The 57671-nt window shown below is 31.0% G+C and carries 55 protein-coding genes (2 of these 55 running past the window's edge); 28 read left to right on the forward strand and 27 right to left on the reverse strand.

Features of this window, described 5'->3' with window-relative positions; translation table 11 throughout:
* From Q0842_RS04600 to acs, 9 genes are all read left to right on the forward strand, one after another.
* A protein-coding gene (locus Q0842_RS04600; RefSeq protein ID WP_298494814.1) for a sodium:alanine symporter family protein crosses the window boundary here: on the forward strand, positions 1–511 show its final stretch. The gene continues 854 nt to the left of window position 1, outside the view; only the last 511 of its 1365 coding nucleotides appear in the window; the start codon falls outside the window, past its left edge; its stop codon occupies positions 509–511.
* A gap of 52 nt (positions 512–563) precedes the next feature.
* Complete coding sequence (locus Q0842_RS04605; RefSeq protein ID WP_298494816.1) at positions 564–983, forward strand: helix-turn-helix domain-containing protein; 420 nt, start codon at positions 564–566, stop codon at positions 981–983.
* Between the two features lie 107 nt (positions 984–1090).
* Complete coding sequence (locus Q0842_RS04610; RefSeq protein WP_298494819.1) at positions 1091–2332, forward strand: hypothetical protein; 1242 nt, start codon at positions 1091–1093, stop codon at positions 2330–2332.
* Between the two features lie 25 nt (positions 2333–2357).
* Positions 2358–2618 (forward strand): DUF4212 domain-containing protein, encoded by a 261-nt coding sequence (locus tag Q0842_RS04615; RefSeq protein WP_298494821.1) that lies wholly within the window; start codon positions 2358–2360, stop codon positions 2616–2618.
* 29 nt (positions 2619–2647) lie between these two features.
* Complete coding sequence (locus tag Q0842_RS04620) at positions 2648–4417, forward strand: sodium:solute symporter family protein (RefSeq protein ID WP_298494822.1); 1770 nt, start codon at positions 2648–2650, stop codon at positions 4415–4417.
* 333 nt (positions 4418–4750) lie between these two features.
* Entirely contained in the window at positions 4751–7441 is a 2691-nt protein-coding gene (locus Q0842_RS04630; protein WP_298494826.1) for an ATP-binding protein, read from the forward strand.
* Positions 7442–7459: 18 nt separating this feature from the next.
* Positions 7460–7825 carry a response regulator gene (locus tag Q0842_RS04635; protein ID WP_298494828.1) on the forward strand — a complete coding sequence of 122 codons (366 nt, stop codon included), beginning with the start codon at positions 7460–7462 and terminating at the stop codon, positions 7823–7825.
* Between the two features lie 295 nt (positions 7826–8120).
* Positions 8121–10013, forward strand: coding sequence for an acetate--CoA ligase (locus Q0842_RS04640; RefSeq protein ID WP_298494830.1), 1893 nt, complete (start codon positions 8121–8123; stop codon positions 10011–10013).
* Positions 10014–10029: 16 nt separating this feature from the next.
* Positions 10030–11937, forward strand: a complete 1908-nt coding sequence (acs, locus tag Q0842_RS04645; RefSeq protein ID WP_298494832.1) for an acetate--CoA ligase — start codon at positions 10030–10032, stop codon at positions 11935–11937.
* 225 nt (positions 11938–12162) lie between these two features.
* On the opposite strand, the gene Q0842_RS04650 is transcribed toward acs, so the two are convergent.
* From Q0842_RS04650 to Q0842_RS04660, 3 genes are all read right to left on the reverse strand, one after another.
* Positions 12163–12828, reverse strand: a complete 666-nt coding sequence (locus Q0842_RS04650; RefSeq protein WP_298494834.1) for a 3'-5' exonuclease — start codon at positions 12826–12828, stop codon at positions 12163–12165.
* 2 nt (positions 12829–12830) lie between these two features.
* Entirely contained in the window at positions 12831–14723 is a 1893-nt protein-coding gene (locus Q0842_RS04655; protein WP_298494836.1) for a DUF294 nucleotidyltransferase-like domain-containing protein, read from the reverse strand.
* A gap of 83 nt (positions 14724–14806) precedes the next feature.
* Entirely contained in the window at positions 14807–15421 is a 615-nt protein-coding gene (locus Q0842_RS04660; RefSeq protein WP_298494839.1) for a fumarylacetoacetate hydrolase family protein, read from the reverse strand.
* A 264-nt stretch (positions 15422–15685) separates the two neighbouring features.
* On the opposite strand from Q0842_RS04660, the gene Q0842_RS04665 reads away from it, so the two are divergent.
* Entirely contained in the window at positions 15686–17458 is a 1773-nt protein-coding gene (locus Q0842_RS04665; RefSeq protein ID WP_298494841.1) for an ABC transporter ATP-binding protein, read from the forward strand.
* A gap of 94 nt (positions 17459–17552) precedes the next feature.
* Positions 17553–18071: a DinB family protein gene (locus Q0842_RS04670; protein ID WP_298494843.1), complete on the forward strand. Its 519-nt coding sequence runs from the start codon at positions 17553–17555 to the stop codon at positions 18069–18071.
* A 24-nt stretch (positions 18072–18095) separates the two neighbouring features.
* Here Q0842_RS04670 and Q0842_RS04675 read toward each other — a convergent pair whose 3' ends face one another.
* Positions 18096–19301, reverse strand: coding sequence for a multidrug effflux MFS transporter (locus tag Q0842_RS04675; RefSeq protein WP_298494845.1), 1206 nt, complete (start codon positions 19299–19301; stop codon positions 18096–18098).
* Between the two features lie 207 nt (positions 19302–19508).
* Between Q0842_RS04675 and Q0842_RS04680 the strand changes: the two genes are divergently transcribed.
* Together Q0842_RS04680 and Q0842_RS04685 are read left to right on the forward strand one after the other, a co-directional pair.
* Positions 19509–20123, forward strand: coding sequence for a DEAD/DEAH box helicase (locus tag Q0842_RS04680; protein WP_298494847.1), 615 nt, complete (start codon positions 19509–19511; stop codon positions 20121–20123).
* Between the two features lie 189 nt (positions 20124–20312).
* Positions 20313–21920, forward strand: a complete 1608-nt coding sequence (locus Q0842_RS04685) for a hypothetical protein (protein ID WP_298494849.1) — start codon at positions 20313–20315, stop codon at positions 21918–21920.
* Between the two features lie 372 nt (positions 21921–22292).
* On the opposite strand, the gene Q0842_RS04690 is transcribed toward Q0842_RS04685, so the two are convergent.
* From Q0842_RS04690 to Q0842_RS04705, 4 genes are all read right to left on the reverse strand, one after another.
* Positions 22293–23843: an acyl-CoA carboxylase subunit beta gene (locus tag Q0842_RS04690; RefSeq protein ID WP_298494851.1), complete on the reverse strand. Its 1551-nt coding sequence runs from the start codon at positions 23841–23843 to the stop codon at positions 22293–22295.
* A 2-nt stretch (positions 23844–23845) separates the two neighbouring features.
* Positions 23846–25288 carry an acetyl-CoA carboxylase biotin carboxylase subunit gene (locus Q0842_RS04695; RefSeq protein WP_298494853.1) on the reverse strand — a complete coding sequence of 481 codons (1443 nt, stop codon included), beginning with the start codon at positions 25286–25288 and terminating at the stop codon, positions 23846–23848.
* A gap of 88 nt (positions 25289–25376) precedes the next feature.
* Positions 25377–25862, reverse strand: a complete 486-nt coding sequence (locus tag Q0842_RS04700; protein ID WP_298494855.1) for an acetyl-CoA carboxylase biotin carboxyl carrier protein subunit — start codon at positions 25860–25862, stop codon at positions 25377–25379.
* A 109-nt stretch (positions 25863–25971) separates the two neighbouring features.
* The gene (locus Q0842_RS04705) at positions 25972–26649 is read right to left on the reverse strand and encodes a PrsW family glutamic-type intramembrane protease (protein ID WP_298494857.1); all 678 of its coding nucleotides are present in this window, start codon (positions 26647–26649) and stop codon (positions 25972–25974) included.
* Positions 26650–27093: 444 nt separating this feature from the next.
* On the opposite strand from Q0842_RS04705, the gene Q0842_RS04710 reads away from it, so the two are divergent.
* The gene (locus Q0842_RS04710; RefSeq protein WP_298494859.1) at positions 27094–27690 is read left to right on the forward strand and encodes a YceI family protein; all 597 of its coding nucleotides are present in this window, start codon (positions 27094–27096) and stop codon (positions 27688–27690) included.
* A gap of 129 nt (positions 27691–27819) precedes the next feature.
* On the opposite strand, the gene Q0842_RS04715 is transcribed toward Q0842_RS04710, so the two are convergent.
* The 4 genes from Q0842_RS04715 to Q0842_RS04730 form a co-directional block, all read right to left on the reverse strand.
* Complete coding sequence (locus Q0842_RS04715; RefSeq protein ID WP_298494861.1) at positions 27820–28371, reverse strand: NUDIX domain-containing protein; 552 nt, start codon at positions 28369–28371, stop codon at positions 27820–27822.
* Between the two features lie 19 nt (positions 28372–28390).
* On the reverse strand, positions 28391–30547 hold the full coding sequence (locus tag Q0842_RS04720; protein ID WP_298494864.1) for a gliding motility-associated C-terminal domain-containing protein: 2157 nt from the start codon (positions 30545–30547) through the stop codon (positions 28391–28393).
* 95 nt (positions 30548–30642) lie between these two features.
* A complete protein-coding gene (locus Q0842_RS04725) occupies positions 30643–31731 on the reverse strand; it encodes a M42 family metallopeptidase (RefSeq protein ID WP_298494866.1) in 1089 nt (362 codons plus the stop codon).
* Between the two features lie 458 nt (positions 31732–32189).
* Entirely contained in the window at positions 32190–33332 is a 1143-nt protein-coding gene (locus Q0842_RS04730) for a tRNA modification GTPase (RefSeq protein ID WP_298494868.1), read from the reverse strand.
* Between the two features lie 211 nt (positions 33333–33543).
* Between Q0842_RS04730 and Q0842_RS04735 the strand changes: the two genes are divergently transcribed.
* Genes Q0842_RS04735 through Q0842_RS04745 form a run of 3 tightly spaced genes read left to right on the forward strand, consistent with a single transcriptional unit; the run spans position 33544 to position 35347 of the window.
* A complete protein-coding gene (locus Q0842_RS04735; RefSeq protein ID WP_298494870.1) occupies positions 33544–34221 on the forward strand; it encodes a DUF4294 domain-containing protein in 678 nt (225 codons plus the stop codon).
* Complete coding sequence (locus tag Q0842_RS04740; protein WP_298494872.1) at positions 34222–34848, forward strand: hemolysin III family protein; 627 nt, start codon at positions 34222–34224, stop codon at positions 34846–34848.
* A 1-nt stretch (position 34849) separates the two neighbouring features.
* On the forward strand, positions 34850–35347 hold the full coding sequence (locus Q0842_RS04745) for a GNAT family N-acetyltransferase (protein WP_298494875.1): 498 nt from the start codon (positions 34850–34852) through the stop codon (positions 35345–35347).
* An 8-nt stretch (positions 35348–35355) separates the two neighbouring features.
* On the opposite strand, the gene Q0842_RS04750 is transcribed toward Q0842_RS04745, so the two are convergent.
* From Q0842_RS04750 to Q0842_RS04760, 3 genes are all read right to left on the reverse strand, one after another.
* On the reverse strand, positions 35356–35784 hold the full coding sequence (locus tag Q0842_RS04750) for a DUF4268 domain-containing protein (protein WP_298494878.1): 429 nt from the start codon (positions 35782–35784) through the stop codon (positions 35356–35358).
* A gap of 54 nt (positions 35785–35838) precedes the next feature.
* Positions 35839–36513 (reverse strand): ZIP family metal transporter, encoded by a 675-nt coding sequence (locus Q0842_RS04755; RefSeq protein ID WP_298494880.1) that lies wholly within the window; start codon positions 36511–36513, stop codon positions 35839–35841.
* Between the two features lie 99 nt (positions 36514–36612).
* Complete coding sequence (locus Q0842_RS04760; RefSeq protein ID WP_298494882.1) at positions 36613–37344, reverse strand: class I SAM-dependent methyltransferase; 732 nt, start codon at positions 37342–37344, stop codon at positions 36613–36615.
* Positions 37345–37544: 200 nt separating this feature from the next.
* Between Q0842_RS04760 and Q0842_RS04765 the strand changes: the two genes are divergently transcribed.
* Complete coding sequence (locus Q0842_RS04765) at positions 37545–38702, forward strand: THUMP domain-containing protein (protein ID WP_298494884.1); 1158 nt, start codon at positions 37545–37547, stop codon at positions 38700–38702.
* A gap of 57 nt (positions 38703–38759) precedes the next feature.
* Here Q0842_RS04765 and Q0842_RS04770 read toward each other — a convergent pair whose 3' ends face one another.
* Positions 38760–39119 (reverse strand): hypothetical protein, encoded by a 360-nt coding sequence (locus Q0842_RS04770; protein ID WP_298494886.1) that lies wholly within the window; start codon positions 39117–39119, stop codon positions 38760–38762.
* Positions 39120–39517: 398 nt separating this feature from the next.
* A complete protein-coding gene (locus Q0842_RS04775) occupies positions 39518–40306 on the reverse strand; it encodes an SGNH/GDSL hydrolase family protein (protein WP_298494888.1) in 789 nt (262 codons plus the stop codon).
* Between the two features lie 164 nt (positions 40307–40470).
* Here Q0842_RS04775 and Q0842_RS04780 point away from each other — a divergent pair, with 164 nt between their 5' ends.
* Positions 40471–40950: an OsmC family protein gene (locus Q0842_RS04780; protein ID WP_298494890.1), complete on the forward strand. Its 480-nt coding sequence runs from the start codon at positions 40471–40473 to the stop codon at positions 40948–40950.
* A gap of 257 nt (positions 40951–41207) precedes the next feature.
* On the opposite strand, the gene Q0842_RS04785 is transcribed toward Q0842_RS04780, so the two are convergent.
* From Q0842_RS04785 to rlmD, 4 genes are all read right to left on the reverse strand, one after another.
* Positions 41208–41504 (reverse strand): Bor family protein, encoded by a 297-nt coding sequence (locus Q0842_RS04785; RefSeq protein WP_298494892.1) that lies wholly within the window; start codon positions 41502–41504, stop codon positions 41208–41210.
* Between the two features lie 442 nt (positions 41505–41946).
* Positions 41947–42744 (reverse strand): DUF6048 family protein, encoded by a 798-nt coding sequence (locus Q0842_RS04790; protein ID WP_298494894.1) that lies wholly within the window; start codon positions 42742–42744, stop codon positions 41947–41949.
* Positions 42710–43246 carry a DUF6452 family protein gene (locus Q0842_RS04795; protein ID WP_298494896.1) on the reverse strand — a complete coding sequence of 179 codons (537 nt, stop codon included), beginning with the start codon at positions 43244–43246 and terminating at the stop codon, positions 42710–42712. Before Q0842_RS04795 ends, Q0842_RS04790 begins: the two co-directional genes overlap by 35 nt.
* A gap of 25 nt (positions 43247–43271) precedes the next feature.
* Positions 43272–44687, reverse strand: a complete 1416-nt coding sequence (gene rlmD, locus Q0842_RS04800; RefSeq protein ID WP_298494898.1) for a 23S rRNA (uracil(1939)-C(5))-methyltransferase RlmD — start codon at positions 44685–44687, stop codon at positions 43272–43274.
* A 120-nt stretch (positions 44688–44807) separates the two neighbouring features.
* Here rlmD and Q0842_RS04805 point away from each other — a divergent pair, with 120 nt between their 5' ends.
* From Q0842_RS04805 to Q0842_RS04815, 3 genes are read left to right on the forward strand one after another with little or no spacing between them, the layout of a single operon-like run.
* Positions 44808–45299, forward strand: a complete 492-nt coding sequence (locus Q0842_RS04805) for a hypothetical protein (protein WP_298494900.1) — start codon at positions 44808–44810, stop codon at positions 45297–45299.
* Complete coding sequence (locus Q0842_RS04810) at positions 45248–45841, forward strand: RNA polymerase sigma factor (protein ID WP_298494902.1); 594 nt, start codon at positions 45248–45250, stop codon at positions 45839–45841. Before Q0842_RS04805 ends, Q0842_RS04810 begins: the two co-directional genes overlap by 52 nt.
* Positions 45838–46221, forward strand: coding sequence for a DUF6768 family protein (locus Q0842_RS04815; RefSeq protein ID WP_298494904.1), 384 nt, complete (start codon positions 45838–45840; stop codon positions 46219–46221). Before Q0842_RS04810 ends, Q0842_RS04815 begins: the two co-directional genes overlap by 4 nt.
* Before the next feature lie 66 nt (positions 46222–46287).
* Here the strand turns inward: Q0842_RS04815 and Q0842_RS04820 are convergent, their stop codons facing one another.
* Positions 46288–47457: a mechanosensitive ion channel gene (locus tag Q0842_RS04820; RefSeq protein WP_298494906.1), complete on the reverse strand. Its 1170-nt coding sequence runs from the start codon at positions 47455–47457 to the stop codon at positions 46288–46290.
* A gap of 192 nt (positions 47458–47649) precedes the next feature.
* Between Q0842_RS04820 and rocD the strand changes: the two genes are divergently transcribed.
* Positions 47650–48930, forward strand: coding sequence for an ornithine--oxo-acid transaminase (gene rocD / locus Q0842_RS04825; protein ID WP_298494908.1), 1281 nt, complete (start codon positions 47650–47652; stop codon positions 48928–48930).
* Positions 48931–48938: 8 nt separating this feature from the next.
* Positions 48939–49388 carry a DUF5362 family protein gene (locus Q0842_RS04830; protein ID WP_298494911.1) on the forward strand — a complete coding sequence of 150 codons (450 nt, stop codon included), beginning with the start codon at positions 48939–48941 and terminating at the stop codon, positions 49386–49388.
* 72 nt (positions 49389–49460) lie between these two features.
* Here the strand turns inward: Q0842_RS04830 and Q0842_RS04835 are convergent, their stop codons facing one another.
* The 3 genes from Q0842_RS04835 to Q0842_RS04845 form a co-directional block, all read right to left on the reverse strand.
* Complete coding sequence (locus Q0842_RS04835; RefSeq protein ID WP_298494913.1) at positions 49461–49787, reverse strand: CCC motif membrane protein; 327 nt, start codon at positions 49785–49787, stop codon at positions 49461–49463.
* A 9-nt stretch (positions 49788–49796) separates the two neighbouring features.
* Positions 49797–50072, reverse strand: coding sequence for a DUF2752 domain-containing protein (locus tag Q0842_RS04840; protein ID WP_298494915.1), 276 nt, complete (start codon positions 50070–50072; stop codon positions 49797–49799).
* A 70-nt stretch (positions 50073–50142) separates the two neighbouring features.
* Entirely contained in the window at positions 50143–52020 is a 1878-nt protein-coding gene (locus Q0842_RS04845; RefSeq protein ID WP_298494917.1) for a T9SS type A sorting domain-containing protein, read from the reverse strand.
* Positions 52021–52281: 261 nt separating this feature from the next.
* Here Q0842_RS04845 and Q0842_RS04850 point away from each other — a divergent pair, with 261 nt between their 5' ends.
* Positions 52282–52470 (forward strand): LPXTG cell wall anchor domain-containing protein, encoded by a 189-nt coding sequence (locus Q0842_RS04850; RefSeq protein WP_298494919.1) that lies wholly within the window; start codon positions 52282–52284, stop codon positions 52468–52470.
* Positions 52471–52472: 2 nt separating this feature from the next.
* Positions 52473–53036, forward strand: a complete 564-nt coding sequence (locus Q0842_RS04855; protein WP_298494921.1) for a Smr/MutS family protein — start codon at positions 52473–52475, stop codon at positions 53034–53036.
* Here the strand turns inward: Q0842_RS04855 and Q0842_RS04860 are convergent.
* Complete coding sequence (locus tag Q0842_RS04860) at positions 53033–53956, reverse strand: hypothetical protein (RefSeq protein ID WP_298494923.1); 924 nt, start codon at positions 53954–53956, stop codon at positions 53033–53035. The two genes, Q0842_RS04855 and Q0842_RS04860, sit on opposite strands and share 4 nt — an antisense overlap.
* A 136-nt stretch (positions 53957–54092) precedes the next feature.
* Here Q0842_RS04860 and Q0842_RS04865 point away from each other — a divergent pair, with 136 nt between their 5' ends.
* Both Q0842_RS04865 and Q0842_RS04870 read left to right on the forward strand, forming a co-directional pair.
* Entirely contained in the window at positions 54093–55232 is a 1140-nt protein-coding gene (locus Q0842_RS04865; protein WP_298494925.1) for a cysteine desulfurase family protein, read from the forward strand.
* Positions 55233–55342: 110 nt separating this feature from the next.
* Entirely contained in the window at positions 55343–56782 is a 1440-nt protein-coding gene (locus tag Q0842_RS04870; protein ID WP_298494927.1) for a cell wall anchor protein, read from the forward strand.
* Between the two features lie 10 nt (positions 56783–56792).
* Here the strand turns inward: Q0842_RS04870 and Q0842_RS04875 are convergent, their stop codons facing one another.
* Positions 56793–57671, reverse strand: partial view of a TonB-dependent receptor plug domain-containing protein gene (locus tag Q0842_RS04875; protein ID WP_298494929.1) — the final stretch only. 1641 nt of this gene lie beyond the right edge of the window; the window shows 879 of its 2520 coding nt (coding positions 1642–2520); its start codon lies off the right edge, out of view; it ends in the stop codon at positions 56793–56795.

Raw genomic sequence — 57671 nt, forward strand, 5'->3', positions numbered from 1 at the left:
TATTGGTACGGCGCCCATGGCACATGGAGCAGCAAAAACAGATGAGCCTATACGTGAAGGTTTAGTAGCTATGTTGGGGCCAGCCATAGATACGTTAATTGTTTGTACACTAACAGCTTTGGCAATATTGGTAACTGGTGTTTGGGAAACTACTTCTGATAATGGTGTGAGTTTAACGGCTTCGGCTTTTAATAATGTTATGCCGGTTTATGGTAAGTATATGCTTATGGTTTGTGTGTTAATTTTTAGTGTGTCTTCATTGTTTTCTTATGCTTATTATGGAAGTAAATGTTTATCTTTTTTAATTGGAGCAGATAAAAAACATTACTATAATTACATTTATATTCTTAGTATAATTCTTGCTGCTACAACCCCTTTTAGTGTTATGTTAAATTTAATAGATGGTGTTTTTGCGTTAATGGCAATTCCAACTATGATTTCTGCTCTCATTTTAGCTCCAAAGGTAATGATAGAGGCTAAATCATATTTTAAACGTCTAAAAATCAAATGATTTTTTGTGATTATTCGTGCTAAATTGATATATTTATGCTAAATAAATATATATGGCTATAGATTTATGTCCTAATTGTGGTTCAGATCAATACGTTAAGAGCGGAATTGTTAATAAAAGACAACGCTATAAATGTAAAAAATGCAATTATTTTTTCTCTGTAAATAAGATAGGGAAGAAGATAGATGATTATTATGTAAACAAATCACTTCAGTTATATTTAGAGGGTTTAACCTATCGTGAAATAGAACGTATTTTGGGTGTGTCTCATGTTAGTATCATGAATTGGGTTAAAAAATACAATATTAAACGTCCTTATAACTCTAATTATCACCCTACTTATAAAATTTTAAACGCTACTGAACTTGGGGTTTATTTTCAGAATTCAGAAAATATTAAAGGTGCAGGTGTTGTTGTTACAGAGCTTGGCGATAAGTTTATGTTAATAAAATGGGAACGTTTCAAAGAATAACTATAGTAAATTTACATTCATATATATCGTTTTTTAGATAAACCATTCTTTTTTTGAATTTAGTGGTGCACACAAAACCAAAATAATTACTAACTAAACTCAAAACAATGAAAAAAAAAACGTTTTTACTTTCAATGGTATTAATGCTGATGGTTCCTTTTATAGGAAGTAGTCAGGAAGAAGCACAGGAAGTAGACCATTCCTATAAGCCTATGCAAATTAAGCTAAGTGAAGATGGTAGTAAATATTTACGAATTATTACCTGGCACCAAATGTGGTTGCAAGCTGGAAGTGAACAAAAAGGATTGAGGCATTCAATAAGAAGATCTCGTGTATTGGCTTTTGCACAAATTTCACCTAAATTTTTAATACTAACACACTTTGGCCTTAATAGTTTAGGGGCTAGTAATTTAACAGCAAACCCAAATTCTCAAACAGCAAACAATAGAAGCATGCTTTTTTTACATGATGCTTGGGCAGAATTTGCCATAGAACCAGGTAAATTACATGTTGGTACAGGATTACATTACTGGAATGGTATTTCTAGGCTTTCTAACCAAAGTACTTTAAATATGATGACACTTGATAATGCAGGATCTGGTAATGCTGATGGTAGACTTTTTCCTTGGAATAATATCACTACAAGCGACCAATTTGCACGTCATTTAGGTGTGTATGCTAAGGGGTCTTTAGGTAATTTTAGCTATAGAATTGCTGCCAACAATGCTAGAACTAATATAGGTTCTTTGGGGGCTGTTCCTTCTTTTCAGGTTAACAATATTGATGGGGCAGGCCTTTGGAATTTTGCAGGCTATTTTAAATACGATCTGCTTGATAAAGAATCTGATAAACTTCCATATCTAGTTGGTACTTACTTAGGTAAAAAGAAAGTGTTTAGTATTGGTGCTGGGTTTTTCCATCATCCAGATGCATTAGCTGTAGGTAATCTAGATACTAGGGAATCTGTAACACATTTTGCTATGGATGCTTTTTACGACGCTCCTTTAAATGACGATTTGGCAATAAATGCTCTAGGAGCTTATTATAATTATAAATATGGTGATACTAATGGATTTAACTCTGGTGGGTTAGTGCCATCTTCTGGTAGTATTCTTTACAGTCAAGTTGGGGTTTTGTTTAGAAAAGCCAAACTTATGCCATATTTGTCATACAATTCTCAAAATCTAGATTTTACTCCTGATAATAGTAATGAATTGGGTATAGGGCTTAACTATTTCATAAATGGTCATTTTGCTAAAATTACAGCAGAATTCACAACTGGTTCTAAGGGAGCAATAGGTGCTGAATCAACTAATATATTCAGACTTCAAACACATATTTTTCTATAATCAACTAATCTAATTAAAATATAATATGTCAGAAAAACAAAAACACGCTACGGCGTACTGGAAAGAGAACTTAAAGTATTTAGTGATTCTACTTTCAATATGGTTCATCGTTTCTTATGGATGTGGTATTCTTTTTAAAGATGCCTTAAATGAAATTAGACTAGGAGGCTTTAAGTTAGGCTTTTGGTTTGCGCAACAAGGTTCAATATATGTATTCGTAATTCTGATTTTCGTATACGTGAGATTGATGAATAAATTAGATAAAAAATACGGTTTCGACGAGTAACCCTTAACTAAAATTTAAAACAAAACATTATGAGCGTACAAACGTGGACATGGATATTAGTAGGGTTAACTTTCGCCCTTTATTTTGGAATAGCAATTTGGGCTAGAGCAGGCTCAACAAAAGAATTTTATGTTGCTGGTGGAGGTGTTTCTCCATTAGCTAATGGTATGGCAACTGCTGCCGATTGGATGAGTGCCGCTTCATTTATTAGTATGGCAGGAATTATTTCCTTTTCGGGATATGATGGCTCTGTTTATTTGATGGGTTGGACTGGTGGTTATGTACTTCTGGCATTACTATTAGCGCCTTATTTACGAAAGTTTGGTAAGTTTACTGTTCCAGATTTTATTGGAGACAGATACTACTCTAACACAGCTAGAACGGTAGCTGTAATATGCGCACTAATTGTGTCATTTACATATGTTGCTGGGCAAATGCGTGGTGTTGGTATTGTGTTTTCGCAATTCTTACAAGTAGATATTAACTTAGGTGTTGGTATTGGGATGGCAGTAGTATTAACTTTTGCCTTGTTAGGTGGAATGAAGGGGATTACATATACGCAAGTAGCACAATACTGTGTATTAATATTTGCATTTATGGTACCTGCATTTTTCATCTCAATGCAAATGACAGGGAATATTATTCCGCAATTAGGAATGGGAGGAACCGTTGAAGGCGGCGAATTTCTACTAGATAAATTAGATAAATTACACACCCAACTTGGATTTAGTGAATACACTAGTGGAAAAAAATCTACTTGGGATGTTTTTGCTATTACTTTAGCTTTAATGACAGGTACAGCAGGATTACCTCATGTAATTGTGCGTTTCTTTACAGTACCTAAAGTAAAGGATGCTAGAAAATCTGCAGGTTACGCTTTATTGTTAATTGCAATTCTTTATACAACAGCGCCGGCTATTGCTGTATTTTCTAGAACGAACTTAATTGAAACTGTAAGCGAGCAAAAATATGCAGATATTCCAGAGTGGTTTAAAAACTGGGAAAACACAGGTTTAATTGCTTGGGCTGATAAGAATGGTGATGGAAAAATTCAGTATGTAGCAGGTAATGCATTATCTAGCAAAAAACCAGCTTATACCGATGTTAGAGGAGCTAGTGGAGAACGTATGATTTCTAATGCTAGTGATGCGAAAAATGAATTATATGTAGATAGAGATATTATGGTATTAGCAAATCCTGAGATTGCAAATCTTCCTAACTGGGTAATTGCATTAGTGGCAGCAGGTGGATTAGCAGCAGCTTTATCTACAGCAGCAGGATTACTTTTAGTAATTTCAACATCTATTTCTCATGATTTAATTAAAAAACAGTTAAAGCCAGATATCTCTGATAAAGGCGAGTTAAACTGGGCAAGAGTAGCAATTTTTGTTGCTATTTTAATAGCCGGGTACTTTGGTATTAATCCGCCAGGATTTGTCGCCGCCGTCGTCGCATTAGCCTTTGGACTTGCAGCTGCTTCTTTCTTTCCTGCTATTATTTTAGGAATTTTCGATAAACGTATGAATAGTCAAGGGGCAATTTCAGGAATGATTGTAGGTATTGTTATCATGTTATTCTACATGATGAAATTTAAATTAAACATGTTTGGTGGAGGAACAAGTGAAGATTGGTGGTTTGGTACATCACCAGAAGGCTTTGGTACTATTGCTATGTGTGTTAATATTGTAATATCACTAGTAGTTTCACGTATGACAGCAGCCCCACCTCAAGATGTTCAAGACTTGGTTGAAAGTATCAGAATTCCTTCTGGTGCCGGAGAAGCAGGTGAAACACATTAAAGTAAATTCTTGAAAATCTTTAATTCAAGTTTATTAGTTAGAAGAAATCAGCACTACTTAAAAGTAGTGCTGATTTTATTATATTAGTGAAATCTAGTTTGATTGTTACAAAGTCTATAGAATTCATTTTTTTAAAAGGAAGTTACATGAAAAAGCGGCACGAACAAAAATTAATAGTCTTATCCATAGCCTTGTTTTTAATTTTTAATATTCCTTTTTTGTTGATTTTTAATATTGAGGGAGCCTTATTTGGTATCCCAATTTTCTATTTTTCAATATTTTCTTTTTGGTTATTGTCTATAATTATTTCTTATATCGTTTTAAAACGCCATTATGAATAATTATACTTTAGTTTTTATAATTATTATCTATTTAGCAGTATTATTTTTTATTGCTTTTTTAGCTGAAAAAAAGGGGCAAAGTAAGTGGGTTAATAATCCTTATGTTTATACTTTGTCTTTAGCAGTATATTGTTCGGCTTGGACATATTATGGAAGTATTGGTATTGCTGCAAATACAGGTATTGATTTTCTTCCTATTTATCTTGGTCCAGTTATAGCAGCCCCTTTATGGATATTAATTCTTCGAAAAATTATAAGAATTTCAAAACAACATAAAATTTCATCTATAGCAGATTTTATTTCTCTTAGATATGGAAATAATCGTTTTTTAGGAGCTCTTGTTACTTTAATTTGCTTTTTAGGAACGGTACCTTATATTTCGTTACAGCTTAAAGCGGTTTCTGAAACTTTTGAAATTATGACAGATGAAACCAGTTATATTTCAACTTCAATTTTAGACGATACTACATTTTATGTGGCTTTAATACTAGCCATTTTTGCAACCTTTTTCGGTACTCAAAAAACAGATGCGTCAGAAAAACATAAAGGCATTATAGCCTCTGTAGCGTTTGAGTCTGTTTTAAAATTAGTTTTCTTTTTAATTATTGGTTCTTACATAACTTTTTACTTGTTTGATGGAACGACAGATATCTATTGCCAAATATCTAAAACAGAAAACTTCAAACAATTAATTACTTTAAATGGTGTTGAAGATGGTTTTAATTGGGTTTTTATGATCTCTTTGTCCTTTATGGCTATATTTTTATTACCAAGGCAATTTCAAGTATCGGTATTGGAAAACAATCGTGAAAAGCATTTAAAAAAAGCAATTTGGTTGTTCCCTTTGTATTTGTTGTTATTTAATATTTTTGTTGTTTTTATAGCCTGGGCAGGCAAACTTACTTTTGGTAATTCAGTTAATGCAGAGTATTATACGTTATTGTTGCCATTAGAACAGAATCATTCATTTCTAGCCACTCTTGTTTTTTTAGGTGGGTTTTCAGCGGTTATTTCTATGGTTATTGTATCTACTTTGGCGCTATCTACTATGGTGAGTAATAATCTTATTATACCTTATGGATTCTTAGATAAATTTATTCAGAATCAACCTGAACGTAATGAAAAGTATATCAAAAATATTCGCCGTATATCTATTTTTACTATAATTATCACAGCCTATTTTTTCTATATTTCTTTTTCTAAAGAATTGTCTTTATATTCTATTGGACTAATTTCATTTGTAATTATTGCGCAGCTTGCGCCTGCATTTTTTATTGGTCTGTTTTGGAATAGAGGCTCTTCAAAAGCGGCTATAACAGGAGTTATAGTAGGTTTTAGTATTGTGTTTTATACACTAATCTTGCCATTTACATTACAAGCTTATACAGGAACAGACGATTTTATTCAATATGGACTTAATGGCATACCTGCTTTAAAACCTTATGCTTTATTTGGTATAGATTTTTTAAGTCCTCCATCACACGCATTTTTCTGGAGTATGAGTTTCAATATTTTATGTTACCTCGTGTTTTCTTTAACATCAAAAGGGAATTATAGAGAGCGTAATTATGCTGAAATGTATGTGGATAGTAAAAATTTCACAAAGTTACAAGACAGCGCATTGGTTTGGAAAGGAGAAGCCTATGTTGCAGATATTAAAAATGTTCTTATTAGATTTCTTGGTGAAAAAAAAGCCCAACGAGCATTAAATATATTTTTTACAAAATATAAACTTCCTCAAGACACACAATTAGCAGATGCTAGGCTTATTAATTTTTCAGAAAAATTATTAACTGGTAATATTGGTAGTGCTTCTGCAAAAATATTGATTTCTAGTGTAGTTAAGGAAGAGCAAATTAGTTTGGTTGAAGTATTAAAAATACTAGAAGAGTCTAAGGAACACGTAGTTAATAATAAAATGCTTTTAGAAAAATCTAATGAACTCTCAAAACTATCATCAAAACTTAAAGATGTTAACAAAGAGCTTATCAGCAAAGACAAGCAGAAAGATGAGTTTTTAGATACTGTGGCTCACGAATTAAAAACGCCAATTACGGGTATTCGTGCAGCAACTGAGTTACTAATGGATGAAGATGATGATATGCCTAAAGAAGTAAAGCGTCAATTTTTAAAAAACATCCTTCAAGATTCAGACCGTTTAGGAAGACTTATACATAATATCTTAGATTTTGAAAAGCTTGAAACTGGACGATTAAATTTAGATGTTCAATATCAAGATATTCAAAAAACCATCACAAAAGTAATTACAAGTTTAGCTCATATTGCAAGTAAAAAAGATATAAAATTAGTGAATAAAAATCCACATACTTTTAAATTGTATTATGATGAAGATAGAATAATGCAAGTACTTACTAATTTACTCTCTAATGCAATAAAGTTTTGCGAAGCTAATAAAGGTGTAATAACTGTTGATTATAAATTAGGTAATGAGTATATTAAAGTGTCGGTAACAGACAATGGTAAAGGGATTCCGGAAGAAGACCATGATTATATTTTTGATAAATTTTATCAATCAAAACATCAAAATACTATAAAACCTCAAGGTAGTGGTTTAGGGCTTGCTATTACTAAACAAATTATTGAAAAGCATCAAGGAAAAATTTGGGCAAAAAAAGGTGTAAAAAATGGCGCAACACTTGTTTTTACGCTACCTTTTAAGTAAATTGTAGTCCCAAAAACTATGAAAAAGAAAATTTTAATTGTTGACGATGAGCCAAATATTGTAATGTCGTTGGAATACGCTTTTAAAAAACAAGATTTTGAAGTGTATATTGCAAGAGATGGAAGTGAGGCGTTGGAGATATTAAAACATCAAATACCAAGTGTGATTTTGTTAGATGTTATGATGCCAAATGTAGATGGGTATCAAACATTAAAACATATAAAAAATACAAACAGTTTAAAAGAAACTAAAGTCGTTTTTTTAACTGCTAAAAATAAAGCTTCAGATATTGAAAAGGGTTTAAAACTTGGAGCAGATAAATATTTAACCAAACCTTTTTCAGTAAAAAAAATAGTTTCAGAAATATTGGAACTGTTGACTTAGAAAAGGTCTTTTAAGTCTTTTTAAATATTGGTTTTGTGTGCAAACTTAACAGTATTTAATTAAAATTTTAAGACATGAAATTTCGTATACCTCCGTTGGCGTCAGATATTATAATTAGTATCTATGCTGTTATTACGCTTTATTTAAGGTTTAAGTTTGAGCAAAATGCTATTGTAAGTCCTATGAATTCAATTGTTATGGGCGTTTGCTTTGTGCTTATTATTTGGGTATTTATCAAATTAAAGATTCTTAACCCTAATTGGTTTGGTTTGATAAAATCTAAAAAAGCTAAGCTGTGAATTATCAAGATTTCTATAATAGAAGTATAGTTGCTCCAGAAGCTTTCTGGGGAGAACAGGCCGATCAAATTTCTTGGTATAATAAGCCAGAAAATGTGCTTTCAAAAAATAAACTAGGGCATAACCAATGGTTTGAAGATGGGAAGTTAAACCTAAGTTATCTATGTATTGATAAGCATATAGAAGATGGTTATGGCAGACAGAATGCTATTATTTATGATTCGCCCGTAACGAATTCTAAAGAAATTATAACCTATAATCGGTTATATAAAGAGGTTTCAAAATTAGCGGGAGCACTTAAAGAAATTGGTTTAAAAAAAGGAGATACAGCAATCGTTTATATGCCAATGATTCCGCAAGCTATTTATGCCATGTTAGCATGTGCAAGAATAGGAGTGATTCATTCGGTTGTATTTGGTGGTTTTGCTCCCAACGAGTTGGCTATTAGAATTGACGACTGCAAACCAAAAGTTATTTTAACGGCCTCTAGCGGTATTGAGATTGATAGAATTATTCCTTACAAACCTTATGTTGATGAAGCTATAAAATTAGCTGAACATAAACCAAATAGTGTTATAATTTATCAACGACATTTAGGAGCAGATACCCCAGGAAAACCTTATGATATAGATTATTTAGCTGCAGTAAATACAGCTACTCCAGCAGATCCTGTAGAAATTGATTCAACCCACCCGTTGTATATTTTATATACTTCAGGAACTACTGGAAAGCCTAAAGGTATAATTAGAGATTCAGGAGGTTATGCAACGGCACTAAAATTTTCAATGAAATATGTTTATGGCGTTGATAGTGGCGATGTATTTTGGGCAGCTAGTGATGTTGGCTGGGTAGTAGGACATAGTTATATTGTGTACGGCCCTTTATTGAACAGAAATACTACTGTGCTTTTTGAAGGTAAGCCAATTAGAACACCAGATGCTTCTACATTTTGGCGCATTATAGAAGAGTATAAAGTAAAAGTAATGTTTACTGCTCCTACTGCGATTAGAGCTATTAAAAAAGAGGATCCTAATGGTGAATTTTTAAAACAATACGATTTATCACACTTAAAATATCAATTTTTAGCTGGTGAACGTTGCGATGCAGCAACCTTAAAATGGACAGAAGATATGCTTAAGATACCTGTAATAGATCATTGGTGGCAAACGGAAAGCGGTTGGCCCATGTTGGCAAATATGGCAGGTGTAGAATTGGCTACAATTAAACCAGGTTCGGCAACATTTCCAGTATGCGGTTATGATATACAAATAATGAGTGATAAAGGCGAAATTGTTCCAAATGGAACTGAAGGCTTTGTGGTTGTAAAACTCCCGTTACCACCGGGTAATTTAATAAATATTTGGGGTAATCCAGAGCGTTTTGAAGCTGGGTATTTAAATCGCTTTCCAGAATATTATTTTTCGGGCGATGGCGGTTATAAAGATGAAGAAGGCTATGTTTATATCACAGGTCGTGTTGATGATGTTATCAATGTGGCAGGACATAGGTTATCGACAGCAGAAATGGAAGAGGTGGTTGCTTCTCATAGTTCGGTCGCAGAATGCGCGGTAATCGGTATTAATGACGACTTAAAAGGCCAAATACCATTGGCTTTAGCAGTTACCAAATCAGATAATAAATTAGCCGAATCTGTTATTCAAACCGAAGTTGTAAAAGATGTTAGAAAAGCTATAGGGCCTGTAGCGTCTTTAAAACAGGTGGTTTTAGTTAATAGATTACCAAAAACAAGATCTGGTAAAATACTGCGTAAATTGTTACGAAGTATTGCCGATCAAGATCAATATAAAATACCATCAACCATTGACGATCCGTCAATTATTAACGAAATAGAAAACACATTTATATCACATAAAGTAGGGAAGTACTAAATAAAATTAACTAATTATGAGTAATTATCACATTAAACATTTAGAAGAATATTATCAAGTTTATAGAAAGTCTGTTAGAAATCCTGAAGCGTTTTGGGAAGAAATTGCTGAAGAGCATTTCCTTTGGAGAAAGAAATGGGATAATGTATTGAGTTGGGATTTTTCAAAACCAGAAGTAAAATGGTTTGAGGGTGCTCAATTAAATATTACAGAAAACTGTATAGACAGGCATTTAACAACAAGAGGCGAAAAAACGGCCATTTTGTTCGAACCAAACGATCCTAAAGACCCAGCAGAACATATAACTTATAATGAATTATATAAACGAGTCAATCAATTTGCAAATGTTTTAAAAGCGCAAGGCATTAAAAAGGGAGATAGAGTTTGCATCTATTTACCTATGATTCCAGAATTAGCCATTTCTGTTTTGGCATGTGCAAGAATAGGAGCCATTCATTCGGTGGTTTTTGCAGGGTTTTCTTCAACAGCCTTGTCAACTCGAATAAACGACAGCGATTGTAAAATGGTTATTGCAAGTGATGGCTCTTATAGAGGATCAAAAACTATCGACTTAAAAGGCATCGTAGATGAAGCTTTAGAGAGTTGTCCTGGTGTTAAAACGGTTTTAGTTGCAAAACGAATTAACACAGATATTAATATGGTATCTGGTCGTGATCATTGGTTACAACCACTTTTAGATAACGCTTCTGAAGAATGTGAAGCTGAAATTATGAACGCTGAAGATCCATTGTTTATTCTCTACACTTCGGGATCTACAGGAAAACCTAAAGGCATGGTGCATACTACAGCTGGTTATATGGTGTATACCGCTTATACTTTTAAAAATGTATTTCAATACAGAGAGAATGATGTGTATTGGTGTACTGCCGATATAGGTTGGATTACGGGGCATAGCTATATTGTATATGGCCCTTTAGTGAATGGAGCAACAACGGTTATGTTTGAAGGTGTACCTAGTTATCCAGATTTTGGACGTTTTTGGGAAATTGTTCAAAAACACAAAGTCAATCAGTTTTATACCGCTCCAACGGCCATTCGTGCACTAGCAAAACAAGGTACAGAGTTAGTAGATAAATACGATTTATCATCGCTTAAAGTACTAGGCTCGGTAGGAGAACCAATTAATGAAGAAGCATGGCATTGGTATAATGATAATGTTGGAAAAAAGAATAGTCCTATTGTAGATACTTGGTGGCAAACCGAAACAGGAGGTATTATGATATCGCCAATTCCATACGCAACACCTACTAAACCTACTTATGCAACCTTACCATTTATAGGTATTCAGCCAACTTTAATGGATGAAAACGGAAAAGAATTAAAAGGTAATCAAGTTGAAGGCAGATTGTGTATTAAATTCCCTTGGCCTTCCATGGCAAGAACCATTTGGGGAAATCATCAACGTTATAAAGATACTTATTTTTCAGCTTTTGAAAATAAATATTTTACTGGAGATGGTGCATTAAGAGATGAAGTTGGCTATTACAGAATTACAGGTCGAGTAGATGATGTAATTATTGTTTCTGGTCATAATTTAGGTACAGCACCAATTGAAGATGCTGTTAATGAGCACCCAGCTGTTGCAGAATCGGCTATTGTTGGATTCCCACACGATGTTAAAGGAAGTGCTTTATACGGCTATGTAACATTAAAAGACACAGGCGAAAGTAGAGATCAAAATAATTTAAGAAAAGAGATAAATCAAATTATTACAGAACATATTGGACCTATAGCTAAATTAGATAAAATTCAATTTACTAATGGGTTGCCTAAAACACGTTCAGGTAAAATAATGAGACGTATTTTGCGTAAAATTGCACATAAGGATACAAGTAATTTAGGAGATACAAGTACATTATTAAACCCAGAAGTTGTTCAGGATATTATGGATAATGCATTGTAGAATTTGGGCATTACCACAAGGGTCGGGCTTTCGCGAGTCGCTCTCTGCGAGGAGCTCCAACAAACGCTCAATCCCTAATGCGTCAATAAAAAAAGCAACCTTAAAGGTTGCTTTTTTTGTTTACAAACGATTATAGTTTTTTACAAAAAGGAAACTATCATTCTCGTCCTTAAACAATAAGTTTGTAAAGTAATATGTGGTAGTCAAATAGTAAAAGAGTTAGTTTTATAACAAACCAATTCTATTATTCGATCGTAATAAATCATTAAGTGTTAATTTGGAGTTTCGCTTCTTTAAAAGAGCAATAAGTTTCACTAATAAAAGGGCAGTAATATAAGCATCACCCGAGGCTGTATGTCGGTCATGCTGCGGGATGTTAAAACGGTCTGATAAATGATTTAAACTAAAATGAAGTTTGGAGGTATCAAGTTTAGTTTTGTTAAACAAATGCCCTGTATCTAGCACTTTGTTTTTAAGTTTTGGTAAATCTAAACGCTTTAAGGCTTGGTTTATCATGGCCACATCAAAAGCAGCATGGTGAGCAACTAAAACAGCATTTTCAATATGTTCTAAAAACTGAATAACAGCCTCACGTTCTATAAGTTTTTTATGAATACCTTCTTTTAGTAATCCATGTATTTTAACAGTTTCGGTATTAAACAAATCCTGTTTTACATAACATTCAAAATTATCAGCTACTTTAATAACACCATTAAAAACAGCAATAGTTCCAATGGAAAGAATGCGGTCTTTTTTTATGTCTAATCCGGTTGTTTCAGTATCAAAAACTACAAAACGAATAGAATCTAATTCTTTATTTTGCTTAGATTTAAAATTTGCTAAGTATTTATTCCAAAAGTCTGGATATGTCTTTTTTTTAAACCAACTCATAATTAGAGAAATTGAGAAAGTTTAAATCTTGTTTGTATTAGGTCTTGAATATCTTTAACCGCTTTAAAACAATTTTTTAATTCAAGCTTATTGGCTTTACTTAAAGTTTGCAAATCTATAAATCTGCCAGAATCATTGTGTAGTAAACCCTGTTCTGTTCTAAAACGGAGTAGTTTTTTAAAAGCATTGCGGCATGCAAAATAAACATCTTTGTTTTGTGGTTCTAGCTCAGCTAATTTCTCATACCTATTTATGGTATTACATTGGGTTTTTATGTTTTTGGAAAGTATTAATAGGCGAGCAGCATCAACTAGAGGCATCATGGCTCTTGCCTTAATATCAAATTGGTCTTTGTGTTCTCCATCATGTTCTACTAAAAATTGTCTAAAGAAACTCAATGGAGGTGGGTTTTTTAAAGCATTTAATCCTAAGTAATTTAAAAAGATGTCTCTTGAATCAATAGACTCAAAAATACCTTGAGCCATCAAGTTTACTAAATTAATGTCTCCATAAACATATTCAAAATCAAAGAAAATAGTACAGAGCATTAAATGGTCTTGATCTGGTTTTGTTATCCATTCGTTAAATTGATTCTTCCATTGCGAAAGGGATAAACACCATTTTGGATTACTAGCCATCATGTCTGCAGGACAAAACTCAAAACCTACTATATTTAACCCATGGTTTATTTTTTTAGCAAGCTCTAAAAAATAGGATTGTGTTTTTATATAATCACTTTTGTTAACATTGTTGAATACTAAGGCATTATCTTGATCTGTTAGCAATAATTGTTCTTCGCGTCCTTGACTACCTATTGCTAACCATGAAAATGAGGTTGGTGGCGGTGCAGGCATTTCTGCTATTGCTAAATCAATTATGCGTTGCGTTATACTTTCGTTTACTAACGCTATTATTTTAGTAGCAAATGTGATGGGGATTTGTTGTTTAATGTACCGTTTTAGAACTTGATGTGCACGCTCACGTATAAGTTGTAATTGTTCTGCAGTATTTGCGCGCTTAACTTCTTTAACTAAAACCGAAGCATTATTTTCTCTAATAACTACTATATCATGTTCTGATAAAACACCTTTTAACTCAGAGTTAGGTGTGCCATCTTTTGTAATACACAAATGCGTAATTCTATTTTTAATCATTGCAATTTGTGCCTCTGCAACCGTTATATTTTCTGGGTAAGTAATAACTGGCGATGACATTATTTTTGTTACAGATTCATTTATAGTAATAAGGCCAGTAGCAATTTTAGTTCGCAAATCTTTATCTGTAATAATGCCCAAAGGTATTTTGTTTTCTGTAATAATTATAGAGCCAACACGTTTGTTGGTCATAATTAATGCGGCTTCTTTAATGCTTGTTTTTAAACTACAATGTACAGGGTTTTTAGAATAATCAGCAGATTGTTCTTCAAAAAAATCTTGAATATTTTCAGTCTGATTCTCTGGTTGTAAAGGGTTAGATTCAATGTAACTAATATTTGCAGCAAAACTGGACATTAAAAAAGCGCTAGCTTCAGGATTAGTAGTGATATAGTCTTCAAATAATTCAGAAGATATACTATATACAATACTTTCTTCAATAGCTTTTGCGCTTAATTTATAATCGCCCTTTCTCATAAGGGCGCGTAAACCAAAAATATCACCAACATCACATTCGTCTACTAAAGCTAGAGTTTCTTCTCGAAACAAACCAATAGCACCATCTTTAACTACATAAAATTGGTTTTTTATTGGTTTTCCAGCAATAAATAAATCGGTATCTTTTTCTAAATAATGTATATCAACAGCCTTGCAGATTTCAAGTAATTGCTCTCTTGTTAACATACTAAAAGGCGGAAAAGCCTTGAGAAAATCGTAGATACGTTCCGCTATAGTATTCATACTAGCAATTTAATGAAAAAGCAACTGATTATCTATAAGTTAGGTGTTTTTTAATTACGTTTAAAAAATATACATAGTGCTTTTTACACCAATTTAAAATCGAGTAATAATTCACCTTCAACTGAAGCTTGTAAGTGGTCGCCTTTAACATTTTGTCCAGCACCACTAGCAGGAGTTCCTGTAAATATTAAATCGCCAGGCTCTAAAGTCATGTATTTAGATACAAAAGCAATAATTTCAACAAAATTGTAAATCATATCACTTGTATTTCCTGATTGCTTTTCTTCACCATTAATAGTCAAGCTAAAGTTAATGTCGTTTAAATCTGGAAAGTTAGAAACTGGTTTAAAACCATTAACAGGAGATGCTCCATCAAAACCTTTTGCTAACGCCCAAGGTCCTTTGTTTTCTCTGCTAGCAGAAAGTACATCTTTAGCTGTATAATCTATACCAATTCCAATCTCACTTATATAAGAAGCTGCATCACTTTCAGCTATATCTTTTCCTTGTTTACCAATTTTTGCTACTAATTCTACTTCATAGATTAATTGATTTGTAATTTTTGGAAATTCAATATCTTTATTGTTAGTTACAAGTGTGCTTTCGGCTTTTAAAAATATTAGCTGATGACCCGTTTTTATTCCAGCAATTTCACTTTTATCATTAACGTAGTTTTTGCCAATTCCTATAATTTTCATGTTCGTTATTAAATTTTAGTTGTTAATTTTACAACAATAAAAGTAATCAATAAAGTAAATTTATTAGGACTTTTAGTTATATTTTTTTTGCATTACCAAGCTTGAGTGCAGTCGTGCTTTTTATTCATAGTTTTGGCTCGATGCGCGCTTAGCTAAAAGCTAATCATTACAATCACTAATGCGGTTCAATTAATTAATTCTAATAGTTTATAGCAAACCAGTTTTCAAGAAAAACATGTACCTTTAAAAATAGAAAAAGAAACTATGCAACACCTCAAAGAAACATCAAAAAATAAAACCAAAACCAAACCAAAAGTTACCATGGCGCAAGCCTTTAAAACTATTATTTGGCCAAGGCGAAAGCTTGTTTTTATTGGTTTAATTTTAATAGTGTTACGTAGTTTAGCAGGTCTGGTGTTGCCTTGGCAAAGCAAAGTTTTACTAGATGAAGTGGTGCCAAATAAAGATATTTCTCAAATTTATACTTTAATAGGTATTGTATTAGCAGCTATTACAGTTCAAGCTACATCTTCATTTTTATTAGTTAAAGTTTTAAGCGTACAAGCTCAATATTTAATAAGTGAATTACGTGCTCAAGTTCAGAAAAAAGTATTGTCGTTACCTATTAGTTTTTTTGATAATACAAAATCGGGTGCTTTAGTATCGCGAATTATGAGTGATGTTGAAGGCGTTAGAAATTTAATTGGTACCGGCTTAGTACAATTAGTTGGTGGATCTTTTACAGCCATAATATCTTTAATTATCTTAATTAAACTAAATCCGTGGATGACACTTTTTGTGTTTGTCCCGCTTTCAATATTTGGCTATATAGCATTAAGAGCATTTAAATATATTCGTCCTATTTTTAGAAAACGTGGTAAAATAAATGCCGAAGTAAAAGGTAGATTAACAGAAACTTTAGCGGGTGTTAGAGTTATAAAAGCTTTTAATGCCGAAGAACAAGAAAATATTGTGTTTGAAAAAGGAGTTGATAAACTCTATCAAAACGTAAAAAAGAGCTTGACTGCAACTGCTTTTATGACCAGTTCGTCAACGTTTTTAATAGGTGTTGCAACTACAGGGATTATGGGCATAGGTGGCTACTATATGATTATTGGAGAAATGACCACAGGTGATTTCTTATTCTTCACGCTTCTTCTTGGTTTTATGATTGCACCCATTGTGCAAATGAGTAATATAGGCAGTCAATTAACCGAGGCTTTAGCAGGTTTAGATAGAACCGAAGAGCTTATGAATATGACTGCTGAAGAAGATAATGAAAATAGAAGTATTGAGCTAGAAACTTTAAAAGGGGATATTGAGTTTAACGATGTATCCTTTTCATATGAAGAAGGTAAAGAGGTGCTCCATAATATCAATTTTAAAGCACCAGCAGGATCTGTAACAGCTTTGGTTGGTAGTTCTGGTTCTGGAAAATCTACTATTGCAGGCTTATCAGCTACATTTTTAAATCCTAAAACTGGAATGGTTACTATTGATAATCAAGATTTATCTAAAGTGAAATTGAATAGTTATCGTCAATATTTAGGAGTGGTGCTTCAAGATGAATTTTTGTTTGAAGGCACCATTAGAGAAAATATCATGTTTCCAAGACCTAATGCTACAGAAGAAGAGTTACAAAATGCAATTAAAGCAGCTTACGTTAATGAATTTACAGATAGATTTGATGATGGTTTAGAAACGTTAATAGGCGAAAGAGGTGTAAAGCTTTCTGGTGGGCAACGACAACGATTAGCTATTGCTCGTGCTATTTTAGCAAACCCTAAAGTTATTATTTTAGATGAGGCGACTTCTAATTTAGATACCGAAAGTGAAGCTTTAATCCAGAAAAGTTTAAATGAATTAGTTAAAGATAGAACAACCATTGTAATTGCACATCGTTTAAGTACTATTAGAAAAGCAGATCAAATTTTGGTGATTGAAGCTGGCCATATTGTAGAACGCGGTACGCATGACGAATTGATAGCCCTTAATGGCAGGTATTTCGATTTATACACTTATCAAGCAAAAATTTAAATTTTTGAAACTTCCATAACAAGATTTCAATATAAAAGATTGATGGCTATATGGAAGTTATTTGTGATAAATAAAAAACAAATAATAAAGACACATGAAAGTATCAGAATTAAGTACTTTAGAGTTTAATCCGTTTTATGCAACTTATATAAATAAAGTTTCAAATGAATCGACATTAATTGAAGCTTTTAAAAAAGGACAAGTTCAAGTTGTAAATTTTTTTAAATCTATACCCGAAGATAAATTGGAATATAGATATCAGCCAGGAAAATGGAGTATAAAAGAAGTGTTTCAACACATAATAGATAACGAACGTGTTTTCATGTATCGTTGTTTTAGAATGGCAAGGCTTGATAAAACACCTTTAGCTGGTTATGAGCAAAATGATTACATAGACCCATCGCATGCAAATAATAAATCCATAAACGATTTAATTGAAGAGTACCAATCGGTTAGACACAGTTTTATTTTGCTTTTAAAAAGTTTAAATGATAGTGATTTAAAATTTATAGGAAATGCAAGCGGAAATGCCATGTCTTCTAGAGCAGCAGCTTTTATTACAATTGGTCATGAAATTCACCATTTAGAAGTTCTAAAAGAACGCTATTTGTAACAAGTTTTATGGCTTCATTTATAATTAGGCTTTTACTAATACGCCTTTATTTTTAACAGCAATAAAAACTAGCAAGGATAAAATTCCAAATATAGAAAACCCAATAAATAAAGGTAATACAGAATCATATACAAAACTACCTATGTAGTTTGCAATAGGAACAGCCATCACGGTAGATATAAAACCATTAATTGCTGCGCCAATACCAGCAATATGCCCTAAAGGTTGCATAGCAATAGCACGTAAATTACCAAACAGAAATCCAACTGCAAAAAACTGTAGAGCAAAAAAGCTTAAAAGGATATAAATGCTTGGGTTATTTCCAGACCAAAATAAAATAACATACAAAACAGAAACTATAACATAAGCGATACTTGCTGTATATGCAATTCGCATCATACCATATTTTACAACAAGTCTGCTGTTTAAAAAAGTTGCTAAACCAATAGAAATAGCTAGGCTAGCAAATATATAAGGAAACATTTCTGCTAAGTTATATTGCTCTTGGAATATTTGCTGTGAAGTACTTAAGTACACCATAAAGGAACCAGTAATAAAACCTGAAACAAAGGTGAAAGCAACCGCTTGTTTATGTTTAAAAAACTCTTTAGTACCATCAATAAACAGGTTAGACGTAAATTTTATTCGTTTTTCTTTTGGTAAAGTTTCGGGTTGACGCTTCCAAAACCAAAACATAATTAATACGCCAAATAGTAAATTGAAATAAAAGATAGACTTCCAATCAAATAAACTTATTAATAATTGACCAAGAGTAGGAGCCACTACTGGCACCAAAATAAAAAACATAACAACAATCGAAATTATTTTAGCCATATAATCTCCATCGTAAGAATCTCGAATCATTGAAAGTGCTAAACTTCTAGGGGACGATAACCCGATGCCTTGAAGTACTCTACCAATAATCATAATTTCAAAATTTTTGGTTGTAACACAAATAATACTAGCTAATATAAATACTATAAAACCTATAAATACAATAGGTTTTCTTCCAAAACTATCTGATAGTGGTCCAAATATTAGTTGGCCAACCCCAATACCTAAAAAAATCATAGTTATTAAAAGTTGGTTGTTATTTGGGTTTGTTACGTTAAGCGTAGCGCTTATTTCTGGTATGGCAGGTAATAATGCATCGATTGATAGTGCTACTATCGACATTAATGAAGCCATTAAAGCAACAAATTCAAATTTAAATTCTTGAGGTTTTTGCATGGCGCAAAAGTAGTAGATATTTAACTCTTAATTGACCAATAATTATCTATTAATACAATATTAACATTGTTAAACTTGATTTGTGATTTATAGAGAATTTTGAATTATAGGAAGCCTCAAGCTTTAAATAAAATGAGCTTTTTTTAAATATCTTTTAAAGTGGTATTTAACACTATATTTGTTCCCATATTAAACCTATTTTAATTTATGCCATTTAAAAAACTCATTCAGCTTTTAAAAGATACTTTAGAGAATAAAGGATATAATGAGCCATTAGCTTTTCAGAAATTAATTTTATCAAAAATAAAAGGTGGGGCAAGTATGTTTTGTATTGCACCTAAAGGTGCTGGTAAAACTACAAGTATAATACTTAGTGTAATACAAAAGTTAAAAGGAAAAGCTTTTGAAGATGCACCAAGAGCGTTAATATTTGTTAAAGATAAACAAGCAGCTTTAGCTTTAGAATTAGAATTCAAAGCATTTCTAAGGGGCTCAGACTTAAGAGTATATTGTGCTTACGATGAAAAAAATATAGAAGACCAACGTAACGAAATTTACGATGGAGTAGATATAGTAATAGCAACGCCTAAACGTTTAAATAAAATCTATTTACTTAACGGAATAAATTTAAATAAACTACAAATGTTTATTGTTGATGATGCAGAGTTCTTATTTAAAAATAATAATTTATCTGAAGTAACACGAACACCAGAGAGTATTGGTAAATGTCAATATTTAATATTTTCTACTACTTTTGATAATCGATTTAAACGTTGGCAGGAAACTTTTATGTATAACTCACAAGTTATTAAATCAACTTAATTTTTATTACAGTAGATTCTATGTAATACCATAATAATAGAGTTTAACAGCATTTTTAAATTATTACAAATTATTAAATTTGCTTATTGTATTACTTTTAGTATTTAAATATTACTTTGTAATCTTTTACGTATTTTATATTAATTTGATTACTTTTACTTACCTATTTATTAAACAAAAAACATAATAATGCTTAATATAAATGACTTTAAAAACTTTATAAGTTTCTGGTTGTGTTTAGTATTTATTGGCTATTTTTCTTACAGCCAGGCTACTAAAGATTATTTTAAGTTTATAGATTCTGCAAGCATTTATATTAATGAAAATACAGATAAAACATTATCATTTCTTGAAGCAATTCCTATACCGGTTGAAGAGAGTATTCCAGGTAGAGTAGCAGATTATTATTCATTAAGAGCAATTATTCATGATGAGTTTAATGAATATACTAAATATCATCAATGTGTTATTCAAGCAATAAAATATGCAGAAAAAGAAAATAATTTTTGTGTAGGAGGTGAAGCGAGTATTGGTTTGTTTTCAAATTTATATTTCATAGAGAAAGATAAAACAGCATTAAAATATTTAAAGAAGGCAAGGGCATTTTTTGAAAAGTGTGATTATGAATATGGTCTACTAGATGTAGAACAAGTTGAAGCTTATGCAAAGTTTCTCGATCAAGATTATACAGAAAGTAACAATATGTTATTAAATAAACTTGATATTTATAAAGATATAGAAGAGGATCCTTATTACTATTTATTTGCATTATATATGCTAACCTCAAATTATATAGGTTTAAATGATTTAGACAAAGCACATGAGTACTTTAATGAGTTTAAAAAACTAAAAAATAATCCTTTAACGATTCAATTTAATTATAATTCATTTGAAGGCGCTATAAATAGTAGTTTTGCTGATACTTTTTTTGAAAAAAAGCAAATAGATTCTACACAGTTTTATTTACAAAAAACTTCAAAGACAATTAAATATATGGCTGTAGGCTCTTTAAAAAGTTATTATAGATTACATGCCGATTTAAATAAATACATTGGAAATATTGATAAATCAAAAATTTATATAGATTCTTTAATGCTTTTGCAAAAGAAAATGTTTGATAAAACTATTGAAGCTAGTTTTGAAGTAAATGAATCATTAATTAAAGCTGAATCTGAATTACTAGCTGAAAGCAAAAAGAAAACTTTTAATAATTTATTATCTGCTTTCATAGTTATTGTTTTATTACTACTTAGCTTATTTAGCTATGTTTATTATAGAAAGCAAAAAGACAAATTAGTTGACTCAAACCAAGAAGCAAATAATAATTTAACATACTTAAAATCTAACAACGAACAATTAGCTATAAAGGTATATGGTTTAGAAGAGTATATTAAAAATTTAAAAATTGAGGTTAAACAAATATCAAGAACTGAATCTTTAGAGCAGCAAAAGGAAAAAATTAAGGAATTATATAAAAACTTACATATTAATTCTTCAACAATATTAGATAAAAGTGAAAATCATTTAGAATTAGTAAATGACTTAAATATTGAGTTTTTCCAAAAAATTAAACAGAATCATCCTGAATTAAATAAATCTGAAGTTATTATCTGTTATTACTTATTCATGGGGTTTTCAAATAAAGAAATAGCTGTATTTTTAAATGTAACCATTAGATCTGTAGAAAGTAGAAGATATAGAATATCAAAAAAAATAAATCTAAATAAAAAGGACACAACATTACTTGAATATTTACAGAATAATTATTCAGATACTTTAAAAAATAATGAGGTTTAAACGTTTTTATTAGTTTTTTATGGAGTTGAGTAATAAATGCGTAGTTGAATATTTTATGAAGTTTTATTTAGTTTACATATTTGTGTAGCTATTATCAATTCTTCAAAATTGACTACATATTTTAGCTTGTTTTTTATTTTTAAGGTTTAATTAAAAACATGATTTGATTTACTTGGTTGGTTGTAAATCAAATCAATTTTAATTATTTAAACAAGCAATTTAGGTGATTAATTGTGAATTTTTAAATTCGTCTTTTTGAAGATAAAAAAAGGAATCTAGAAATAGGTTCCTTTTTTATTATACATCAAAAACCTCTTAATCAAGAATATTATAATTATTTAGCTTACCACTTTAAGTGTATTTCTTATAATTCTATAAAGGAATATTACCGTGCTTACGTTTTGGTCTTTCTACTTTTTTATTTTCAAGCATATCAAATGCTTTTAATAATTTTCTTCTTGTATTTTTTGGAAGTATAACTTCGTCAATAAAACCTCGTTTTGCAGCTCTATAAGGGTTTGCAAATTTCTCTGCATATTCTGCTTCTTTTTCTGCAAGTTTTTCTTCGGGTTTTTCAGCTGCGGCTATTTCTTTTCTAAAAATAATTTCACTAGCACCTTTTGCTCCCATAACCGCAATTTCTGCTCCTGGCCAAGCAAAATTTAAATCGGCTCCAATATGTTTAGAATTCATAACATCATAGGCACCACCATAAGCTTTTCTTGTTATAACCGTTACTCTAGGTACAGTAGCTTCACTTAATGCATATAATAGCTTTGCACCATGTACAATAATACCATTCCATTCTTGATCTGTACCAGGTAAAAACCCAGGCACATCAACCAGAACTAATAGCGGAATATTAAAACAATCGCAAGTACGCGTAAAGCGCGCCGCTTTTCTAGAGCTATTAACACCTAAAACACCTGCAAATGCCATTGGTTGATTGGCTATTATACCAATACTTCGTCCGCCTAATCTAGCAAATCCAACGATAATACTTCCTGCAAAGTCTTTATGGATTTCATAGAAAGAATCTTCGTCAATAATCCCAGAAATTACCTGATGCATATCGTAAGGTTTATTTGGATTATCAGGAACAATATCAGACAAAACATCTCGCACTTCACCTTCAATTTTATAATCTATTTTTTTTGGTGTTTCAGTATTATTTTGAGGTAAATAGCTTAATAGTTTTTTTACATCTTCTAGACAAGCAATATCATTTTCTGAAGTTTTATGTGCTACACCAGATTTTGTTGCATGTGTTAAAGCACCACCAAGTTCTTCACTAGTTACTTCTTCGTTAGTTACTGTTTTTACCACATTTGGGCCCGTTACAAACATGTAGCTAGTATTTTCTACCATGATTGTAAAATCGGTCATTGCAGGAGAGTATACTGCGCCACCAGCACAAGGTCCCATAACTGCAGATATTTGTGGAATTACTCCAGATACTTGAACATTTCTGTAAAAAATATCGGCATAGCCACCAAGAGAGCGAACACCTTCTTGAATTCGTGCGCCACCAGAATCGTTTAATCCAATAATAGGAGCACCAATTTTTAAAGCCATGTCCATAATTTTACAGATTTTTTCTGCATGAGTTTCAGAAAGTGATCCTCCAAAAACAGTAAAATCTTGAGCGTATGTATAAACCAATCTTCCATTAACATTTCCATATCCAGTAACAACACCATCTCCTAAAATTATTTGGTCTTCCATACCAAAATCGGTAGTTCTGTGTGTTACTAATGCGCCAATTTCTTCAAAAGAGCCTTCATCAAATAAATATTCAATACGTTCTCTAGCTGTTAATTTTTTATTGGCATGTTGTTTATCAATACGTTTTTGACCACCGCCTAACTTGGAGAGTGCAATATCATTATTGAGTTTATCTATTTTTTTTTGTTTCGAATTCATAATTAATAGTTAGATAGTCGGAGTAACTTTTGGTCTTCTATGTATTGTTTTAATGCTATTAGTGCTGCTATTTTAGCTTCATTTTCGGTTTCAGATTTTAATGCTTCAGGAGAATAATAATTCTTGACAAAATGTGTGTCAAAATTTCCAGAACGAAAAGCTTCATGTTCGCAAACATATTTACCAAAGGCAAGTGTTGTTTCAATGCCCTTAACCTCATAGTTGTCAATTGCCATAATCATAAGCTCTATAGCTTCTTCTCTTGTTTTGGCATAGGTTATTAATTTTGACAGCATTGGGTCGTAATATATGGGGATATCCATACCTTCTTCAAAACCATTATCAACTCGAATTCCTTTACCAACAGGTAATTTATAAACTTCTAAATGACCAACACTTGGTAAAAAATCATTAAGAGGGTCTTCGGCATAAACACGTAATTCAAGAGCGTGCCCGTTAATTGTTAATTCGTCTTGTTTTATTTTTAATGCTTCACCTCGAGCTATTTTTATTTGAAGTTCAACTAAATCAACACCAGAGATTAATTCGGTAACTGGGTGTTCTACTTGTAAGCGTGTATTCATTTCTAAAAAGTAGAAATTATGGTCTGCATCTAATAAGAATTCAACCGTTCCCGCTCCTAAATAATCACAAGATTTAGCAACTTTTATGGCAGCTTCACCCATTTTGTTTCGTAATTCTGGAGAAAGAACACAAGAAGGAGCTTCTTCAACTACTTTTTGGTGTCGACGTTGAATGCTACACTCGCGCTCAAAAAAATGTAAAACATTACCATGACTATCGGCCATTATTTGAATTTCGATATGTCTAGGTGAGGTAACATATTTTTCAATAAACACAGAACCATCGCCAAAAGCAGAAGTGGCTTCGCTTATAGCACGATTCATTTGTGATTCTAAATCACTTTCTTTTTCAACTATTCGCATTCCTTTTCCGCCACCACCAGCCGAAGCTTTTATAAGTATAGGGAAGCCAATTTCTTTGGCAATTTTTTTAGCTTTAATAACATCGGTAATAGCCTCATCAATACCAGGAACCATAGGTATGTTATAAGCTTTAACAGCATCTTTGGCAGCCAATTTACTGCCCATAATTTTTATGGCTTTTGATTTCGGACCAATAAAAATAATATTATTTTCCTCGCATAATTCAGCAAAAGAAGCATTTTCACTTAAAAAACCATAACCAGGGTGTATGGCATCAACGTGTAATTGTTTAGCAACTTCTATGATTTTATCACCTCTTAAATATGATTGGTTTGATGGTGGTTCTCCTATACAAACTGCTTCATTGGCAAATTTTACATGAGGTGCATTACGGTCTGCTGTAGAAAAAACAGCCACCGTTTTAATACCCATTTTATGAGCCGTTTTCATAACTCTTATGGCTATTTCGCCACGGTTTGCAACTAGTATTTTTTTCATGTGTTTTTACTCATTTTTTTATTGGTAACGGGTAGTTTCTATATAGCTATTCAATTATGTGTAGAATGCGCGTGATGGTAGTTTCATATTATTCAAACTCAATTAAAAGTTGATTTTTTTCTACTGCATCACCATTTTTCGCTAAAATTGATTTTATAATACCAGTTCTTGGAGAAGTAATACTGTTTTCCATTTTCATAGCTTCAAGAATAAATAAGGTGTCATTTTCATTAACTTCTTGTCCAACTTTAACTTGCATTTCTAAAATTAAACCAGGCATGGGTGCTTTAATAGCATGCACTTGTTTTTTTGTAGTTGAAGAAAGGCCCATGTCTTTAATTAGTAAGTCTAATTCATTTGAAATGGCAACATTATACATGTTATTGTTTACTTTAACTTGATATGATTTTTTATTAAAATCAGTTTCAGTTATTTCAGCTTTAAACGATTTGTTATCCTTTAGAATATGATACTTACCTTTTGAAGTTTGAAGGGCATCAAAGTTTAAGACCTCTTCATTACTAACATCAAAATCAATAGTATTATTAACCTTAATCTTAAAATTTTTACTCATAGATTTAAATATTACTAGTAGTAAATATAAGGAATTTATTGAGGAGATTTAAAGACAATAAAAATCTGCTAAAATAGGTTTAAGAAGTTTGCTTTAAAATGAAAGGGGATTATAAAGTTTTGAATTTAGAGTTTTTTTGATGTTTTATAATAGCTCTTCTAGATAAAAATAACCCAATAAATAACGAAACAAATGCACCAACCCATATACCTGGAACAAAATTTATAAATAGAAAGAAATCATAGGCGCCATGAAAAGTAATGGCAAGTAATAAACCAAATAAATTTAATCCGATTCTGTTTTTAGAGAATTTTGCTTTCCCCATAAAATAGCCCATTAAAATACCAAAAGTGGCATGTGCAGGAACTGCAGTAAAAGCTCTGGCTAAAGCTGTCGTGTACCCGCCCTCAATAACATAAAATATATTTTCTGTAGCAGCAAAACCCATAGATACCATTACGGCATAAACGATACCATCAAAAGGTTCGTTGAACGCTTTGTTGGGTTGAGCAAAATATCTAATTATTATGTATTTACTAAATTCTTCTATTAAGCCAACTACAAAAAAGGCTTTAATAAATTGTTCTAAAATACTTGTTTTATTTGTTAGCGGTAAAACAATATCAAAAGCATAATAAAGTATAGATGTAATAATAATGCTAACAATGGCCCCCAATAAAAAATTATAAAAAAGTAAGCGAGTAGGTTCTTTTTCATATTTGTCTTTATAATAAATGAAAAGAATAATTACAAAAACAGGAGCAAAGGCTACAACCAATAAATTCATTTACTTATGCGTTTCTTAATTTCTTTTAAAGTTTTTACTAATTTTTATACCAATTTCCTCTTTGGTTTCTCTAATATTATAAAGGTAGTCTTCTATTAACTATAAAAATTGAATTTATTTAACCTCAGTTCTCAATAAAAATACATAATATATTAAGGTTATTCAAAAAAATTATAGGCATTGTTAAGTCGTTTTAATGAAGCTTCATTAATTTAAAAAAAAAGTTTTAGTATTTAGGTTTTTAAACAATTTACGAAAACGTTATATAATTAGTGGGAAAACAGATAGTTATAAATACTTAAACACTCCTAAATTGAGAATATGACAAAATGAAGCTAAAAAAAAGTGATATTTTGCGAAATATTTAATGAAAACATGATATTTATCATTTTTATTCATTCTCATTAAGTTGAAATTTGCCATATAATTTAACAACATAATGTCATGAATACACAAAAAAATATCTTCAAAAAATTAGCTATCTGTATCGTTTTAATTGGTTTTGTATTTAATCAATCCCAGGCACAAATGTTACAATTAGAAAATGAAAACTCTTTTTTAACTGTTTATGGTTCTTCTAACCTTCATGGTTGGAAAGTTGACGCCAATACACAAAACGGATTAATTAAGTTTGCAAGTTTTGAAACTTGTGAAATAGAGTCTTTATCATTAGCTGTGCTTACCGAAAGTTTAGAAGGTGCAAAACCAGGTATTACCTCTACGGCATCCAAAGCTTTAAAATCCGATAAATATAAAACCATATTATATTCACTTGTAGAAGTTACTAGTGTTATTGATAAAGGATATGGTGTTTTCGAATTAGAAACACTAGGTGATTTAGTTATCGCTGGCACTAAAAAAAGAGTACCATTAAAATTTGACGTTACCATAGTTGACAGAAATGTAAAACTTAACGGTAAGGTGAAATTAAAATTAACAGAGTTTAATATTACACCACCAACAGGTATGCTAGGCGTTGTTCAAGCAAAAGACGATATCTATTTAAAATTTGAAACTAACTTTACCAATACCATTTTATAATTATTTTAGTCAAAAAGAAAAGCCTCTTTACTTATGGTTCCCTAAGAGATACTATTAGTAAAGGGGTTTTTTGATTTAAAAAATCTATACACGTTCTTTTTTAGTTAAAAAAAAGAGGTTTCAGTAACATTAAACATGTTTTTTTATTTCATTCAATACTAATTGATAATACGCTTTGTTTGAAGGTACAAAATGGTTGTTATTATCATTAATATTTTTAATAAGTGTTTCAAACGTATTAAAGGAAACCAACTTTAAAGCTTCAACCTCTTCTTCTTGTGGTATTAGTTTTGATACTGGTACATCTAGTTTAGTAATAAACGTATTATGAAATTCATTGTCTTTAATGCCGCTTTCATAGGTTTGAAAACACTCAAAAACACCAATTTTATTTAAGTCTTTTTCATAAATAGTTAAGCCAATTTCCTCTTTGGTTTCTCTAATTGCTGCTTGAGTTGCAGTTTCCCCTGCATCAATATGGCCAGCAACCGAGACATCCCACATTAAGGGGCAAATTATTTTTTTTGCAGATCGTTGCGATAGTAAAATATGCCCTTTAGAGGTATAAAACCAAATATGGGCCGTATGGTGGTAATAGCCTTCTGTGTGAATTACAGATTTTAATTCAGACTTCCCAGTTGGTTTTCCATCTTTAGTTACTATGTCTATGTATTCTTCCATACTATAAAATTAAAACTTTCTATTTAGTTCCTACAAAAAAGGAACTTATTATTGGTTTTAAACCACTATCTGTAATATTAATTATGTAAAAATAAGTTCCAGTAGGAACTTTATTTGAAGTTCCTATAGCATTTTTACTAGAAGTGCCATTCCAATTATTTTGATAATTGTTAGATTGATAAATTAACGCACCCCATCGATTAAAAATTTTTAATTCAACCTTAAAACCACACCCTTCAATGTTGCTAATTGTAAAGTAGTCGTTCCATCCATCTTGGTTTGGTGTTACTATTTTAGATATATTTATGTTACTACCATTAAAAACTTTGTTGGATGGTACCGTAATAACTTGCACAAAATCTTCAATAGTGCGCCCGCAGGCATCTGTAAAATGCCATGTGTTTGTATAAGTACCTTCAAAATCACAATCGCTATTTTGAATAAAATCTCCCGAAGTTTTAACAAGGTCGAAATGACATTTATCAGGAATAGGGTAAAGGGCTAAAGCGTTTTCCAAATCATTTGGGTTGCTATTAGATAAGGTTCTATCTAAACTACCAACAGGCGTTTCCCAATTTGCAATGGGTTGGTTTATAGCTATTAATAACGCATTTCCAAGTTGGCACTCATCCAGTTTTGTAGAGCTTAAAGTGGTAAATGCATTTGGGTTTTCATCTCCATTATAGCTGGCTGTAAAAAGTAATTCAAACTCAAGGTTACAGGTGTCTTCTAGAAAGTAACAAGCATCTTTAATCATAACATTAAAAGCAATATTCAGCATAGAATCTCCTACTTCCAGAAAACCATCTTCAATAAAAAACTGCAAGAGTCTTGTGTCTTCATTATAAGTGTAAGAAACGCCATCTGGCAAACTACCGGCCGAAACAAATTCAATATTTGCTGGTATGGTTTCAGAAAGTACCACATTTGTAGCATGATCATTTCCTGTGTTTAAAAAGTTTAAATTAAAGGTTACTATGTCGTTGGCACTAGTAAGGTCTTCAGTAGTAGCAGAATTCAGTATTATGGGATATAAGCTAGGCGCCCAAACCTCAACCGATAAACCCACTAAAAATAAGCTATAAGTTTCTTGGTTCGATGCCAATCGTAAAGTTGCAGAAGTTTGGTTGTTACCAATAATGGCATTATCGGTATTATCAAGTTTAAAAACGGCAGCATCAAAACCAAGGGTATTTAAACTGGCTGGGTTTCGGTCAATAAAATGGGCGTTATCAATAGTAATTCTACTATTAAAAAAATTGTTCGATGCTCTTAAAGGAGCTGTAATATCTACAAAATTATCTGCAATGTTTTGTATTTGAAACCTGTCGCCGGTTAAACTTCTATCGCCTTCCAAAGCGCCTATTAAGGTTTTTACATTTACAGGGCCAGTAGGTACGGTTCTAAAACCAGAAAAATCAATATCATAATTATTAAAATCTTTGGTAATATGCGCGTAGCCATCAAAAATACTCACGTTTTTAGAAACCAACTCTGGGCTTTCATAAACAAATACAATTTGCCAGCCACCAGAAGTACCAGTATTACCCTCAGAATGCTGAAAAAGAAACCCTGTTTTAGCCTCAACATTAGCCACTTGGTAGGTACCAAAAGGACTCTCTAGGTTTGTTACCAAATTAGTAATGTCTTTAAAGCAGACATACGGGTCGTTACTAAAATGCGTATCTCGGCCTCTATAAAGTACCTCGTCTGCAGTTAATGTTTCATAACTGCTATCATCAGGAAGCATTAATTTAATATCGTTAAAATTCCATGTAGGCACATTATCTGTACCATCATCCTTTTCTTTATCTGCGGCAGCCCAATACAAATAGGCTTTTTTAATACTTAAGCAAGCTAAATCTGGCAACGGATTTATAAACTGGGCACTACTCGAATTAAATGTCGAGCTGTCATCATCAATATCCACAAAAACATTATCACTAAAACTATGGTTATCGCTTTCGCCATTGTAGTCTTCGGTGGCTGTTCTCGATAAAACATTATTGGCAATCATGGTAAAATCGCCATTAATCATATTATTAAATCGAGGAGAGAACTCTTTTTTAATTTGAGCGTAATTGGTGTAGTAACATGCAAACAAACCAAACAAAAGTAGTATAAGCGTTTGTTTTGGTAATGGGAGTTTATTTTTATTTATAAAACGGTTACCCATTAAGTTGTTGGTTTTTTAAAATCTTGCTCTAAATTTAAATTGAGCCGATATATAGCATACCGGCTCAATTTAATAGTTATAAAATACGTTATATGTTAATTAAAATAGCTAAACGTTTCGCCGGCTTTTATGTTAAGTAACGATTCATAAATTAATTTAATCACATTTTCAACATCCTCTTTATGTACCATTTCTACAGTAGTGTGCATGTAGCGTAACGGCAACGAAATTAAAGCCGAAGCCACACCGCCATTGCTATAAGCAAAAGCATCTGTATCGGTTCCTGTAGCGCGCGATAGGGCAGAACGCTGAAAAGGAATTTTCTTAGCCTCTGCAGTATCCGTAATTAAATCACGAAGCTTTTGTTGCACAGCAGGCGCATAAGCAACCACAGGCCCTTTACCAATTTCTAATAAACCCGCTTTTTTAGGCTCAATCATTGGTGTAGTAGTATCGTGAGTTACATCGGTAACAATAGCCACATTAGGTTTTATGGTTTGGGTAATCATTTCTGCACCACGTAAACCAATTTCTTCTTGTACGGCGTTAGTTACATACAAACCAAAAGGCAATTCTTTTTTGTTTTCTTTTAAAAGTCTAGCAACTTCGGCAATCATAAAACCACCCATGCGGTTATCAATAGCTCTACAAACAAATTTATCGCCGTTTAAAATATGGAATTCATCAGGGTAAGTAATCACACAACCCACATGCACACCAAGTTTTTCAACATCGGCTTTAGTCGCGCAACCACAATCAATAAAAATATTGTCTGGTTTAGGCGGTTCCTCTTTCGCTTTGTTACGCGTATGTATGGCAGGCCAACCAAAAACCCCTTTTACAATGCCTTTTTTAGTATGTATATTAACCACCTTACTAGGGGCAATCTGGTGGTCGCTACCACCATTTCTAATTACATAAATTAGTCCGTTATCCGATATATAGTTAACATACCACGAAATTTCATCGGCATGTCCCTCAATAACCACTTTGTATTCTGCCTTTGGGTTTATAACACCAACCGCAGTACCATAAGTATCTGTAATAAACTCATCAACATACGGTTTTAAATAATCCATCCACAGCTTTTGTCCGTCCCACTCATAGCCAGTAGGTGCTGCATTATTTAAATATTTTTCTAAAAAGTCCATCGACTTTTTGTTTAATATGCTCTTCTTTGCCATTTATTAAAAGTTTTGCACTAAAATAATAATATAAAATGTAAAAGAATAGTTTAAGCAGGCTCTATTATAAAAATATTTTGGGCGTTACCACAAGGGTCGGGCTTTACGCTGCAAGTCCTCGGTGTGCCAATAATAAATTGGCAAACCTGTGGGCTTTTCGCTGCAATCCCTAACGTAGCAGCTAGGTTTTATTTTAAGTTTTAGTAATTATAAAAAAGCAGCATAGTATAATGGCTTGTTTTCAATAAGTTGTTGTGGTGTTATAGGGTAAGAGGAAATGTTTTAGGGGTTAAAATGTTGTAGACTATTATGATGTTCGTTTAACGGCTACGGCTATGAGTAGTTGCGTGGTTTAGTACTTAACTTTGCAAGTACACACCAACCTGAAAATCCGCGAGGATTTTCAGAAATAGGAGAGAACAAGCAATTACTTATAGCCAATGTTATGTGTTGTTATTTTAGAATAGAGAATATCCAAATATTATTGATAATGTTTTAGAATCCACATTTATATCATTACCTAATCTTCTAGGTGATTGATGCCTTAACTCTATGCTGTATTTATCATTATACTTATAACCTAAACCATAAGCCATATATATTGATGTAAGGTTCGTTGATTCATTTATTCTTAAATCATAAATAAAAGAAGTATTAATAAAAAATTTAGAATTATCATTTAAAAAGAAGTAATATCTTACACCAGCATTGCATTCAATAGTACTATAATTAATTACATCTTCTAAACCTCCATTAGTTGATTTTTCTACTGTAAAACTTGTATAAATTGGTTCAACGATAAATGACCATTTATTTTTATTAAAAGGAAGAATAAATTCTGCTTCTAGCCCAAAACCAAAATCTAGTGAGTTTTTAATAGTAGAATTACTAAAATAAGATTCAAATGAAGAGATATTTAATCGAGGCCTTATATTCAAATTAAATAAATCTTTTTTTTGCTTTTCTTCAAAGTTGATATATTTTTCATTATTACAGCCGTTATATGCTATAAAAAAATTGACCAAATCTGATTTTCTATATTTTAATTTTTCTACTCTGTTCTTTTTTATGTCAGAGCATTTCAAATCATCCCATAGCTGGTTTCTAAATCTATTATTTGTGCCAATTTTATATTCAGGAGTTATATAACTTTTAAATACTAATTGCTCAATATTAGATTTATCGATGCTGTAAAAATACCTTATTAAACCAATGTCAACGTAAGTATACAACGTAGATTTTCCTTCAACTAATACTTTTAAAAAGAGTTCTTCTTCTTGAAACGAAGGTCCTCTTTCATTATCTAATTCATCAACTTTATTACTAGACCTATCAATTTTTACGGAGCTTCTCACATATTTTAAAGCGTTAGGAATCCCAAATTCTTTAACCGATTTTATTGAATTTTCCTTCAATTCGCTATTTTCTGATAGTTTATATTTGAATTCCGTTGGATTTTTTTCCCAATCAAGATTTTTAATTAAACAATTAATTTTTTGATTATTATTATCAATGTAATATCCATTTTCAAAAGAAATTTGAGAGTAGCAATTAAAACTTAAAATTGAGGTTAAAAGAAATAGTAGTTTTATTTTCATCATTATTTTAATTTATTAATATTTACATTGTTAAGTTTTAATAACACATAATGTTCTTCTGATAAAAAATCGTTTCAATGTTTTTTATCAAAAGTTAAACGAAGTTAGCCAATTTTTCTCACAAAGTCAAGCCTATTTATAATTTCCTATTTAAGATAATCCATTCTCAGAAATTCAGTATTTTTGGCATAATAAATGTCCCATTATTTATTAGATGAATTTCTTAAAATACATACTTATCATTTTTCCTTTAATGTTATCTGCCCAGATAGAAGACATTAAACAAGATACAATATCTGAGAAGTATCTTATTATAAAAGGCGATTCGGTACCCAGAACCTCGATTGACTTAGATGAAGTCATGCTTTTACATAAGCTAAAGTTTGATAGCAGAAAAGATAGAATACGCTACTTAATTTTAAGACGCAAAACCATTAAAGTGTACCCGTATGCTAAAATGGCTGCAGACCGTTTAGACTCTATGAACGTGCGGTTAGCAACCCTTACCAGAAACCGTGATAAAAAACGCTATACAAAACGCATACAAAAATACATTGAAGGCGAGTTTTCTGAGGAGTTAAAAAAAATGACTCGTACAGAAGGGCAAATTCTAATTAAGCTAATACACAGGCAAACAGGTGTTACCGCTTTCGATTTAATAAAAGAATTACGTAATGGTTGGCGGGCCTTTTGGTACAATACAACCGCCAGTATGTTCGATATTTCTTTAAAGCGTGAGTTTGACCCAGAAAACGAAAAAGAAGATTATCTTATTGAAGATATTTTGCAGCGTAATTTCCAAAGCGGCCGCTTAGAGCGCCAAAAATCGGCTATTGATTTTGATTTTTACGATTTAACTAACAAGTGGGTTCACCAAAAAACACCAGAATAAATGCGTATACAATCGCCGTTTGAAGAAAAACTAAATACGATAACGCATGCTATTGGTGCTTTACTTGGTATTACTGCCTTAGTGTTATTAATTGTTTATAACAGCCATAAAACCGATTGGAGTTTGTTTAGTGTGATTGTTTATGGTATTTCTATTATTATTCTGTTTAGTGCCTCTACCTTTTACCATGCTGTAAAAGGGGAAAAGCGTAAACACTATTTTAGAATTGTAGATCACATAAGTATTTACTTTTTAATAGCAGGAACTTACACACCGGTTTGTTTAATTTCTTTAGAGCAAACCTTGGGCTGGACGCTTTTTTTTACCGTTTGGGGTATTGCTGCTTTTGGTGTTATTTTAAAGTTGTTTTTTACAGGGCGGTTCGAAATATTTTCAACCTTACTGTATTTAGTTATGGGCTGGTTAATTATTTTCGATTTCTCTAACCTATCTGCAACCCTTGGTGATCAAGGTATTTTATTTCTGTTTGCCGGTGGTTTATCTTATACGGTGGGTATTGTGTTTTATGCCATTCAAAAAATACCATACAATCATGTTATATGGCACTTGTTTGTATTAGGTGGTGCTATTTGCCACTTTTTTATGATTTTTGGTTACGTTATTTAATATGATAGAAATTACTAAAGCAACTACGTTTAATAGTTATCTTAAAATAGAAACACTCGCCGATATTATTTGGCGCGAACATTACATACCTATTGTTGGGAAACCTCAAATAGATTATATGCTTGAAAAGTTTCAAACAGCTAAGGCTATTGAAAAACAAGTGATTGAGGGTTTCGAGTATTTTACTTTATTTTATAATAAAACAGCTGTTGGTTATATTGCTATAAAACCAGAAACCAATGCTTTATTTTTAAGTAAAATATATGTTTTAAGTAGTTATAGAGGTAAAAAAGTAGGTAAAGCAGCCATACATTTTATTGAAAATAAGGCTAAATCGTATCAATTAAATAGCATTAGGTTAACCGTAAATATTCACAATACAAACTCGATTAAGGCTTATGAGACATTGGGTTTTAAAAACAAGGGGTCTGTTGTTGCCGATATTGGAAACGGCTTTGTAATGGACGATTTTGAGATGGTGAAACAAATTTCTGAGTAGCAGGAATGTTACCCCTCAATAACCTCTTTATATTCCTCGAAAAAAGCTTCAAACAAGCTCATGTGTGTATTAAAAAACACCATAACATCGCGCCAGGAGTTTTTGTTGTGTATGGATACTTTTTGCTCTAAAGGCACGTAAATTCTAGAAATCTCTTTTTTGTTTTCTAAAAAATATTCTTCGTCGTAAATAGCTTCAGGTAGATAATCGTTCAACAAAATCGATTTTAAAGCTACTAGTTTTTCCCAGTATTTAATTCGGTGTTCTAAATCGTCTTCTAAGTCTAAAGCAATTAAAGCCGTTCTATTATCAAAATGAAACTTAAAACTTAAACCTTTTAATTTGGTATCATACAAAACCCATTTTCGTGGAAACGATTTCCCGAAACTTGTCCAGAATTCTTGTCGTAAAAGTCTTGATTCTTCTTTGCTAAACATGTCTTTTGTAATAATGAATCAATGTGTTAATAATAAATAATTATCAACTTAAAACTAGATTAAATAAGCTACTCCAACACCTAGTATTATTGAAATAAACTTCGATAAATTAAACTTATGTCCTTCGCCACTTTCAAACAAAATAGTGGTTGAAATATGGAAAAATATACCAATAACTACTGCATTTATAGCATGGGTATAATTGGCAATAAAAGTGGCGTTATGCGCAATCCAAGTGCCTAAGGGGGTCATTAAAGCAAATACTAACAAAAAGCTACCTACCTGTATTTTGGTATAGTTAGACTGTAATAAAAACATAGTAATTAATGTAGCAATGGGTATTTTATGTACCAAAACACCATATACCATATCGTTATGATCGTGAATAGAAAATCCTTCTAATAAACTATGAATACACAAACTAATAAATAATAGCCAAGGGAAAGCAGTCTCGTTTTTATGGATGTGTACATGGCCATGTTCTGCACCTTTAGAGAATAACTCTAAAACAATTTGCAACATAATACCGCACATTATAAAGAGTCCTGTAAGTTTGGTTTCTAAATGATTGTAAACTTCTGGTAATAATTCAAAAAGAGTTAAAGCCAATAAAAAAGCACCACTAAAAGAGAGTAGTAGTTTGGTATTCCAAGACTTTTGTTTTTTAGTAATAAATGCTAAAAGAAAGCCTAAAATAACTGCAAGAAAGGGTAAAATATAATTATTCATTCAAAAAATACACTATTCAATTTTATAACACTCATTAATTATTACCTGCATTAGTAAACAAATTATATGCAAGAGTCATAATACAATGCCCATTATTGGTTATTTAAAAATCATGACTAAACGTTCTGATGTTTTTGCGCTAAACTTGCGCAGTTTATAATCGCCAAAAATATCTAATAAATGCACACCGGCCTGTTCAAAAAGCAACTCGAAATCTGCTAAAGTAAAACCACGTACGCGCTCTTGGAAATTATACAATATTTCGTCGGCTGTAAAAGTAATATCTTTTATAATATAGCCATCTTCAACATAGCGTTTTAAATAAAAATCTATACCATCAACCGTTTTAACCTCTTCGGGCACTAAATTATTAATAACAAACTCGCTATTCATAAAATCAATAACTCCAAAACCAAACTCATTTAATTCAGCTTTAATGGCTTTTATCGTTTTTAAGTTATCTGCATCATCATCAAAATAGCCAAAGCTAGTAAACAAATTAAAAACGGCATCAAACTGTTTGTGGTAAGGCTTACACATGTTGTGAACCTCAAATTTTAAACGATGATTTTCAAACTGTTTGGCAAAATTAATACTGTTTTCGCTTAAATCAACCCCAGTTACATCATAGCCAATTTTGTTAAGATATAAGGCATGTCTACCTTTTCCGCAGGCTAAATCTAAAATGGTACCACCTTCTGGGATATTTAAATAATCAGTAAGGGTATCCATAAAAGCATGCGCTTCAGTATCATTACGGTCTTTATATAAAATGTGGTAAAATGGTGTGTCAAACCAAGAAGTAAACCAAGTTTTTGTTTTGTTAGTCATAGTTTTGTTTGGGGGTTACCCCCGAGAAATGTACGGGGGTCAGGCTTTACGCTGCAAGTCCTCGCGATTTATCCCGATAAAAATCGGAATCGCTGTGGGCTTTCCACTTCAATCCTTAACCCGAATTATCAATAAACTTTACGTTTGCCACAAAATTACGTTATTTTTGCAATCTATTATAAGTAGAGTAGACGAAAAAAATGGGAGAAAATTTCAATATGGTAGCCAAAACCTTATTTGGCTTTGAAGATTTATTAGAAAAAGAGCTTACACAACTAGGTGCTATGTACGTAAAAAAGGGTGTGCGAAACGTCTCTTTCTCAGGCGATAAAGGCTTTATGTATAAATGTAATTTAGCATTGCGTACGGCTGTAAAAATTTTAAAACCCATACATTCATTTAATGTTAAAAGTGAGCAAGATTTATATGATAAAATTTATGCTATGGACTGGTCGCAATACTTAAAACCAACAGGTTCTTTAGCTATTGATGCCACCATTCATTCCGATTTGTTTTCGCACTCATTGTATATAGCCCAAAAAACCAAAGATGCTATTGTCGATAAATTTCGAGATACCGATGGGCAACGACCTAATGTAGATTTAAAATTTCCAGACTTAAAAATAAATGTGCATATTGACAGACGCCGTTGTACTATTTCTTTAGACTCCTCTGGTGATTCTCTACATAAACGAGGTTACAAAACAGCCACTAATATTGCGCCTATAAACGAAGTTTTAGCTGCAGGTTTAATCATGCTTTCTGGTTGGGATGGGCAAAGCGATTTTATGGATCCTATGTGCGGATCTGGCACTATGCTTATTGAGGCTGCCATGATTGCTTGTAATATACCGCCAAACCTAATGCGAAAAGAATTTGCTTTTGAGCGTTGGAACGATTGGGATGTGGAATTATTCGAAAAAATTGAAGAATCTCTACTGGGTAAAACCCGCGATTTTCATCATAAAATAACTGGTTATGATAAAGCACCAAGTGCAGTTGCTAAAGCCATAGAAAATGTAAAAAACGCCCAATTAGAGGATTTTATTGATGTGAAGCACGAAGATTTCTTTAAAACTCAAAAAGGAGGTGAGAATAAACTGCATATGGTATTTAACCCGCCTTATGGCGAGCGTTTAAATATTGACATGGAAGACTTTTATGCTAACATAGGCGATACTTTAAAACAAAGCTATCCAGGTACCGATGCATGGTTTATAACCTCAAATCTTGATGCGCTTAAACATGTAGGATTACGTCCGTCAAGAAAAATACAACTTTATAACGCTAAACTAGAATCGCGTTTGGTAAAGTATGTAATGTACGAAGGGAGTAAGAAGGGTAAGTATATGAAGTAGATATTATAAGAAACAGCAAAAAAAATGATTTGATTATGATTGCTGTTTCTTTTAAAATTATATATCATAAATAACAAAATGCCAATCACTTTTTACAGGAACTATGGAATAGCCAGATGCTAATGTCTGTATCCTATCTGCCCAAATTATAACTTCAAAAGATTTTTTTGTTTGGTACCTCAAAGCTATAGTAGTAAATACATAATCAGGTCCATCTTCACCATAGTTTTCTGCAGTAAGCTGTACAATATAATTTTTATCGTGTACTAATCCACTAGATAGCTTAACTGTATATCCAATATCTCCACCAGGACCGAAAATGTTTCCAGGACTAATACCATTTGATATACTTATTCCGGCAGTAGCTTTTAAGATAGTACCATTTGCGGCAATTTTGCCCATTGCTATTTGTCTCATAATAATTAAAATTTAAAGATTAATAAATTGATTAATGCACTTATTAAAGCATATTAATTTTTCTTATACTAAAGTAGGATTTTTATACTAATAAAAAAATACGTACTTGTACGTAATTGCTTGAAATAAAGTTGATTATGGTTATTTTGTTGCCTTAAATTATGATATACCAATTATCTGTACTTATAATATTCAAGAAAAATACATTTGTTTAAAACTAAACTAGAAGTGCTTTTGTATAAATATATAATGTATCAATTGAGTATAAAAAGAGACGTGTTTTAAATATAATTTTAAGCTATGCTTTTTAGTTTTTAAAAAAGAATGTTAACTAAGTTATATTTTTTATTATTATGAAGGATGAATATTTTAAAACCTTTTAAAATCAATATGCGGTCTTAGAATTTAATTTTTTCTATTAATTCACTTGCAATTACTTCAGTTAGTTTTTCGTTTCCTAGTTTCGATAAATGAGCTGAGTCTTTATATAAACCTTTGCATTTTAAATAATCTGGACAAACCTTATTAAAATCGATTAGTATAACACTATCAGACAGGTTCGTTCTTTGTAATTCAGAATTTAAAAACGCTCTGTAAGTCTTAATATTATCTGTTTCAGCATCATTATTTATTTTTGCCGAAATATAAGTTCTTGTTTTAAACAAAAAATTCATGTCGTCAATAGTTTTTACAACATCAAATTCGGGTAAAGAAACAACAACAGGCTTTATTTTATAGTGTAATAATGTCTTGATTATTTGTATAACATGAAAGCTGTAATAATTTTTTCCAGCTCTAGACGCTTTATCATTAACACCTGCAATAACAATACAATATTCTGGTTGGCTTTCAATTATAAATTTTGAAGAATGTTCAATGTCATTATTTTTAAATAGGTTTTGATAAATTAATTTGCTTCTTGCACTAGATTTACCTGAAGAAATTATGCGATTACTTTGCCCTTTTTTTAAGAGTTTTTCATGTAGCATACTATCAAGTTTATTACCAGCAACCCAACTATCTCCTATAATTCCAACAGTTAAAACATTATCTTGTGTTGTTTTATTTATTTGAAAGTATGGTTGTGTTTTAGCAAATGAAAACCTATCAATAAAATACCAACTAATTACAATTAAAAACAGCGTTGCTATTCCTGTTATAACTAATTTTATTTTTTGATATGCCATTAGTATTTTCTTTTAAATTACAAGTAATTGACTATTTCTAAATTTAATTAATCGCTATAAGTAGATAAGCTAAGTTAAAATTTTATTAGCACTTAGTCACAATTATTAATAATAAGCGTTTTTTGATTTTTCATACTTTACTTATCTTTCTAAAAAAAAGAAAGATGCCATTTAATCATATTTTTAAAGCTAAGGTAAACTGGCAATTAGGTGATAATGAAACGACACAAAATCCTAAAGATTTTAGTAGAAATCATATAGTAACTATTGCTAACAAGAAACTCCCTTTACAAGTATCTGCAGCAAAACCATTTAGAGGTGATGATACACTTTATAACCCAGAAGATTTATTATTATCGGCCTTAGCCTCATGCCACATGATGTCTTATTTATACGTTTGCGCGCAAAATAATATTGAAGTTTTAAGTTATACTGATACTGCCGAAGCTATTTTGGAAGTTGAAGCGTCGGGTAGTGGGCATTTTAGCAAAGTAACCTTAAAGCCTAAAGTAACTATTAAGGATGCTTCGCAATTAGAATTAGCCAAATCGTTGCATGCCAAAGCAAATAGCTTATGTTTTATTGCTAATTCTTGTAATTTTCAAGTAGCACACTATATAGAGGTTATAGTGTCTAAAGAGTAAACAAGTTTTGCGTAAATGAACTATTGCTTATTTGTTCTAGTTTTAAAAACAATTAATAGAGATATTAAAAATAAAATAGTTTTTCCCACCAGCGCACCATAGCCAAATTCACTTAATTTCGAGACACCTAAGGATAATATTTGAATAATATTATATAGGAATACTAATGATGCTATAATGGCTATATAATGAATTGCTTTTTTCATAAAAATATAAAATGAGCGATTTTAAAATCGCTCATTTTGTTTAAATATTAATTAATATTTTACTGTAGTAGTAGTTGGTGTATAAATTCCAAAAGTAATTGCATTTACCAAACCGTTTACAAATGAATGTCTAGTAAAAATAGTATAATCTTTAGAGCCATTAGCCATTTCTTTAGTATCAGAAACGCCAATTGGAGCTAATCCACCAATTAAGTAGTGATTCCATTTAGTTACTTCTGTATTACCTTTTGCTCCTGCGCCTACAACGCTGGTGTATGAATAACAAGAAGTTAAAAGAATTGATGCTGTAAAAGCAATTGTAAATAATCTCATTGTTTTTTTAATCATTTTGTTAGATTTTTAAAATTAAATAATTTGTTAAATAGATTACTTTTAGGTGTTTAGTATTGAAATTTAATAAAAACTGCTAAAGTAATTTAAGAAGCTAATTTAGCTTAAACATGTAAGAAAAGACAAATGAATTAGTAAAAATTTCAATAAAATTTATCGGAAGACACTAACATTCTTATTCACAAAGTATTAGGTCTAAAACAATTACTAGTCATCTTATTAAGTGGAAATCTATTGGCTAAAATTAACTATAACTTTTGTTATTAATATAACTCTGGGATGTTTTCCAAATTATCAGTAACTGTATAGGAAATGAATGATTTTAAAGTGCTTTTATAATTGATAACCCAGAAGGTTATTATTAGTATTTATGTCCTTAACCATCTGCCACAAGATTTCTTAATGACACATCAAGCAGAAATAAGACTTAAATAGTTTGTTAAGGCCTGTTTCTAGGTGTTGGCCTAGATTCTTTATCGGGTTTAGTAAACTCAGCAGGTTTAGATTGTTTTGTTTTCTTGTAAAGCGGAATTCTATAGGCTAAAAAGTAGCTGTAACCAACACCTATACCGCTACTATCATAAGTTTTTCCAAAACCTGGAATGTATATGTTATCAAAATTATTAGGTATGGTTTGACTTACTGATACTTTTAATTGCACATTTAAACCTATATAAAGATTATTAAATAATTCGGCTTTCATGCCTAGAATAATTTCTGCCCAAAATGCTGTAAGTCCTGTAAGTTCTTGTTTGGTGCTTGATGTAAATTGAGGTTCCCAGTATTGGTCTATACTATATACGGTATAGTTATTTAAATCATGACTAAATGTACTTGCTCCAACTCTAAAACCAGCATAAATCATATTATCCATGTCCAACCAATTTTGATACATGTTAAAATCTACACCACCTTTTATATAACTACCTTTTGTTGTAATATCTAAATAATCATTCACGGTATTTTTTTCTTCAAAACCAATCTCTCCGGCTATATATAGTTTTTCTTTTAAGCGATAATCTGCCATAATTTCAAAACCTGAATAGTCATCGTCTAAAAACGAACGTGTTAATTTACCAATGTCTCCTCCAATTCGAAGTCCGTATTTAAGTTTAATTGTTTTTGAATCATCAGTAGTATCAACAATACTATCATTCTGTGCATTAACAAACACACAAAAAAACAGCATACAAGCTATGCTACTAATGCGATATATTAAAGTGTGTTGTTGTCTCATCTTCTACAGATTGGTTATCGGTTAGAGGTTCTCTTGAAAGCATCCAGTTATCACCATCATCAACAATGGTAAGTGTTACATTTTTAAAAATTGTTTTAAAACCACATGCACGAGAAACAAAAACTTGTTCGCGACTGTAGTTTATAACTATACGGTCTTGATTTCCGTCTATAAAATCATCAGAAGTGTCATCGGGTGTGTCATTATTATTTACAGAAGCACCACTAACAAGAATATATTCGGTAGTGTTATCAGTTGTTTTGAGTGGTAAAACAACATCATCAGTATCTGTGAATATATAATCTGACAAATAATCATCATTATCTACACCAATAACCACTAAATCAAATACATTTTTAAACACATCTGGGTCTGTTGCATCTAGAAAATCAATTATTAATCTGGGTGTAGTTGGTGTTGAATCCGGACAAATATCATCGCGTTCGCAACTGTAGTTTCCAACTATAACAAGTATGATTATAAGTAGGCTTATTTTTTTCATCAATATTTTAATATTGTTTATTTATTTAGCGCTTTTCCAAAAGTACAACATTTTCCACATGAAACGTTTGTGGAAACATATCTACAGCTTGGGTTTTTATTACTTTATATTGTGCATCCATTAAAGCTAAATCTCGAGCTTGTGTAGCGCTATTACAACTTACATAAACTACGCGTTTAGGTGCAATGTTTAATATTTGTTGTACAACATCTTTATGCATACCATCTCTTGGTGGATCTGTAATAATTACATCTGGTTGCCCATGTGCTTCAATAAATTCGTTATTAAAAACATGTTTCATGTCTCCAACATAGAATTCAACGTTATTAATATTATTTAATTGTGCATTTTCTTTAGCAGCAGTAATAGCGTCTGGTACAGATTCTACACCAATTACTTTACTAGCTTGTTTTGCAACAAATTGGGCTATAGTTCCTGTACCTGTATACAAATCATAAACTAATTCTTGCCCTGTTAAACCTGCAAAGTCTCTGGTGATTTTATAAAGCTCAAAAGCTTGGTTAGAGTTTGTTTGATAAAAGGATTTAGCATTAATTTTAAATTTTAACCCTTCCATTTCTTCAAAAATATGATCGTTGCCTTTATAACATATCACATCTTGATCATAAATAGTATCGTTGGCTTTTCCATTAATTACATATTGTAATGATGTTACTTGTGGGAAGTTTTCAGCAATAAAATCTAATATTAATTCACGTTTAACTTTATCTTCTTTAAAAAACTGAATCATTACCATAACATCACCAGTAGTAGATGTTCTAATCATCATGGTCCTTAATAATCCCGTTTGGTTTCTGGTATTAAAGAATTCTAAATCGTTATTAATTGCAAATTCTTTAACAGCATTTCTTATCGCATTGGATGGATCTGCTTGTAAATGACATTTGTTTACATCTAAAATTTTATCCCACATGCCAGGAATATGAAATCCAAGTGCATTTTTATCACCTAAATCTTTATCAGATTGTATTTCTTCAAGTGTTAACCAACGGCTATCGCTAAACGAAAATTCCATTTTATTTCTATAGAAATAGTGTTCAGCAGAACCTAAAATAGGCGTTACCTCTGGTAATTCAATATGCCCAATACGTGTTAAGTTGTTGGTAACTTCTTTTTGTTTGTAAAATAACTGGTGCTCATAGGCCATATTTTGCCATTTACAACCACCACAAGTTCCAAAATGCTCACAAGCAGGTTCTGTTCTTTTGTCTGATAATTTATGAAAAACAGTTGCTTTGCCTTCATAATAAGCTTTACGCTTTTTAAAAGTTTGCACATCAACCACATCACCAGGAACGGCATTTGGTAGAAAAATTACTTTTCCGTCGGGTGCTTTAGCTATTGTTTTTCCTTTAGCGCCAGCATCAATAACTTCTACGCTTTCAAAAACTTGTTTTCTTTGTTTACTTCTTCTTGACATGCTGCAAAAATAATAATAGCCAGAAATATAAGTCTATTTAATTCCATTAACTTTAAAGGAAATTTAAATTCTTTTAAATTAAAATGAACTTTTTTAATTTTTTATCGTCTTATAAGTGAAATGGATGTTATAAACACACATAAAAGAATCATAAATCTACCAAAAGCAGAAGTTGCTACTTTGTTAGAAACATTATCTACAAAAAAAGATAAAGTATGGCCAAAAGATAATTGGCCACCAATTCGTTTCAAAAATGGTTTAAAAGTTGGAGAAGTAGGAGGGCATGGCATAATAAGATACTCAGTATATGAATTTATTCCAGAAAAATTAATAGTTTTTAAATTCTTAAAACCAAAAGGTTTTAAGGGGATTCATAAATTTGAAATAGTAGCAATTAATAAAAGTTCTACAGAAGTAAAACATAGCATTATTATGAAAACGACAAGTATGATGGCCACTTTAAAATGGGTTATAGCAATAAAATGGTTGCATAATGCCTTAATTGAAAATGCTTTTGATACGATTGAGAATAATTACTTAGAAGTTAAAAAGCATACAAAATGGAATTGCTGGGTGAGTTTATGGCGGTTTATACTAACAAAAATTGGGTGAAAACAGAAAAAGCTATTGATGGTAAGTTAGTACAACAATTTCAATCTGGAAATAAAAATGCGTTGGCCCTATTAGTAAAGCGATGGCATAAAACGTTTTGCGAAAAAGCTTATTGGATAGTTAAAGATGCTGATGTTGCTAAAGATATTGCTCAAGATTCTTGGAGTATTATAATTATTAAAATTAGTCATTTAAAAACTCCAGAAAGCTTTGGTAGTTGGGCGTTAAGAATTGTATATACTAAGTCTTTAGACTGGATTAAAGAGAACAATAAATTAAAAAATAATATTGATAATAAACATCAATTACAACATGTTTTTGATGAAGCGAGGGATAGTAGCGAATCAATAAAAGCCATATTATTAAAAACTATTAAAACACTACCTGAGAACCAACAAATGGTTATTCGCTTATTTTATATGCAAGAATACTCATTAAAAGAGATTAGTACGATATTAAACATATCTGAAGGTACAGTAAAGTCTAGATTATTTCATGCTAGAGAAAAATTAAAACAAATTTTAAAAACTTATAACTTATGAAAAGTGATAAAGAAAGTATTGATAAACTTATAAAAGAAACTTTAACAGAAGAAGAGGCTAAATTTTACGAAAATCTAGACGAACAAAACGTAATACAGATGATTGGTGGACTTTTTCAAGGGAAAAACAAATGGTTGTTAGTATTGATGAATTTAGTAACGGTGATTTTTTTCGCATTATTTATTTATTGTTTAGTACAATTTTTTAATGTAGAATCTACTAAAGAGTTATTGAAGTGGGCTTTAGGAAGCATTATTTTTTTAATTGGAGTAAGCATGCTAAAAGTTTTTGCATGGATGCAAATGGATAAAAATGCTATTATTAGAGAGATTAAGCGTTTAGAACTGCAGCTTTCTTCGCTTTCTAGTAAACTGTCTTAGTTAAAAAAAAAGCTGCTTAGTCATAAAAAAACTAAGCAGCTTACCATTAATTGAGGTTAAGTATAATTATTTTTTATTAAATTTTGTTAATATTTTGTCCATTTGCTTTCCAGCAGCTTCACGTCCACCCAATCCAAAAGATAAGATAATAGTTAAGGCAACTGTACCTAATGTTATACCAAAAGCAAGGTTGATAATTTCATCTGCAATACCCATAGTTCTTAATCCAATTGCCAAGAAAATAGAAAGGATTGCTATTCTTATAATAGAAGCCACAAAACTATTATTATCGCTTTTTGCAAAATTGTTGGCAGCAATAGTTGCAATCCAATTTCCAATAGCTAAAATAACAAGTCCAAATAATATTTTACCAGCATAGTTTGTTATGGTATATATAATATCTGATAAATGAGTAAATTCTAATTTCTCTACAGCAGTTGTAAGACCAAATAAAATGATGAAAAAGTAAACTAAATTCCCAATAACCTTTACAAGGTTTGTGTTTCCTGTAATTGATGATAAACCTGCTTTATTAAAGAAGTTATTAAGGTTCATGCTGTTTAATAAGTCTTTAACAAGTTCGCTTAAAAAGCGCCCACCTACAACAAAAAGAATAAGTATTAATGCCGCTACAATTACTTTAGGAATTGCGCTAAAGAAATCTTTTAACATAGTTGTAGCTGGTTCTGATATAGAATCCATATTCAAAATATTAAAAGCTGAAATTAATAAAGGAATAAATATAAAAATGAATACAACTTTTTTAATAACATTAACAAAATCAATATTTTCTGGTAATTTTAATTTAGGTACTAATTTTTGTATTGAATCTCCAGAAAGTTCTACTAATTCTGAAATTATAGTTGCCAACATATACCCAATATAGCAAACTAAGCCAGCACCAACTATATTTGGTAAAAACCCTGCAAATTCATTTAGCATATTTTTTAACGGATCAAGCACATTACTCATACCTAGTTTTTCTAATGCTAAAGTGAAAACAAATATCATTACTAAAAAGTAAACAAGTTTGCTTACAAATTTTGAAATACTAATTTTCGAATTTTTTATTTTATCATCAATACCAGTTTTCTTAAGTAATTTTGAAACAACTCTTTTAAGTAGGCCAGCTATAAACCAACCAATAATAATTATTATTATAGCAGCTAAAGCACTTGATAAATTACCTCCTATAGATTGAGAAAGATTGTCTAATACATTTGATAAATAGTCCATGATTTTAATTTTTTTAATGGTTATAGTTGTAAGTTAGACCCATATAAAAACGAAAAGGTACATTATATTTTATTTTTTATTTATTTTCGCATCTTCTAGGGATGATTTCTCTCCCACGCTGAATTTTCGAAACTCATCGAAAGGATAAAGGTGCAGAAGGAATTGCATATTTTTAATTTAAAACTTTTTAAAATGGCAATTTTAGACCAATTAACTTCGCAACAAGCGATAGATTTAGAAAACAAGTATGGTGCACACAATTACCATCCATTACCTGTAGTGTTAAACAAAGGAGAAGGTGTGTATGTTTGGGATGTAGAAGGAAAAAAATATTATGATTTTTTATCTGCATACTCTGCCGTAAACCAAGGGCACTGTCATCCTAAAATAGTGAATGCAATGATTCAACAAGCGCAAACACTAACATTAACTTCAAGAGCATTTCATAACGATATGTTAGGGAAATTCGAAAAATTTGCTTGCGAGTTTTTTGGGTTCGACAAACTTTTACCAATGAATACTGGTGCTGAAGCAGTTGAAACAGCTTTAAAACTATGTAGAAAATGGGCTTACGAGGTAAAAGGGATTGATGAAAATAAAGCAGAAATTATTGTTTGCGAAAATAATTTTCATGGTAGAACTACCACCATTATTTCTTTTTCTAATGATCCTGTAGCACGTAAAAATTTTGGCCCTTATACCAAGGGGTTTATTAAAATAGGGTACGATAATTTAGAAGCTCTAGAAACAGTATTGGAGAATAACCCTAACGTAGCTGGTTTTTTAGTAGAACCTATTCAAGGTGAAGCAGGTGTATATGTTCCTAGTGATGATTATTTAGTAAAAGCAAAAGCACTTTGTGAAAAATATAATGTTTTATTTATAGCTGATGAAGTACAAACAGGTATTGCTAGAACAGGGCGTTTATTGGCTACTTGTGGTAACTGTTCTTGTGAAAATAAAAATTGTGAGAATACACCAGATGTAAAACCAGATGTTTTAATTCTTGGAAAAGCTATTAGTGGTGGAGTGTACCCAGTTTCTGCAGTATTAGCTAATGATAGTGTAATGAACGTTATTAAACCAGGAAATCACGGGAGTACGTTTGGTGGTAACCCTATTGCTGCTGCTGTAGCTATGGCAGCACTAGAGGTTGTAAGAGATGAAAATCTTGCAGAAAACGCTTATAAGTTAGGTGATTTATTTAGAAGTGAATTAAATAAATATATAGAAACTAGTAGTATTGTTAATCTTGTAAGAGGTAAAGGATTACTTAACGCTATTTTAATTAATGATACTGAAGATAGCGATACAGCATGGAATATTTGTTTGGCATTACGCGATAATGGATTATTAGCCAAACCAACGCATGGTAATATTATTCGTTTTGCGCCTCCTTTAGTGATGACTGAAAATCAGTTAATGGACTGTGTCAATATCATTACCAAAACGCTTAAACAATTTGAAAAATAAATAATTATATGTACCAAAAATCGGCTTTTGAAAGTTTTGAATTGGAAGTAAATGAAGATATTAGAGGCTATTTAAACGAAACAGCTAAATGGTCATACTTTTTGTCAATTCTTGGTTTTATAGGAATTGGTTTTATGGTTTTAGGTGGTATAGGTGTTAGTCTTTATACTGGTATGAATCAAGTAGGAGGTACTGGTGCTTATGCATTAGGATATTCTGCAGGAGTTGGAATTGTTTATATTGTTTTAGCACTCGTTTATTTATTTCCGGTTTTGTATCTTTTTAAATTTTCTAATAAAATGAAACAAGCTTTAAAGTTGAAAAATAATGAAGCTTTTAAATTGGCCTTTTTAAATTTAAAATCTCATTATAAATTTATGGGTATTTTTACTATTGTTGTTTTTTCGATTTATTTTTTAGTTATCATAGGTGTGGCAATTAGTACTGCTTTATTCTAATAAATTGAGTAAACGTTAAATTATAAAAAAAGCGACCATTTGGTCGCTTTTTTTATATAATTTGAAATGAAATTATTGGTTTTGATATTGTTCCATCATTTCTTGTGATTGTCTCATCATTTCATCCCATCCAATTGTTGAAATTTGATAAATAGTATAAATAAGATAAAGGATGTTTATAACTAATATAACTAAAGCAACAGTTTTTGCCGTATCCATTGCTTTTACACTTGATGTGTCAAAATTTTCAGGGTTAAGTTTTGCTTCTTTTAATTTACTAGTTGCAATAAAAAAAGCAATACCTGCTAAAATAAATCCGAAACCGCCCATACAGCAGCATAAAAGGCCTAAAATTGCTAATACGTAGACAAGGGTTGGATTGAGTTTTTGTTGTTCCATGTGTGATTTTTAATTGGTTATTTTTATAATATAACTTGTTATAATTGTTGCAACAGTTAAAATAGCTAAAGCACCAATTATTTTGTTTGAATTTTTAAATTTAAAGAAAATATTTAATCCAATAAATAAAAATAAAGTAATTAAGCTATAAATAGCAGGATATATTTGAAATGCAGCTACAAATTCACCTTCAAAAATTAAAGCTATAGAACGTTGTATGCCACATCCCATACATTCAACTCCTAGAAGTTTTTTATTTAAACAAGGGAGCATGTATTTTTCCATTTTATTGTAAAAATCAAATATTATATGGCTAAAATACTAAAAGTGTACTAAGAAAATTATAAGCAGTATTTTAATTTCTGTTAGCAACTACAATTTTTTTGCTAAGAACTTGATTGTCTTCTAAGTTGATTTTAACAATGTAAACGCCATCACTAAGTGATTTTGTAGAAATAGAATGATTTTGTTTGTTGGATGCTATGAAAGTATTGATAACTTGTTTTCCAGAAACATCAAATAAACTCAATGATTTAATGTTTAAGTTATTTGGGTTTAAAAGCGATAATTGAGAAATAGTATTGTTTTGAAATATTTTAAAATTGTTAAAAGTATTTTCTGCAGTACTTAAAATAGCAGTTTCTTTAAAAGTAATTTCAAAACGTTCGTTATACACGCCAGCATCTAATTTAATATTAAATGTATCGTTTTTAATATCTGTATAGATATTGGTTTCATTATCATATATATATATGTTTACATATTCTGGTACACCTTTAAGTGTATTAATTTTTATGATAAATTCTGTATTGTTAGTTGAGGCTTTTAATCCTAAAGGTAATCTCGTGTCATCATTATAATTAATGGATTTTATTACAAGTTCTTTTTCATTAGAAATGATGTAAGCGTCAGAGCTTAGTTCGTTTATATTTGCACCATCAAAAAAGCGATTAAAAGTGTTATTATTAGGTGTGTTTTGTCTAAACGCAATAACATTTTCTTTGTAATACGTGTTATTTATATGTGTATGAATTCTTATTTCTGGAATTATTGTTGGGTTTTCAATTATAGACTTATAATCAACACCATTGTGAGACATTACAACTACTTTATTGGACTCTTTTGTCGTTTTAGATTTTTTTGATTTTGCAAAAACCGCACCATTACCACCTGGTGTTGAGTCTTCTGGTAAATATACACGCATAGAGTTATCAAAAGTAGCAATGCCTCCAGGACCATTGCTTTGAATAACAAAACCTTGACCAACGGCTGCAAAACGTCTGGAATTATTTAAACTAAAATTAGTAGTATTTTCAGTTGTAATTATGTTGTTACTTCCATCTCCATTATAGTTTTCAAAAGCTGCAGTTGTATATGTGCCATTATCAAGTAAATCACTTAAATCTCCTGGTGTATAAACTCCGTATCCTCCTTCGTAATCTGCCAAATAATGTGAGTTTTTAGCTTTTTGCTCCCAAAAAAATATTTCACCACTTAAGTTTGTTTGGTTTGTTGCAGAATTAACAAAAAACAGCTTTAAATCTAAAGTAGATGGGTATGGATTTCCTGTTAAAGTTTCAGCAGTATTTAATGTACCTGATGTTGGTTGGTTATCGGTTCCATCAAAAGCACAACTTACTGTAATTGTACCATTATTTGGTCTACCTCTAAAATCTAAAACATTATTAGCATTTGGGCTTCCTTTTAAAGTAAAACCATAACCAGTTCCAGCATTACCTGTATCGAATATTTGATTCCAACTGTAATAGCCTTCACCATCTTTTAAGGTATACAGCCAATAATTAGAAAGCTCAGTTGCGGTTCCTTCATAGGCAGTTGTATATAAATATGCCGTCGAGTTTACATTTGATAAATCTGTATGGTCTGCAGGATCATAAATGTTAGACCCATTAAAATCTACATTAGCTTGAGTTGTCCCATCAACAGGAACGCCAACTGGTGAACAAAAATAATTGTATTCATATACACCTGTTGTTTGGTTCTGATAGATTGAAAGTGCTCCTAAATCTGAATTTTTTGTATCTGTATTTTGAATTAATTGAGCATCTCCTCTAAAATATAGATTTGATGTTGCGGTTTCAAGTCTAATATCATTGTTTACAAATAACACAATATCTTTAGCGTATAAATAGCTATTGTCATCAACATATAAATCTTGACCAAAGGTGAAATTGTAGGTAAAAAGCGACAATAAAATAATTTTTTTAAACATAGATTTGGGGTCGTTGTCTTGTTACAAATATAAGTTTTTTATTTCATATAATTTATTTCAAGTCTTAATGTGAATAGTATCGATCTCTGGATTTCTTCCTATAATGTATTAAATTTAAGGTAAAATGTATTTTTTAATGTAATTTGCAATTCTTATTTTGATATAAAATAAATTCATGGAACTTTGGTAAAAAAAGTCTTTTTGCTAGTTGAAAAACATTTAAAGTTACATGTTACATTGGAAAAGAATAATTATTAACTCATGAAATATTTAAACTATATTTTAATTATTATTGGTGCTTTTATTGCTATGTATGCTAAAACTGGTACAGATCAAAATCAATATATCTTAATTGGGGGTATAGTTTTGCTCATGATTGGTGTTTATAGGATTTCTAGAAACATACCTAGCAGAAACGATAATGATTTAAATAACCCAGACAACGATTAATTATGGCATTTACCTTGGGTGATTATGTATTGGTATTAGATGAAGATCTATCTGGTGTTGTTAAAAAAGTAAAGGGTAATACCATTTCTATTGAAACTGATGATGGATTTTTATTAGAATTTCAAGCTAATGAATTAGTATTAAAAGATAGAAAAGAAACTATAGCTAATCAGATATTTTCTAGTGTAACAATTGATGCAATAGTATCTGAGAAAGAAATTCCTAAACGAAAGAATCAACCAAAAACGCGTGCTAAAGACAGATATGAACCTACAATGGAAGTAGATTTACATATTAATCAATTGGTTAAATCATCAAGAGGTATGTCTAATCACGATATGTTATCTCTACAATTAGATACTGCAAAACACAAACTTGAATATGCTATAAATAAGCGCATTCAAAAAATAGTATTTATACATGGCGTAGGTGAGGGAGTTTTAAAAATGGAGCTAGAATATTTATTTGGTAGATATAATAATGTTAAATATTATGATGCCAATTACCAAAAATATGGTTTAGGTGCTACAGAAGTTTATATTTATCAAAATGTGTCTAAAAATTAAGGAAAACTTGGTGTTACCTTTCTAGAGTCAGTTGTACTGCTGTCATCTAAAGAACCAAAATCAAAAACATCTAAAGAGATTAACTCTAAATCTATATCAGAAATGATTAGAGATACATCGTAAGTTTGCGTAATTGTATGCTCTCTATATGCAGTAGCTTCAGGACCACCTAAATTAGCGACGTCTTTATTTAAATAATCAGCTAATTCGCTTACTGTGAAATCGTTAGCAGGGTTTTGGTCTTGGCTGTCATTTTCTTCATCTCTAGTGTCAATACCATCGCCATCATCATCAGTATCTAAATAATCTGGAATACCATCACCATCAGTATCTAAAGCATCTGATAAATCTCCATCTCCATTTGGGTCTGGGTCTTCATTTTTAGTTAAAATATTGTCACCATCATCATCAGCATCTATAAAGTCTGGTAAACCATCACCATCAGTATCATCATCTTCCAAGTCTCCATTATTATTTCTATCTTCTAATGCTGCAGGGATACCATCATTATCATCTTCAGTTAAAATGGTGCTTAAAAAGGCAGTACCACTAGTGCTTTCAATATCTTTAGTTATAACAACTTCAGAGTTTGGTATTACATTACAAAACAAATCACTTGGTAAAGAGGCGTTACTATAAGTACGGTAGTTAAAAGGGTTTGTGGAGCTTATTGTGTAAGTTTGTTCAAAAATACCATCTTCATCAACATTAAAAATATCATCATAATCAACATTATTTAATTTTAATGATAAAGATTCAGAAGGGTCGTTTTTAGTTTTATAAAAAACCAAAGCATTGCCACCATCGCAAACTTCAAAAGTCTCCTCAAAATCTAATTCAACAGTAATAATATCTCCGTCATCACAAGAATGAAGTAATAATATATTTAGGAGTATAAAAACAGAATATAACTTTCGCATTGCATTTGGGTTTTAAGCAAAAATAATAGAATTGTTATTTATAACGTGGAATATTGATAATAATTTTATTTGAATTATTTTTGGTCCTCAAAGCTATTTAATTATTAAATGGCATAGTATAATTATACTCAATTAAATGAAATCAGTTTATTTTGATAATGCAGCAACTACTCCCATGCGAGAAGAGGTTATAAAGGCTATAGCTGAGGTTATGAGAACTAATTTTGGAAATCCTTCATCTTCACATAGTTTTGGTAGATCTTCAAAAGCATTAGTAGAAAAGTCTAGAAAAATGATTGCGAGCTGTTTAAATGTTTCTGCTGGTGAAATAGTATTTACTTCGGGAGGCACAGAGGCCGATAATTTAGTTTTATTTAGTGTTGTAAAAGATTTGGGTATTAAACATATTATAACTTCTAAAATAGAGCATCATGCAGTTTTACATACTGTAGAAAAATTGCAGAAAGATTTTAATATTGAAGTAAGTTTTGTTAATGTTAATAAAAATGGAAGTTTAGATTTAAAACATTTAGAACAATTACTAAAAAGCGATGCTAAAACATTAGTAAGTTTAATGCATATAAATAATGAAATAGGAACTATTTTAGATATAAAGCATGTTGCAGATTTATGTAAATTAAATAATGCATTATTTCATACTGATGCAGTACAATCAATTGGTCATTATAATTTGGATTTACAAGATATTCAAGTTGATTTTTTAGCAGCTTCGGCTCATAAATTTCACGGACCAAAAGGTGTTGGTTTTGCATTTATTAAAAAAAACTCTGGATTACAACCCTTAATAGTTGGTGGAGAACAGGAACGTGGACTTCGTGCAGGAACCGAAAGCATTCATAATATTATTGGTTTAGAAAAAGCTTTACAAATAGCGACAAACAATTTAGAAAGTGAGACGCTTTATGTAAAATCATTAAAGCAATATTTTATTGATGAAATAACAAAAGCTATTCCGGAAGTGAAATTTAATGGTAGTTCTGATAATTTTGAAAAAAGCACATACACACTTATAAATGTTTGTTTGCCTATAACAACAGGAAATGGCGCAATGCTATTATTTCAATTAGATTTAAAAGGTATTGCGTGTTCTAGAGGAAGTGCTTGCCAAAGTGGTAGCTCTAAAAAATCGCATGTATTATTAGAAATTTTAGATGAAGCAGATTTAAATAAACCTTCTATTCGTTTTTCTTTTAGTAAATTTAATACTAAACAAGAGGTTGATTATGTTGTTAATACATTAAAAGCATTTGTTTAAAAACATCCAATACATTTTTTAATATTACGCTAGTAAAAAAAGTAATATATTATTTACTATATTTGTAATAAGTCTCACACGTTTTATTAATGCCCCAAATAAAAAATGTTATGAGATTTAAGTGTATTATTTTCTTTTTTTTTACCTTTTTGTTATTATTTACTAGTTATTTACCTGCTCAAATAGGTATGGGAACAACAAATCCCCATATATCCTCTATTTTAGAAATATCATCAACTACAAAAGGTATTTTAACACCAAGAATGACCTCTTTACAACGAACTACAATTGCCACACCTGCTGATGGTTTACTAGTTTATGATACAGATGAAGGTGCTTTTTATTATTTTGAAAATGCCATTTGGAATAAGATGCAAAGTCAAGGCAGGGATAATTATAAATTAGTGAAAAATGCTTCCGATTTAGCAGATGAACTTGCAGCTGGTGGAGGAAGTACTTATCTACTAACATCTAATACTTATTATGAAATTAATGGTAGTATTACATTAGCGGCTCCAATAGACATTAATAATGCTTATGTTTCTGGTATAGATGCTAATGAAGATAAGCTAGTTGGATCTGGTGGCCCAATATTTTCTGGTACAAATGGCGGTAGTATTAGAAATTTAACATTAATTTCACTTGGCGGAAGTGTTTTTAATTTAACAGGTTCTGGTGCAGAATCATTAGTTTTTCAAAATAGTATAATAGTTAATTCTGGAAGTGTAGGGAATATTTCTAATTTTCAACTTGTGTTTATGAGTATTGTTCAATTAGTAAATAATACAGATGGTTTTACTTTTACAGATATTAATAGCTTGCTTTTAAGTAATTTAGGTTGGTTTGGTAATAATACAGGAACATTTGAAACTTATGTTGGTAGTTTTGATTTAATTGAAAAGGTTAGTGGTTTTTCTGATATTTCTGCTGGAGTAATTGGAATTGATGTAAGTGCGAATCCAACTGTTGGAGCAGGGGTTATTTCTGGAACTCCATTCTCTGGTGTAGGAACTCATGTTTTAGGTTATACTGCTGGAACTTATCCTGGTTATTTTTTTAGTAATAATTGGAATGTTGATTGTCCTGGTTTAAAAGTGGAAAATGATATTAGTGCATCAGCAAATTTTTATTTTAATGGTAGTTTAACTACAGGTTTTGTTCAATCTATAACGAATGGTACAGCAGTACCTATTCAGGGATCAGGAACATTTACAGCTACAAATTTGTTTAGATTTACAGAAGTAGGGGGTAATCGATTGGTTTATGATGGTATAGAAAATAGATCTTTTCAAGTAAACGCATCTTTGTCTGTTAGAATTACAAGTGCCTCAGGTAATTTTTATGCTATTATTTTATATAAGAATGGTGTTGAAGTAACAGAGTCTAATGCTATTGTTTATGTTGATAGTGATACCCAAATTCAAAATATTGCAATTACTTCTGATATAGATTTATCTAATGGTGATTATATTGAAGTATATGTAAAACGTTTAACAGGAACAGGTACAGACTCACTTATTGTTTTTTCTGAAAATATAAGTGTAAAATAAAAATTGAAAACTAAAACTTCATGGTGGTTCTAATATTAAAAACGCGAGGAGTTAAATAATTAGGAATGGCAATTTGACGCTTAGTACTTACATCTCTTACCCAAGTGTTAGTAATAGAGTTTTGTACATCAAAAATATTGAATATTTCAAAACCAAAAGACAACTCCTTAAATGGTTTTTTCCAACCATTATTAAATGTTTTTTTAGAATCAACTAAAACATATTGTAAGCCAAAATCTGCACGTTTATAAGATGGTAATCTATTTTGAAATTCATATGGGTCTGCATAACTAGGCGAACCACCTGGTAAACCTGTGTTAAACACCATATTTAAATACATTTTTAAGTTTGGCATATTTGGCACATAATCTTGAAACAATGCTGCAAACTTTAATCTTTGATCTGTAGGTCGAGAAATATAACCTCGGTTGTTTATATTTTCTTCAGTTTTTAAATATCCAAAACTTAACCAAGATTCTGTTCCTGGAACAAACTCGCCATTTAAGCGCATATCTAATCCATAAGCATAAGCTTTTGCACTATTGTTTGCAGCATAGCGAATTCGTACATTTTCTAGTGTATATGGATTTACATCAGATAGGTTTTTATAATACACTTCTGAAGTTAATTTAAAAGGTCTGTCCCACATTTTGAAGCTATAATCGTTTCCTAAAACAAGGTGAAATGATTTTTGTGCTTTTACATTAGGTTGAATAACTCCATTGGCATCACGAAGTTCTCTGTAAAAAGGTGGTTGGTAATACAACCCTCCAGCAATTCTAAAAAGCATATCTTTTTCCCAATATGGTTTTATGGCAAATTGTGCACGTGGACTAAATACCATTTGATTTGATGTTGCAATGCCATCGCCACTAACAGACCAACTATG

It is taken from the genome of uncultured Algibacter sp. (assembly GCF_947495675.1).
Classification (GTDB): domain Bacteria; phylum Bacteroidota; class Bacteroidia; order Flavobacteriales; family Flavobacteriaceae; genus Algibacter_B.

Excerpts from the sequence above, each read along its gene's own strand:
- Q0842_RS04605 (WP_298494816.1), top strand. The coding sequence starts at position 564 with ATGGCTATAGATTTATGTCCTAATTGTGGTTCAGATCAATACGTTAAG.
- Q0842_RS04705 (WP_298494857.1), bottom strand. The coding sequence starts at position 26,649 with ATGAATTTATTGGTTGTAGCCTTTGCTCCTGTTTTTGTAATTATTCTT.
- Q0842_RS04620 (WP_298494822.1), top strand. The coding sequence starts at position 2,648 with ATGAGCGTACAAACGTGGACATGGATATTAGTAGGGTTAACTTTCGCC.
- Q0842_RS04720 (WP_298494864.1), bottom strand. The coding sequence starts at position 30,547 with ATGGGTAACCGTTTTATAAATAAAAATAAACTCCCATTACCAAAACAA.
- Q0842_RS04630 (WP_298494826.1), top strand. The coding sequence starts at position 4,751 with ATGAATAATTATACTTTAGTTTTTATAATTATTATCTATTTAGCAGTA.
- Q0842_RS04760 (WP_298494882.1), bottom strand. The coding sequence starts at position 37,344 with ATGACTAACAAAACAAAAACTTGGTTTACTTCTTGGTTTGACACACCA.
- Q0842_RS04865 (WP_298494925.1), top strand. The coding sequence starts at position 54,093 with ATGAAATCAGTTTATTTTGATAATGCAGCAACTACTCCCATGCGAGAA.
- Q0842_RS04610 (WP_298494819.1), top strand. The coding sequence starts at position 1,091 with ATGAAAAAAAAAACGTTTTTACTTTCAATGGTATTAATGCTGATGGTT.
- Q0842_RS04820 (WP_298494906.1), bottom strand. The coding sequence starts at position 47,457 with ATGGACTATTTATCAAATGTATTAGACAATCTTTCTCAATCTATAGGA.
- Q0842_RS04695 (WP_298494853.1), bottom strand. The coding sequence starts at position 25,288 with ATGAAAAAAATACTAGTTGCAAACCGTGGCGAAATAGCCATAAGAGTT.
- rlmD (WP_298494898.1), bottom strand. The coding sequence starts at position 44,687 with ATGTCAAGAAGAAGTAAACAAAGAAAACAAGTTTTTGAAAGCGTAGAA.
- Q0842_RS04845 (WP_298494917.1), bottom strand. The coding sequence starts at position 52,020 with ATGTTTAAAAAAATTATTTTATTGTCGCTTTTTACCTACAATTTCACC.
- Q0842_RS04785 (WP_298494892.1), bottom strand. The coding sequence starts at position 41,504 with ATGATTAAAAAAACAATGAGATTATTTACAATTGCTTTTACAGCATCA.
- Q0842_RS04840 (WP_298494915.1), bottom strand. The coding sequence starts at position 50,072 with ATGGAAAAATACATGCTCCCTTGTTTAAATAAAAAACTTCTAGGAGTT.
- Q0842_RS04810 (WP_298494902.1), top strand. The coding sequence starts at position 45,248 with ATGGAATTGCTGGGTGAGTTTATGGCGGTTTATACTAACAAAAATTGG.
- Q0842_RS04715 (WP_298494861.1), bottom strand. The coding sequence starts at position 28,371 with ATGGAAGAATACATAGACATAGTAACTAAAGATGGAAAACCAACTGGG.
- Q0842_RS04795 (WP_298494896.1), bottom strand. The coding sequence starts at position 43,246 with ATGAAAAAAATAAGCCTACTTATAATCATACTTGTTATAGTTGGAAAC.
- Q0842_RS04815 (WP_298494904.1), top strand. The coding sequence starts at position 45,838 with ATGAAAAGTGATAAAGAAAGTATTGATAAACTTATAAAAGAAACTTTA.
- Q0842_RS04745 (WP_298494875.1), top strand. The coding sequence starts at position 34,850 with ATGATAGAAATTACTAAAGCAACTACGTTTAATAGTTATCTTAAAATA.
- Q0842_RS04775 (WP_298494888.1), bottom strand. The coding sequence starts at position 40,306 with ATGGCATATCAAAAAATAAAATTAGTTATAACAGGAATAGCAACGCTG.
- Q0842_RS04735 (WP_298494870.1), top strand. The coding sequence starts at position 33,544 with ATGAATTTCTTAAAATACATACTTATCATTTTTCCTTTAATGTTATCT.
- Q0842_RS04860 (WP_298494923.1), bottom strand. The coding sequence starts at position 53,956 with ATGCGAAAGTTATATTCTGTTTTTATACTCCTAAATATATTATTACTT.
- Q0842_RS04650 (WP_298494834.1), bottom strand. The coding sequence starts at position 12,828 with ATGAGTTGGTTTAAAAAAAAGACATATCCAGACTTTTGGAATAAATAC.
- Q0842_RS04635 (WP_298494828.1), top strand. The coding sequence starts at position 7,460 with ATGAAAAAGAAAATTTTAATTGTTGACGATGAGCCAAATATTGTAATG.
- acs (WP_298494832.1), top strand. The coding sequence starts at position 10,030 with ATGAGTAATTATCACATTAAACATTTAGAAGAATATTATCAAGTTTAT.
- Q0842_RS04755 (WP_298494880.1), bottom strand. The coding sequence starts at position 36,513 with ATGAATAATTATATTTTACCCTTTCTTGCAGTTATTTTAGGCTTTCTT.
- Q0842_RS04870 (WP_298494927.1), top strand. The coding sequence starts at position 55,343 with ATGAGATTTAAGTGTATTATTTTCTTTTTTTTTACCTTTTTGTTATTA.
- Q0842_RS04700 (WP_298494855.1), bottom strand. The coding sequence starts at position 25,862 with ATGAGTAAAAATTTTAAGATTAAGGTTAATAATACTATTGATTTTGAT.
- rocD (WP_298494908.1), top strand. The coding sequence starts at position 47,650 with ATGGCAATTTTAGACCAATTAACTTCGCAACAAGCGATAGATTTAGAA.
- Q0842_RS04805 (WP_298494900.1), top strand. The coding sequence starts at position 44,808 with ATGGATGTTATAAACACACATAAAAGAATCATAAATCTACCAAAAGCA.
- Q0842_RS04830 (WP_298494911.1), top strand. The coding sequence starts at position 48,939 with ATGTACCAAAAATCGGCTTTTGAAAGTTTTGAATTGGAAGTAAATGAA.
- Q0842_RS04855 (WP_298494921.1), top strand. The coding sequence starts at position 52,473 with ATGGCATTTACCTTGGGTGATTATGTATTGGTATTAGATGAAGATCTA.
- Q0842_RS04850 (WP_298494919.1), top strand. The coding sequence starts at position 52,282 with ATGAAATATTTAAACTATATTTTAATTATTATTGGTGCTTTTATTGCT.
- Q0842_RS04710 (WP_298494859.1), top strand. The coding sequence starts at position 27,094 with ATGAATACACAAAAAAATATCTTCAAAAAATTAGCTATCTGTATCGTT.
- Q0842_RS04750 (WP_298494878.1), bottom strand. The coding sequence starts at position 35,784 with ATGTTTAGCAAAGAAGAATCAAGACTTTTACGACAAGAATTCTGGACA.
- Q0842_RS04835 (WP_298494913.1), bottom strand. The coding sequence starts at position 49,787 with ATGGAACAACAAAAACTCAATCCAACCCTTGTCTACGTATTAGCAATT.
- Q0842_RS04690 (WP_298494851.1), bottom strand. The coding sequence starts at position 23,843 with ATGAATTCGAAACAAAAAAAAATAGATAAACTCAATAATGATATTGCA.
- Q0842_RS04670 (WP_298494843.1), top strand. The coding sequence starts at position 17,553 with ATGAAAGTATCAGAATTAAGTACTTTAGAGTTTAATCCGTTTTATGCA.
- Q0842_RS04680 (WP_298494847.1), top strand. The coding sequence starts at position 19,509 with ATGCCATTTAAAAAACTCATTCAGCTTTTAAAAGATACTTTAGAGAAT.
- Q0842_RS04780 (WP_298494890.1), top strand. The coding sequence starts at position 40,471 with ATGCCATTTAATCATATTTTTAAAGCTAAGGTAAACTGGCAATTAGGT.
- Q0842_RS04765 (WP_298494884.1), top strand. The coding sequence starts at position 37,545 with ATGGGAGAAAATTTCAATATGGTAGCCAAAACCTTATTTGGCTTTGAA.
- Q0842_RS04615 (WP_298494821.1), top strand. The coding sequence starts at position 2,358 with ATGTCAGAAAAACAAAAACACGCTACGGCGTACTGGAAAGAGAACTTA.
- Q0842_RS04730 (WP_298494868.1), bottom strand. The coding sequence starts at position 33,332 with ATGATGAAAATAAAACTACTATTTCTTTTAACCTCAATTTTAAGTTTT.
- Q0842_RS04675 (WP_298494845.1), bottom strand. The coding sequence starts at position 19,301 with ATGCAAAAACCTCAAGAATTTAAATTTGAATTTGTTGCTTTAATGGCT.
- Q0842_RS04665 (WP_298494841.1), top strand. The coding sequence starts at position 15,686 with ATGCAACACCTCAAAGAAACATCAAAAAATAAAACCAAAACCAAACCA.
- Q0842_RS04660 (WP_298494839.1), bottom strand. The coding sequence starts at position 15,421 with ATGAAAATTATAGGAATTGGCAAAAACTACGTTAATGATAAAAGTGAA.
- Q0842_RS04770 (WP_298494886.1), bottom strand. The coding sequence starts at position 39,119 with ATGAGACAAATAGCAATGGGCAAAATTGCCGCAAATGGTACTATCTTA.
- Q0842_RS04725 (WP_298494866.1), bottom strand. The coding sequence starts at position 31,731 with ATGGCAAAGAAGAGCATATTAAACAAAAAGTCGATGGACTTTTTAGAA.
- Q0842_RS04740 (WP_298494872.1), top strand. The coding sequence starts at position 34,222 with ATGCGTATACAATCGCCGTTTGAAGAAAAACTAAATACGATAACGCAT.
- Q0842_RS04685 (WP_298494849.1), top strand. The coding sequence starts at position 20,313 with ATGCTTAATATAAATGACTTTAAAAACTTTATAAGTTTCTGGTTGTGT.
- Q0842_RS04655 (WP_298494836.1), bottom strand. The coding sequence starts at position 14,723 with ATGAATACTATAGCGGAACGTATCTACGATTTTCTCAAGGCTTTTCCG.
- Q0842_RS04790 (WP_298494894.1), bottom strand. The coding sequence starts at position 42,744 with ATGAGACAACAACACACTTTAATATATCGCATTAGTAGCATAGCTTGT.